Genomic DNA, 57,671 nt, shown 5'->3' with positions numbered 1-57,671 from the left:
GGCTCTATGGTTACCTGCGTTCGTTCTACGAAGATCCTGCACGTCCATGGGGCGTGAACAACAAGGTCTTCCCGAACGTCGGCATGCCTAACGTACTGGTCGGCCTCCAAGGGCGCCAAGTGGTAGGCTGCAAACAGGTTCAGATCGTCGAGGACGGCAAAAAGCAATTCGATCCGCTGACTGGCACCGCTTTGACGCATGAAGCCTGCGATCAGCTGACCATTGTGCCGAACACTGGCAGCCTGACGCCGGAGCAGTTCGACGAGAAGGTCAAGAACCTGGTGACCTTCCTGGCCTACTCGGCCAACCCGGTGAAGCTGGAGCATCAGCGCATCGGTACCTATGTATTGCTGTACCTGGCGTTCTTCTTCGTATTCGCTTACCTGCTCAAGCGTGAATACTGGAAAGACGTGCATTGATAAAGCTGTAAGCCGTTGCTGTTAATCGTGCGCGCCCAAGGGCGTCTCTAGAAATGTAACGAGCCTGGTCAGCCAGGTGTTACGGGAGACGCCCTCTGGGCGCGCTCGTTTTTCCGTTTTTCGATAATTTCAACAAGCGAGGAGGATCGCCATGGGCGTGACCAATCGGTTGGCCTGTTACTCCGACCCCGCCGACCACTATTCCCACCGGGTACGCATCGTACTGGCAGAGAAGGGTGTCAGCGCCGAGATCATTTACGTCGAAGCGGGCCGTCAGCCGCCGAAGCTGATCGAGGTGAACCCTTACGGCAGCCTGCCCACGCTGGTCGATCGTGACCTGGCGTTGTGGGAGTCGACCGTGGTGATGGAATATCTGGATGAGCGTTATCCGCATCCACCTTTACTGCCGGTGTACCCTGTTGCACGTGCCAACAGCCGTTTGCTGATCCATCGCATCCAGCGTGACTGGTGCGGGTTGGTGGATCTGATCCTGGATTCCCGGACCAAGGAGCCGGCGCGGGTCGTGGCGCGCAAGGAATTGCGTGAAAGCCTGACTGGCGTATCGCCGCTATTCGTCGACAAGCCGTTTTTCCTCAGTGAGGAACAAAGTCTGGTGGATTGCTGCCTATTGCCCATACTCTGGCGTTTGCCAATTCTGGGTATCGAACTGCCGCGGCCTGCCAAGCCGCTGCTTGATTATATGGAGCGCCAATTCGCGCGTGAGGCTTTCCAGGCGAGTCTGTCTGGTGTCGAACGCGACATGCGCTAAGGCTTAGGGAGCCGCTATGAACTCCAGTCGACCTTATCTGGTCCGCGCGCTCTACGAGTGGATTGTGGACAACGATTGCACCCCGCACATGCTGGTCAACGCCGAGTATCCATCGGTGCAGGTGCCGCAGGGTTTTGCCAATGACGGGCAGATTGTCTTGAACGTGTCGCCAGCCGCTGTGCGTCACTTGCACATGGATAACGATGCCGTCAGCTTCGAAGGTCGCTTCGGTGGTGTGCCACACACCCTGTACGTGCCTATTGCCGCGATCTTGGGGATTTATGCCCGGGAGAATGGCCAGGGCATGGTGTTTGAGCTGGAAGCGCCGCTCGATGGTGAAGAAGAGTTCGAGCCGGATGATGACTTGCCACCACCTGATGACGAGCCACCGCGCCCTAGTGGGCGGCCGAGTTTGAAGGTGGTGAAGTAGTTAGATATGTGCCAGATACAGGCTGTTTGAAAGCTTGGTAACTTGGTTAAGAAAATGCCCCTATCGTGAGATGCGGGCATTTTTTTTGTGTCATGGTTGGTGTGTATATCCGTTTCTGCGGTAATGGCTACTGGCGGTTCCGCTCTTACAGCGGCTCACTTTTGGAAGAGCCGGGAGCCGGACCAGCCAAAAGTAAGCAAAAGCGCTTTGCCCCACCACTTGGTGCCTCGCTTAGGCTCGGCATGCCCTCACTCCGGCATTGCTCCGTGTGCCCACTGCGCAATGCCTGCGTTCGGCCAGCGTGGTTAACGGGGCGCCGAGATCAACGTCCACCGCGAGGCGGCCTTAGAGCCGACCTGGCTCTTCTGGTCGTACACCTGTCAGACCTGTGGGAGCAAAGCTTGCTCGCGAAGAGGCCAGTACATCCAACATCATCATCGACTGTAACGCCGCCATCGCGAGCAAGCTCCCACATTCAATCTTCAGCGGACACAAAATTTATATCCAGCACAGAATCCCTGTGGGAGCGAGCTTGCTCGCGATGAGGCCGGCAAGCCCAGCATCCATGTGACTGAACCACCGCCATCGCGAGCAAGCTCGCTCCCACACGGGATTTCAGCAGACATAAAATTCATATACGCCCAGTTTCCCACAGGAGAAACGCGGTCCCCATCAAGAAGCAGGTCGGCTCTAAGGCCGCCTCGTGGTGGACGTTGATCTCGGGCGCCCCGTTAACCACGCTGGCTGAAGGAGCAATGCCTTCGTTCAGGCATGCCGAGCCTAGGCGAGGTGCCGAGTGGTGGGGCATGAGCGTTTTGCTTACTTTTGACTGGGCCGGCTTCCGGGCTTCTCAAAAGTGAGCCGCCGTCAGGGCGGAACCCTAAGCGGCCGTTACCGCAGCAACGGATATACACACCAACCAACGAACGAACCAACCAACCAAAACGAAGCGATAAAAAAACGGCGCCTTTCTTTCCAGGAAAAAGCGCCGTTCTTGTACCTGCATTTATATCAGTCAATGTACTCAAACAACTTGACGATTTTCTGCACCCCGGACACACCCTGCACCAGGTTAGTCGCCTGCGCAGCCTCTTTCTTGGTCAACAGACCCAGCAAATAGACAATGCCATTCTCGGTCACAACCTTGATGCGCGAGCCGGGAATACTGGCGTCGGTGAGCATCTGGGTCTTGATCTTCGTGGTCAACCAGGCATCGTTCTGGCGTGCCAGCAGCGAGGAAGGTTGCAGGACTTGCAGTTCGTTATGCACGGTCTTGACCCGTTGCACGGCGCTGGCTTCCTGTTCGGCCTTGGCCTTGAGGTCGGCGCGTGGAGTCTGGCCGGCCAGCAATACGACGCCGTTGAAACTGGTGACGACGATGTGCGAGTTGTTGTCCAGGTCCGGGTCGGCCTTGGCGATGTTCACGCCTACCTTGGTTTCAATCAGGGAGTCGTCGATTTTGCTGCCGAACGTGCGGGTGCCGCGGTCATCTTCAATCGGCTTTTCCCGGCTGGCGTTAACCACCGATGTGCAGCCGCTGATGCCGAGGCATAGGGTCAGGGCCAGCAGGCCTAGGCGATTAGGGGTCATTCTTCACTCCCGAACAGTTGGCTGTCGATCAAGTCGCAAAGGCAGTGGATCGCCAGCAGGTGGACTTCCTGGATACGTGCGGTGACATTGGCCGGTACGCGGATCTCGACGTCTTCTGGCAATAGCAGGGACGCCATGCCGCCGCCGTCACGACCGGTCAATGCTACGACAATCATTTCGCGATCATGTGCGGCCTGGATCGCTTGAATAATATTGGCCGAGTTGCCGCTGGTGGAAATCGCCAGCAGTACATCGCCGGGTTGGCCCAGGGCGCGGATCTGTTTGGAGAATACCTCGTTATAGCTGTAGTCGTTGGCGATCGAGGTGATTGTCGAGCTGTCGGTGGTCAGGGCGATCGCCGGCAGGCTCGGGCGTTCGCGCTCGAAGCGGTTGAGCAGTTCTGAAGAAAAGTGCTGGGCGTCGCCGGCCGAACCACCATTGCCGCACGAAAGCATCTTGCCCTCGTTGAGCAAGGCGTTGACCATCACTTGGCTGGCTTGCTCGATGTGCGGTGCAAGTACGTCCATCGCCTGTTGCTTGGTGTCGATACTGGCCTGAAAAAGCTGGCGAATTCGCGATTGCATGTCCATCTGTGTGACCTTAAGTAGCGCGGCTTATCGGCACAAACATGTGCGGCGCGCAAAGCAAAGAGCAAAAGAGTTTATGTGAAGGTGTCCGGCTCGGCATGGGCGCTCAACTGTCGAAGGCGTTCTGCAGCCAGTTCAACTGAGCGGCGTTGCTGTCGATGGCAACCACGTCGAAGCGGCAGGGATGATCGGCCCAGCGAGGCTCGCTTTGCAGGAAATACTGCGCGGCGAAAACCAGCTTCTGGCGCTTGCGCTCGTCAATGCTGTCGAGCGCGCCACCCCATTGAGTGTTTTTTCTGTAGCGGACCTCGACGAATACTACTGTATCGCCGTCAAGCATGACCAGATCAAGCTCGCCGCGTTTGCACAACCAGTTCTGCGCCACCAGCCGCAGGCCTTGTTGCTGGAGATGCGCGAGGGCCTGGCCCTCGGCATCCCGTCCGCTTTGCTGGCGTGATCGGTCAGGCATCAGCGCTGGGTATCCGGTAGACGCTGCACTTGGCCGTTGACGAACTCGGCCCAAGGCAGTTGACGCTGTACACGCTGGGTCGAAGACACTGCCAGGCTACCCGACAGGCCCTCGATGCGGCTGTCCGGCAGCGTCTTGAGCTGGCCCAGGCGCGGCGCCAGGCGATAGGCGTCTACCCCCATCGCGTACAACCGGCCCAGGCTGCCACCTGCCTGGGGCCACTGGGCGGTGACTTGCTTGCGCAGCGGGTCATTGGCGTCGAGCAGCCACGGGGTTTCGCAGAAGCGGATACCGCTCATGTCGTTGTACTGGTTCTGGTCGCCGCTGGCGCTGAACACTGAAGACGTCGCGTAGACTGGCACATCACCTGCGTACTGGAAGTTCAGGGTCGGCTTGATCTGCTGTGCCTGTTGCGGCGTCGAGGCCAGGAAGATGAACTCGATGTCCTGGCGACGGGACGGTTGGGCCGCGACCGTGGTGCCGACGGTGTTTTGCAGGCTCTTGGCGCGACCTTCGCTCTGGCGCAGCTGGAACATGTCGGCGATCTGCTGGGCCAGTTGCACCGGCTGGTCGACCCGTTCGATTGCGATGATGGTGCCGCCATTGGCCTGCCAGTCCTGGCTAAAGGCTTTCAGGACACGATCGCCCCATTCACCCTTGGGTACCATGGCGGCAGCGCGATGCAGGCCATCGGCGCGGGCGCGACGGGAGACTTCGCGGGCTTCATCCTCGGGTGCCAGGCCGAACTGGAACAGTTGCGATGGCCCTTGTTCGCCTTCGCTGTAATTCAGAGCCAGGGTGGTAATCGGCAGTTGCGGGTGGGTGCTGATCTGCTTGACCAGTGGTTTTTCCAGCGGTCCGACCACCAGTTGCACGCCGTCGGCCTGGGCCTTGCGATAGAACTCGTCCATGGAGCTCAGGCTGGAGCTGTCGTAGAACTGGATGCTTGGCGGCTTCTGTCCGGCCTGCTGGGCCTGGTAGTGCGCGGCCATGAAGCCCTCACGCAAGGCCCTGGCAACCGCCGCCAGCTGGCCATTTTGCGGCAGCAGCAGGGCGATCTTGCTCAGCGGCTGGCTCGCCAGTTCCTTGAGCTTGACCAGCGGTGTCGGCAGTTGCAGGGCAGCGGGGTGCTTCGGGTTCTGTTCGCGCCAGTGGTCGATGGCCGCCTGCTGTTGTTCCAGGGTGCCGGCTGTCTTGACGACCAGGGCCAGGCTCAGCCAGCCGCCAAGGTCGTCGTTGGCGCTTGGCTGCAGCTGGTCGGTGGGCAGCGAGGCGATCAACGACCAGATGGTTTCGTGGTTTTTCGCCGCGGCGTCGTTCTCCAGCAAGGGCGCGATGAAAATGCGCTCCTTGGCGGCGGCCAGGGTCTGGCCATCGGCCTCCAGGGCGCGGGCGCGGACGGTACCGGTGCGAACCTGCTGCTCCACCGGCATTTCGCTCAAGTGTTGCAGGCTCGGGTGGCTCAGGGCGGTCAGTGCCGCCTTGGGTTGGTTGCGGGTCATCGCCAGTTCAGCCGACAGCGTGCTGGCGAAAATCTGCTGGCCGGGCTTGAGTTGTTCCATCGGCACTTGTTGCAGGATCTGTGCGGACTGGCCGGCGTTGCCCTGGCGATAGGCCAGGTCGGCAGCGCTCAGGCGCAGCAGGGCGGCTTTTTCCGGGTCTTTGCTTTGAGTGGCCTGTTCGAGCAATTGCTCGATACTGGCATCCGGGGTGCGTGGAAGTTCGCCAAGGCTGGACGAGGGCGAGCTGGCGCAGGCCGCCAGGAGGGCGGCGAGGCAGAGGGCGGAGAGCAGCCGCAGGCAAGCGATCATGTAAGTGTTCCTGATACGAGATCAAATTAGCGTCGAATTGTACCCAAGCACTGGCCGGGGCGCGATGTTAGTGGTGTGAATCGATCAATTTAGGTATTTCAAAGAGTGCGGCGTAGCACAAAAGACCGGGTATTGAGCCTTTGTGGCGAGGGCGCAAACCTCCGCTGGGCTCGGTAGGCGCTGGCGCAGTCTGCGATCTTTTGATCTTTCGCTTGAGATTCAAGTGGCTGGGGAAAGATCGCAGCCTCGCTTCACTCGTCAGCTCCTACAGGCACGGATGAGCGCAAGCAAGTTTACCGCGAACAGCCGAGGCCGCCGCTACACGCTACAATGGCGGTTTTTACCGATCATGAGGTGCGCGTTTTGACTGCTCCAGGTGCTTTGAATTCCGCTGCCGGCTCGCTTTATGTGGTGGCGACGCCCATCGGCAACCTGGACGATATCAGTGCCCGGGCGCTGAAAATCCTGCAGGAGGTTGCGTTGATCGCAGCTGAAGACACGCGCCACTCCCAGCGCCTGCTGCAGCATTTCGGCATTTCCACGCCGTTGGCAGCCTGTCACGAACACAATGAACGGGATGAAGGCAGTCGTTTCATTACCCGGCTGCTGGCGGGCGATAACGTCGCGCTGATTTCCGATGCCGGTACGCCGCTGATTTCCGACCCTGGCTATCATCTGGTGCGTCAGGCTCGGGCAGCGGGCATCAGCGTGGTGCCGGTGCCGGGGGCTTGTGCATTGATCGCGGCGCTGTCGGCGGCAGGCCTGCCGTCGGACCGTTTCATCTTCGAAGGTTTCCTGCCGGCCAAGGCGGTGGGGCGACGGGCGCGCCTGGAGGCTATAAAGGAAGAGCCGCGCACGCTGATCTTCTATGAGGCGCCGCACCGCATCCTTGAATGCCTGCAAGACATGGAGCAGGTGTTCGGCCCTGAGCGTCCGGCGTTGTTGGCTCGTGAGTTGACCAAGACGTTTGAAACCCTCAAGGGGTTGCCGTTGGCGGAGCTGCGAGCCTTCGTCGAAAGCGACAGCAACCAGCAGCGCGGTGAATGTGTTGTGCTGGTGGCTGGGTGGACAGCGCCGGAAAGTGAAGACGCTGTCAGCAGCGAAGCGATGCGCATCCTGAACCTGCTGCTCGAGGAAATGCCACTCAAGCGTGCCGCGGCCCTTGCGGCCCAGATCACTGGCGAGCGCAAGAATGTGCTGTACCAGGTCGCGCTGGAAAAACAGAAAGGTCAGTGAAACCAAGGTGCGGGGCAGGTCAAAGGCTTTTAGCGCTTGTTCTTCAAGCGCTCTGCCGTTAACCTTCGCGGCGGAGAGTCGATCGGACAGTCGCTGCCCTCTATGAGAATTAGGGGGGGGAGGAAAGTCCGGGCTCCATAGGGCGAAGTGCCAGGTAATGCCTGGGAGGCGTGAGCCTACGGAAAGTGCCACAGAAAATAACCGCCTAAGCGCTTCGGCGCCGGTAAGGGTGAAAAGGTGCGGTAAGAGCGCACCGCACGGCTGGCAACAGTTCGTGGCTAGGTAAACCCCACTTGGAGCAAGACCAAATAGGGTCCCAAGGCGTGGCCCGCGCTGGGACCGGGTAGGTTGCTAAAGATGTCCAGTGATGGCCATCGTAGACGAATGACTGTTCAAGACAGAACCCGGCTTACAGATCGACTCTCCACCTTTTCCCTTCCTGCCAGAATCACTGGCAGACGCAATTCCTAATACCAAAAAAATCTTACTCTTAATAAATCACTTTAACTTGTGCGCGCAGTTCCCTGCGCTGTCTCAGGTTTGGGCGAAATTTCCTACGTCACATTCTTGTTACCCCTCCTGAAACGTTCCTAAATCTCCGATCTATAAGGCTTTTCCTTCATTGCGCGCCTTGACGGTGCGGTGGGCGCATTCCTATAGTGTGCGCAAGTGGCGGAAAGTGGCATGAAGTGGGTTTTTTTGAAGGTAAAACGCCAAAAAGTGGAGAAACGCAGACGTGTTTCGCGGAGCTAACGCTATCAGTCTCGATGCAAAAGGCCGGCTCGCCATGCCCAGCCGGTATCGTGACGAGCTCGTTTCGCGAAGTTCCGGTCAATTAATCGTCACGATCGACGCTGTTGACCCATGTTTGTGCGTTTACCCCCTTGATGAGTGGGAAATCATCGAAACCAAACTGCGCGCACTGCCTTCGCTGCGTGAAGAAAACCGCCGCTTGCAACGCTTGCTGATTGGTAATGCCGTCGACCTCGAACTCGACGGCAGCGGTCGTTTCCTGGTGCCGCCGCGCCTGCGCGAGTACGCCAAGCTGGATAAGCGCGCGATGCTGGTGGGCCAACTGAACAAGTTCCAACTGTGGGACGAAGATGCCTGGAATGCGGTTTCTGCCGCTGACCTTGCTGCTATTCAACAACCGGGCGCCATGCCTGATGAACTGCGTGATTTGATCCTGTGACTATTGATAGCGGCTTTAACCACATCACCGTACTGTTGGACGAGGCCGTCGAGGCTCTCGCCGTACGTCCTGATGGCTGCTATCTGGACGGCACGTTCGGGCGTGGCGGACACAGCCGGTTGATTCTCAGCAAGCTCGGTCCGGGTGGCCGGTTGCTGGGGTTCGACAAGGATCCTCAAGCGATTGCCACCGGGCAAGCGCTGGCGGCCGAAGACGGCCGCTTTGTCATTGTGCAGCGCAGCTTTGCCGAGCTGGCTTCGGAAGTCGCCGAGCGTGGCCTGGCCGGCAAGGTCAGTGGCGTGCTGCTCGACCTGGGCGTGTCTTCGCCACAGCTGGACGACCCGGAGCGTGGCTTCAGTTTCCTCAATGACGGCCCGCTGGACATGCGCATGGACCCGTCCCGTGGAATCAGCGCCGCCGAATTCGTCAACACTGCCCCGGTGGAAGAAATCGCCCGTGTCTTCAAGGAATACGGTGAAGAGCGTTTCTCCGGGCGCATGGCCCGTGCCGTGGTCGAGCGGCGCGACATCAAGCCATTCGAGCGCACCGGCGACCTGGCCGAGGTGCTGAAGGTTGCCAATCCGGCCTGGGAAAAGGGCAAGAACCCGGCAACCCGGGCTTTCCAAGGCTTGCGCATTCACGTCAATAACGAGCTGGGCGATCTGGAAGTCGGTCTCGAAGCGGCGCTTGAAGCGCTAGAGATCGGCGGTCGGCTGGTGGTGATCAGCTTCCACTCCCTGGAAGACCGCATCGTCAAGCTGTTCATGCGCAAACTCACCAAGGGCGAAGCCGATAACCTGCCGCGCAACCTGCCGGTGCGTTTCGAAGCCTTCGTGCCGAAAATCAAGATCCATGGCAAGGCGCAGTTCGCCTCCGAGGCCGAGCTCAAGGTCAACCCGCGCGCCCGTAGCGCGGTCATGCGTGTCGCGGAGAAGTTGCGGTGAGCAGGCTCTTCGCCAAGCCCCTGCCCGGCGGCAGCTTTTTCATGCTGCTGCTGTTTATCGGCGTGCTCGTGTCGGCCATTGCCGTGTCCTATAGCGCGCACTGGAACCGCCAGCTTCTCAATTCCCTTTACAACGAGCTGAGCGTGCGTGACAAGGCGCAGGCCGAGTGGGGCCGGTTGATCCTGGAGCAGAGCACCTGGACCGCCCATAGCCGCATCGAAGTCTTGGCCACCGAGCAGCTGAAAATGCGCATCCCTGGCGCTGCCGAAGTGCAGATGGTGACGCCATGATAAAACTCGAAGGGGCACTCTTTCCGTGGCGCTTCCGCCTGGTCCTGGGTTTGCTCGGGATCATGGTGGGCGCTATCGTCTGGCGCATCATCGATTTGCAAGTGGTCGATCGTGATTTCCTCCAGGAACAAGGCGATGCCCGCAGCTTGCGTCATATTCCGATTCCGGCTCACCGTGGCCTGATCACCGATCGTAATGGCGAGCCGTTGGCCGTGAGCACCCCGGTAACGACGTTGTGGGCAAACGCCAAGGAAATGCAGCAGGCCAAGGAAAAGTGGCCGGCCCTGGCCGCCGCCCTTGGACAGGATCCCAAGGCCCTGGCCGAGCGCCTCGAAGCCCAGGCCAACAAAGAATTCATCTACCTGGTGCGCGGGCTGACGCCTGAGCAAGGCCAGAGCGTGCTCGACCTGAAAATCCCGGGTGTCTACGGCATCGAAGAGTTCCGGCGCTTCTACCCGGCCGGTGAAGTCACGGCCCACATGGTCGGGTTTACCGACATCGATGATCGAGGGCGGGAAGGCATAGAGCTGGCTTACGACGACTGGCTCGCCGGGGTTCCCGGCAAGCGGCAGGTTATCAAGGATCGGCGCGGCAGGCTGATCAAGGATGTCCAAGTCACCAAAAACGCCAAGGCCGGTAAGCCCTTGGCGTTGTCCATTGATCTGCGCCTGCAATATCTGGCCAACCGTGAGCTGCGCAATGCCATCGTCGAGAACGGTGCCAAGGCCGGCAGCTTGGTGATCATGGACGTGAAGACTGGCGAGATCCTGGCTATGGTCAACCAGCCCACCTACAACCCGAACAACCGTCGCAACCTGCAACCGGCGATGATGCGTAATCGCGCGATGATCGACGTGTTCGAGCCGGGTTCGACCATGAAAGCGGTGTCCATGGCCGCCGCTCTGGAAACCGGACGCTGGAAACCGAGCGACACCGTCGAGGTGTACCCGGGCACCCTGCAGATCGGCAAGTACACCATTCGCGACGTGTCCAGGAGCGAAGGCCCGGTGCTGGACTTGACCGGCATCCTGATCAATTCCAGTAACGTCGGCATGAGCAAGATCGCCTTCGATATCGGCGGGGAAACGATTTACCGTCTTGCCCAGAAAATCGGTCTTGGTCAGGGTACTGGCCTGGGCTTTCCTGGCGAGCGTGTCGGCAATCTGCCGAACTACCGCGAGTGGCGCAAGGCTGAAACGGCCACGTTGTCATACGGCTACGGTGTTTCCGTGACCGCGATCCAGTTGGTCCACGCGTTTTCGGTGCTGGCCAACAACGGCCGCATGACACCGCTGTCGCTGATCAAAACCGACAAGGCCCCGGAGTCTACTCAGGTCATTCCGGAGGATGTCGCCAAGACCATGCAGGGCATGCTGCAACAGGTGATCGAAGCGCCGCGTGGCGTTTATCGCGCCCAGGTGCCGGCCTATCACGTGGCCGGCAAGTCGGGTACGGCCCGCAAAACCTCTGCGGGCGTCAAGGGCTATGCCGAGAACTCCTACCGTTCGCTGTTCGCCGGTTTCGGCCCGATGAGCGACCCGCGCTACGCCATCGTCGTGGTCATCGACGAGCCGAGCAAGGCGGGCTACTTCGGCGGCCTGGTCTCGGCGCCGGTGTTCAGCAAAGTGATGTCCGGCACCCTGCGCCTGATGAACATTACCCCGGATAACCTGCCGCCGACCCAGCAGGCCAGTACCGCGCCGGTCGTTCCCTTGAAAGCTGAAGGAGGGCGTGGCTGATGTCCCTGAGCCTGAACAAGATTTTTGCCCACGCCGGTCACGATCTGCTGATTCGCGAATTGGCGCTGGACAGTCGCAATGTACGCGCCGGGGACTTGTTCCTGGCAGTGGCGGGCGCTCGTTTCGATGGCCGTGACCACATCGCCGATGCCCTGAAACGTGGCGCGGCTGCTGTGGCTTATGAAGTACAAGGCGCGACCGTGCTGCCGATCACCGACGTTCCGCTGATTCCAGTCAAGGGCCTGGCGGCGCAACTGTCGGATATCGCCGGGCGTTTTTATGGCGACCCGAGCCGTCACCTGAACCTGGTGGGCGTGACCGGCACCAACGGCAAGACCAGCGTGACCCAACTGGTGGCCCAGGCTTTGGACCTGCTCGGCCAGCATTGCGGCATTGTCGGGACCCTGGGCAACGGCTTCCATGGCGCATTGGAAAGCGGCCTGCACACCACGCCGAACCCAATAGCCGTGCAAGCGACCCTGGCGGACCTGAAAAAGGCCGGTGCCAAGGCCGTTGCGATGGAGGTCTCTTCCCATGGTTTGGACCAGGGCCGTGTGACCGCGCTGGCGTTCGATGTCGCGGTGTTGACCAACCTGTCCCGGGATCACCTGGATTACCACGGCACCATGCAGGCCTACGGTGAAGCCAAGGCCAAGCTGTTTGCCTGGAATGACCTGAAGTGCCGGGTCATCAACCTCGATGACGAATTCGGCCGGCAATTGGCTGCCGAAAAGCGCGAGTCCCGGTTGATCACCTACAGCCTGGAAGATGCCAGCGCCTACCTTTATGTACGCCAGGCGCAATTCAATGACGAAGGCGTGCGCGCCACGCTGGTCACGCCCCAGGGCGAGCACCATTTGCGCAGCACCTTGCTCGGTCGCTTCAACCTGAGCAACGTATTGGCAGCCATCGGTGCCTTGCTCGGCCTGGACTACGCGCTGGACGAAATCCTCAAGGTCCTGCCGAAGCTCGAAGGCCCGGCCGGTCGCATGCAGCGCCTGGGTGGCGGTACTCAGCCGCTGGTGGTGGTCGACTACGCCCACACCCCCGACGCCTTGGAAAAAGTTCTTACGGCCCTGCGTCCTCACGCCAAGGGTCGGCTGCTGTGCCTGTTCGGCTGCGGTGGCGATCGCGATCGCGGCAAGCGTCCGTTGATGGCCGAAGTGGTCGAGCGCTTGGCAGATGGCGTGCTGGTCACCGATGACAACCCACGCAGTGAAGACCCGCTACGGATTTTCGACGACATCCGCGCCGGTTTTACGGCTGTGGATAACGTCACCTTCGTGGCCGGTCGCGGCCAGGCCATCGCCCAATTGATCGCCAGCGCCTCGGCGGATGATGTCATCGTCCTGGCCGGCAAGGGGCACGAGGACTATCAGGAAATCAACGGCGAACGCCATGCTTTCTCCGACCTGGTGGAAGCCGATCACGCCCTGACCGCGTGGGAGGTTGCCCATGCTTAAGGCCTTGAAACTCAGTGAGCTGACCAACGCCCTGAATGCGCGCCTCATCGCCGCGGACGCCACCTTTGACGGCGTCAGCATCGACAGCCGGGCGATCACGCCGGGGCAATTGTTTGTCGCCCTGACTGGACCGCGTTTCGATGGCCACGATTACTTGAACGAAGTCGCGGGCAAAGGTGCGGTCGCCGCCCTGGTCGAGCGCGAAGTGACCAACAGCACGTTGCCGCAATTGCTCGTCAACGACACCCGCCAGGCCCTGGGCCAGCTCGGTGCGCTGAACCGCGCGGCATATGGCAACCCGGTCGCAGCCATCACCGGCTCCAGCGGCAAGACCACGGTCAAGGAAATGCTTGCCAGCATCCTGCGCACCCGCGGTCCGGTGCTGGCGACCCGTGGCAACCTGAACAACGACCTCGGCGTGCCGCTGACTCTGCTGGAGCTGGCGCCGGAACACAGCGCCGCCGTCATCGAGCTGGGCGCTTCGCGGCTCGGCGAGATTGCCTACACCGTGGCCATGACCAAGCCCCACGTGGCGGTGCTCAACAACGCTGGGACTGCCCACGTCGGCGAGTTCGGCGGCCCGGAAAAAATCGTCGAGGCCAAGGGCGAGATCATCGAGGGGCTGGATGCCGATGGCGTCGCCGTGCTGAATCTCGACGACAAAGCCTTCGACATCTGGAAGGCCCGGGCGGGGGCGCGCAAGGTGCTGACCTTCGCCCTGAGCAACCCCGCCGCGAATTTCTACGCCAGCCACCTGGACCGCGATGCTCGCGGTTGCCCGGCTTTCAACCTGCACAGCCCGGTTGGTGCCGAGCGGGTGCAGTTGAACCTGCTTGGCACCCATAACGTTGCCAACGCCCTGGCTGCGGCGGCTGCCGCCCATGCGCTGGGCGTGTCGCTGCCGGGCATTGTTGCCGGGCTGAATGCCGTGCAGCCGGTCAAGGGGCGCTCCGTCGCGCAACTGGCCAGCAACGGCATGCGCGTGATCGATGACACCTATAACGCCAACCCGTCGTCCATGTGCGCGGCCGTGGATATCCTTGCCAGTTTTTCCGGCCGTACCGTGCTGGTGCTGGGGGATATCGGCGAACTGGGCGAGTGGGCGCAACAGGGGCATCACGACGTCGGTGCCTATGCGCGCGGCAAGGTCGACGCGCTGTATGCGGTCGGCCCGATGATGGCGCATGCGGTCGCCGCGTTTGGCGAACACGCACGGCATTTCACCACTCAGGCCGAACTGATCCAGGCCCTGGGCGCCGAGCAGGACCCGAACACCACCTTATTGATCAAGGGCTCACGCAGCGCAGCGATGGAAAACATCGTCGCGGCGCTGTGCGGCGCCTCCACGGAGAAACATTAATGCTGCTGCTGCTAGCGGAGTACCTGCAACAGTTCCACAAAGGCTTCGCGGTCTTCCAGTACCTGACCCTGCGCGGGATCCTGGGTGTGCTGACCGCGCTGTCGTTGTCGCTGTTCCTGGGCCCGTGGATGATCCGCACCCTGCAGAACCTGCAGATCGGCCAGTCGGTCCGTAACGACGGCCCGCAGTCGCACCTGTCCAAATCCGGCACCCCGACCATGGGCGGCGCGCTGATCCTGTCGTCCATCGGCATCAGTACGTTGCTCTGGGCCGACCTGGCGAACCGGTATGTCTGGGTCGTGCTGCTGGTGACCTTGCTCTTTGGCGCCATCGGTTGGGTCGACGACTATCGCAAGGTCATCGAGAAGAACTCCCGTGGGCTGCCAAGCCGCTGGAAGTATTTCTGGCAGTCGGTGTTCGGCCTAGGCGCGGCGATCTTCCTTTATATGACCGCCGCCTCGCCGGTAGAGACCACCCTGATCCTGCCGATGCTCAAGGACTACAGCATTCCGCTGGGCGCAGGCTTCATCGTGCTGACCTACCTAGTGATCGTCGGTTCGAGCAACGCGGTCAACCTCACCGACGGCCTCGATGGCCTGGCGATCATGCCCACGGTCATGGTCGGCGGCGCCCTGGGGATCTTCTGCTATCTGTCGGGTAACGTGAAATTCGCCGAATACCTGCTGATTCCTTATGTGCCGGGGGCGGGCGAGTTGATCGTGTTCTGCGGTGCGCTGATCGGTGCCGGCCTGGGCTTCCTGTGGTTCAACACCTACCCGGCGCAAGTCTTCATGGGCGACGTCGGCGCGTTGGCGCTGGGCGCGGCCCTGGGCACCATCGCCGTCATCGTTCGCCAGGAAATCGTCCTGTTCATCATGGGCGGTGTATTCGTGATGGAGACCCTGTCAGTCGTCATTCAGGTTGCGTCCTTTAAATTGACCGGCCGCCGGGTATTTCGCATGGCGCCGATCCACCACCACTTTGAACTCAAGGGCTGGCCCGAGCCACGCGTGATCGTCCGTTTCTGGATCATCACCGTGATCCTGGTCCTGGTCGGCCTTGCCACCCTGAAGCTGAGGTAGAACGAGTGTCCCTGATCGCTTCTGACCACTTCCGCATCGTTGTCGGCCTCGGCAAGAGCGGCATGTCCCTGGTTCGCTTCCTGGCGAACCGGGGCGTGTCGTTTGCCGTGGCCGATACGCGGGAAAATCCACCTGAGCTGGCCACGCTGCGCCGTGACTATCCGCAGGTGGACGTGCGTTGTGGCGAGCTGGACGTCGAATTCCTGTGCCGCGCCGATGAGCTCTACGTGAGCCCTGGCCTGGCCCTGGCGACTCCGGCCCTGCAGGCGGCGGCTGCCCGTGGCGTGAAATTGTCCGGCGACATCGAGCTGTTCGCGCGTAACGCCAAGGCGCCGATCGTCGCCATCAGCGGTTCCAATGCCAAGAGCACCGTCACCACCCTGGTGGGCGAGATGGCGGCGGCGGCCGGCAAGCGCGTCGCGGTGGGCGGCAACCTCGGTACCCCGGCGCTGGACTTGCTCAGTGACGACGTCGAGTTGTACGTGATGGAGCTGTCGAGCTTCCAGCTGGAAACCACCGACCACCTGGGCGCCGAAGTGGCGACCGTGCTCAACATCAGCGAAGACCACATGGACCGCTACAGCGGCCTGCCGGCTTATCACCTGGCCAAGCACCGGATCTTCCGTGGCGCCCGGCAAGTGGTGTTCAACCGCCAGGACGCCCTGACCCGTCCATTGTTGGGCGAGGGCATGCCGTGCTGGTCCTTCGGCCTGGGCGTGCCGGATTTCAAAGGCTTCGGGCTGCGCGAAGAGAACGGCGAGAAATACCTGGCCTTCGAATTCCAGAACCTGATGCCGGTGCGCGAACTGAAGATTCGTGGCGCCCACAACCAGGCCAATGCCCTGGCCGCGTTGGCCCTGGGGCATGCGGTCGGCCTGCCGTTCGACGCCATGCTCTCTGCCCTGCGCAGCTTCGCCGGTCTTGAGCACCGCTGCCAGTGGGTGCGCGACCTGGACGGCGTGGCTTGGTACAACGACTCCAAGGCCACCAATGTCGGTGCCGCACTGGCGGCCATCGAAGGGCTGGGCGCGGACATCCAAGGCAAGCTCGTGCTGATTGCCGGCGGCGACGGCAAGGGTGCGGACTTCAAGGACCTGCGCGACCCGGTGGCGGCCAACTGCCGCGCCGTGGTGCTGATGGGTCGCGATCGCGAATTGATCGCCCAGGCCCTCGGCGATGCCGTGCCGCTGGTCCGGGTCGGTTCGCTGGACGAGGCGGTGCAACAGTGCCGCGCCCTCGCGCAACCGGGCGATGCGGTGCTGTTGTCACCGGCCTGCGCCAGTTTCGACATGTTCAAGAACTATGAAGAGCGCGGGCAGCTGTTCGCCCGGGCCGCGGAGGACTTGGCATGAGCCTGATGAACATCATCAAGCCGTACCCGTCGCCGCTGATCACCGGGCGCGGCATCGACCTGGATTTCCCGATGCTCGCCGGTTGCCTGGCCTTGCTGGGCCTTGGCCTGGTGATGATCACCTCCGCGTCGTCGGAAGTGGCCGCCGTGCAGTCGGGCAACACGCTTTACCACATGATCCGCCACCTGATTTACCTGGTGATCGGCCTGGGCGCTTGCATCGTCACCATGATGGTGCCGATCGCCACCTGGCAACGCCTGGGCTGGATGATGCTGCTTGGCGCCTTCGGTCTGTTGGTGATGGTGCTGGTGCCGGGCATTGGCCGCGAGGTCAACGGTTCGATGCGCTGGATCGGCTTCAGCTTCTTCAACGTGCAGCCTTCGGAAATTGCCAAGGTCTTCGTGGTGATTTTTCTCGCCGGTTACCTGGTGCGTCGCCAGAAAGAAGTGCGCGAGAGCTGGATGGGCTTTTTCAAGCCGTTCATCGTGCTGCTGCCCATGGCGGGCCTGCTGCTGATGGAGCCGGACTTCGGCGCCACCGTGGTCATGATGGGGGCCGCTGCGGCGATGCTGTTCCTGGGGGGCGTCGGGCTGTTTCGCTTCATCCTGATGGTGGCGCTGGCGGTGGCAGCCGTGACCGTGCTGGTCCAGGCCCAGCCTTATCGGATGGCGCGCCTGATCACCTTCACCGACCCGTGGGCCGACCAGTTTGGTTCCGGCTATCAATTGACCCAGGCACTGATCGCCTTCGGTCGCGGCGAATGGCTGGGCGTGGGCCTGGGCAACAGCGTGCAGAAGCAGTTCTACCTGCCCGAAGCCCACACCGACTTTGTGTTCTCGGTATTGGCCGAAGAGCTCGGCGTGGTCGGCTCCTTGTGCACCGTTGCCCTGTTCGTGTTCGTCTGCGTGCGCGGCATGTACATCGGTTTGTGGGCCGAGAAGGCCAAGCAGTTTTTTGCCGCCTACGTGGCGTATGGCTTGTCGTTCCTGTGGATCGGTCAGTTCCTGATCAACATCGGCGTGAACGTCGGCCTGTTGCCGACCAAGGGCCTGACGCTGCCGTTCCTCAGTTATGGCGGCAGCTCCTTGGTGATTTGCTGCGCCTGTCTGGGCCTGTTGCTGCGCATCGAATGGGAGAGTCGAACCCATCTGGGCAGCGAGGAGATGGAGTTCCAGGAGAGCGACTTCGCCGAGGAGCCGACTCATGGGCGCTAACGTGCTGATCATGGCGGGCGGTACCGGCGGGCATGTGTTCCCGGCGCTGGCCTGTGCCCGGGAATTCCAGTCGCGCGGCTACACCGTGCACTGGCTGGGTACGCCGCGGGGCATCGAGAACGAACTGGTACCAGCTGCCGGCCTTGAGCTGCATCGGATCGACGCCAGCGGCCTGCGGGGCAAGGGCAAGTTGTCGTTGCTCAAGGCGCCGCTGATGCTGCTCAAGTCGATCTGGCAGGCGCGGGCGATCATCCGTCGGTTGCGGCCGGTGTGCGTGGTCGGGTTTGGCGGTTATGTGACCGGCCCTGGCGGAGTTGCGGCGAAATTGGCCGGTGTGCCGGTGATCGTCCACGAGCAGAACGCCGTGGCCGGTACCGCCAATCGGTTACTGGTGCCGTTGGCCGCCCGGGTCTGTGAAGCCTTTCCCGACACCTTTACCCTGTCGAGCAGCCGCCGCACCACCGGTAATCCGGTGCGTACCGAGCTGTTTCTCGATACACCACGCCCGGCCCTGGCCGGACGCAAGGCACGTTTGCTGGTCCTGGGTGGAAGCCTGGGGGCAGAACCGTTGAACAAACTGCTGCCCGAAGCGCTGTCGCAGGTCGCACCCGAACTGCGCCCGGAAGTGTTTCACCAGGCTGGCAAAAACCACGATGAAGTGACCGCCGAGCGCTATCGCGCCGTTGGCGTGGAGGCGCAAGTGCAGCCTTTCATCAAAGACATGGCCCAAGCCTATGGCTGGGCCGACCTGGTGGTCTGCCGCGCAGGCGCGCTGACCATCAGTGAACTGGCTGCCGCCGGTCTGCCCTCGATGCTGGTGCCTTTGCCCCACGCCATCGACGATCACCAGACCCGTAACGCCGATTATTTGGCCCGTGAAGGCGCTGCCTTCCTGATGCCGCAAAGAACGACTGGCGCCGCGGATCTTGCCGCCCGCCTGACAGAGGTTTTGATGCAGCCGCAACGACTTGAAGACATGGCCCGCGCCGCCCGCCGCCTGGCCAAACCCGATGCCACGGCCCAAGTGGTCGATACCTGCCTGGAGGTGGCCCATGGTTGAGAATCGCAAAGCCATGCCGCAACCTGAAATGCGCCGTATCCGCCGTATCCACTTCGTCGGTATCGGCGGCGTGGGCATGTGCGGGATCGCTGAAGTACTGCTGAACCTGGGCTATGAAGTCTCCGGTTCCGACCTGAAAGCATCCCCGGTGACCGAGCGCCTGGAGTCCTTCGGCGCTCACATCTTTATCGGCCACCGCGCCGAGAACGCCGCCAATGCCGACGTGCTGGTGGTTTCCAGTGCCGTGAACACCTCCAACCCGGAAGTCGCCACCGCCCTGGAACGCCGCATTCCCGTGGTGCCTCGGGCTGAGATGCTCGCCGAGCTGATGCGCTATCGCCACGGCATTGCCGTCGCCGGTACCCACGGCAAAACCACCACCACCAGCCTGATCGCCTCGGTGTTCGCGGCCGGTGGCCTGGACCCGACCTTCGTGATCGGTGGGCGCCTGAATGCGGCGGGCACCAATGCCCAGCTGGGCACCAGCCGCTACCTGATCGCCGAAGCCGATGAAAGCGACGCGAGTTTCCTGCACCTGCAACCGCTGGTGGCCGTGGTTACCAACATCGACGCCGACCACATGGCCACCTACGACGGTGACTTCAACAAACTGAAGAAAACCTTCGTCGAGTTTCTGCACAACCTGCCGTTCTATGGTCTGGCGGTGGTGTGCCTGGACGACCCGGTGGTGCGTGAAATCCTGCCACTGATCAAGCGGCCGACCGTGACCTACGGTTTCGGCGAAGAAGCCGACGTGCGCGCCATCAACGTGCGCCAGCAGGGCATGCAGACGTTCTTCACCGTGCTGCGTCCGGATCGCGAACCGCTGGACGTGTCGGTGAACATGCCTGGCAACCACAACGTGCTCAATGCCTTGGCCACCATTTGCATCGCCACTGACGAAGGCGTCAGCGATGAAGCCATCGTCCAGGGCCTGTCCGGGTTCCAGGGCGTGGGCCGACGCTTCCAGGTCTACGGCGAACTGCCGGTGGACGGCGGCAACGTGATGCTGGTGGACGACTACGGCCACCACCCGACCGAAGTCGCGGCGGTGATCAAGGCCGTGCGCGGTGGCTGGCCGGAACGCCGCCTGGTGATGGTCTACCAGCCGCACCGCTACAGCCGCACCCGTGACCTGTACGACGATTTCGTCCAGGTATTGGCCGACGCCAACGTGCTGTTGTTGATGGAAGTCTACCCGGCCGGTGAAGAACCGATCCCGGGGGCCGACAGCCGCCAGCTGTGCCACAGCATTCGCCAGCGCGGCCAGTTGGACCCGATCTACATCGAACGCGGCGTGGACCTCGCGCCGCTGGTCAAACCGCTGCTGCGCGCCGGTGACATCCTGCTGTGCCAGGGTGCCGGTGACATCGGTGGCCTGGCCCCGAAACTGTTGAACAGTCCGTTATTCGCCGGTGCCATCGTGGCCGCCAGCGAGGGGAAAGTGAAATGACTGCTGCCTACGCCAACCTGGTTTCGACCCTTGATCCGAAAGCCTTCGGCCGCGTTGCCGTGCTGTTCGGCGGCAAGAGCGCCGAGCGCGAGGTGTCCCTCAAGTCCGGCAACGCCGTGCTGCAAGCCTTGCAAAGCGCCGGTGTCGACGCCTTCGGCATCGATGTGGGCGACGATTTCCTGCAGCGTCTGCTGAGCGAAAAAATCGACCGCGCGTTCATCATCCTGCACGGTCGCGGTGGCGAAGACGGCAGCATGCAAGGCCTGCTCGAGTGCCTGGGCATTCCCTACACCGGCAGCGGCATCCTGGCTTCCGCCCTGGCGATGGACAAGCTGCGCACCAAGCAGGTCTGGCACAGCCTCGGCATTCCCACGCCGCGTCACGCCGTGTTGGCGTGCGAGGCCGATTGTATTTCGGCGGCCACGGAACTGGGCTTCCCTTTGATCGTCAAACCGGCCCATGAAGGTTCAAGTATCGGCATGGCGAAAGTGAATTCGCTGCCTGAGTTGACCGCGGCATGGAAAGACGCCAGTTCCTACGATTCGCAAGTGTTGGTCGAACAATGGATCACCGGTCCCGAGTTCACCATCGCCACCCTGCGTGACCAGGTGTTGCCCCCGATTGCGTTGGGCACGCCCCACACGTTCTACGACTACGACGCCAAGTACGTTGCCAACGATACCCAGTACCGCGTTCCCTGCGGGCTGGACGCCGCCAAGGAAAAAGAACTGATGGACCTCACGGCCAAGGCCTGTGAGGCACTGGGTATCGCCGGTTGGGGCAGGGCGGACGTGATGCAGGACGCCGAGGGGCAGTTCTGGTTCCTGGAAGTCAACACCGCGCCGGGCATGACCGATCACAGCCTGGTGCCGATGGCGGCCCGCGCCGCCGGTCTGGATTTCCAGCAACTGGTGCTGTCGATCCTGGCCGCCAGTGTCGGCCAGCAAGAGCCAAGAGGTTAAGCCATGCAAGGCGCATCGCTTCGTCATCAGCCATCCGCACCCGGTCGCAAGCCGGTGCCGCGGGGTGCCAGCCGAATGGTGGCCAAAGAGCCGATGTCGGCGCGTTTGCCGAAAGCCAATTTTGGTTTTCTCAAGAGCTTGTTCTGGCCGGTGCTGCTGGTGGCGTTGGGGTTCGGTACGTATGAAGGCGCGCAACGGTTGCTGCCTTATGCCGACCGTCCAATCGCCCGGATCAACGTCCAGGGCGACCTGAGCTACATCAGCCAGCAGGCCGTGCAGCAACGGATCGCTCCGTTTGTCGCGTCGAGTTTCTTCACCATCGACCTGGCGGGCATGCGCAAGGAACTGGAGCAGATGCCGTGGATCGCCCATGCCGAAGTCCGGCGGGTGTGGCCTGACCAGGTGTCGATCCGCCTGGAAGAACAATTGCCGGTGGCCCGTTGGGGCGACGAGTCGTTGTTGAACAACCAGGGCCAGGCGTTTACGCCGCGGGAACTGGCCAACTATGAACATTTGCCACAACTGTTCGGCCCACTGCGGGCCCAGCAGAAAGTGATGCAGCAGTACCAGGTGTTGAGCCAGATGTTGCGGCCACTGGGCTTCTCCATCGCACGCCTGGAATTGCGTGAGCGCGGCAGCTGGTTCCTGACCACGGGCGCAGGCAGCTCGGGGCCGGGCATCGAGCTGTTGCTCGGGCGCGGCAACCTGGTGGAAAAGATGCGCCGCTTCATCGCCATCTATGACAAGACGCTTAAAGAACAGATTACGAACATTGCGCGCATCGATCTGCGCTACGCCAACGGCCTGGCTGTTGGCTGGCGGGAACCTGTAGCGCCCACGACGGCCGAACCCGCCGTCGCGAAGAATTAAGAAGAGGCAGGACCCATGGCAAACGTGCAAAGCGGGAAAATGATCGTCGGTCTGGATATCGGCACTTCCAAGGTGGTGGCGCTGGTAGGCGAAGTCGCGGACGACGGCACGCTGGTCATCGTCGGGATCGGTACACACCCGTCCCGTGGCTTGAAAAAAGGCGTGGTGGTGAACATCGAGTCCACCGTGCAATCGATCCAGCGCGCCATCGAAGAGGCGCAACTGATGGCCGGTTGCCGGATCCACTCGGCGTTCGTCGGCGTGGCGGGCAATCACATCCGCAGCCTGAACTCCCACGGCATCGTGGCGATTCGTGATCGCGAAGTCAGCTCCGCCGACCTTGAGCGCGTACTCGACGCGGCCCAGGCCGTGGCGATCCCGGCGGACCAGCGGGTGCTGCACACCCTGCCGCAGGATTACGTCATCGATAACCAGGAGGGCGTGCGTGAGCCCCTGGGCATGTCCGGCGTGCGCCTGGAAGCCAAGGTCCACGTGGTGACCTGTGCGGTGAACGCTGCGCAGAACATCGAGAAATGCGTGCGCCGCTGCGGCCTGGAAATCGACGACATCATCCTCGAGCAGTTGGCCTCGGCCTACTCCGTGCTGACCGACGACGAGAAAGAACTGGGCGTGTGCCTGGTGGACATCGGCGGCGGCACCACCGACATCGCGATCTTCACCGAAGGCGCCATTCGCCATACGGCGGTGATCCCGATCGCCGGTGACCAGGTGACCAACGACATCGCCATGGCGTTGCGCACCCCGACCCAGTACGCCGAGGAGATCAAGATCCGTTACGCCTGCGCCCTGGCGAAGCTGGCCGGTGCCGGCGAAACCATCAAGGTGCCAAGCGTTGGCGACCGTCCACCGCGCGAGCTGTCGCGCCAGGCCCTGGCCGAAGTGGTCGAGCCGCGTTACGACGAGCTGTTCACGCTGATCCAGGCCGAACTGCGGCGCAGTGGCTACGAAGACCTGATCCCGGCCGGCATCGTGCTGACCGGCGGTACGTCGAAGATGGAAGGCGCGGTCGAGCTGGCCGAAGAGATTTTCCACATGCCGGTGCGCCTGGGCGTGCCCCATGGCGTCAAGGGCCTGGATGACGTGGTCCGCAACCCGATCTATTCCACCGGCGTGGGCCTGTTGATGTATGGCTTGCAGAAACAGTCCGACGGGATTTCGTTCTCAGGCATCGGCAGCCGCGACAGCTACAGCAGCGAAGAGCCGAAGGCACCGCTGTTCGAGCGGCTCCAGGCCTGGGTCAAAGGCAACTTTTAAGTTCCAAAGCTTCAAGCGGCAAGTTTCAGGCTTGGCGCTGGAAGACGCAGCAAACGCAGTAGGCGAAAAAACTAGAGAATGAAAGGAGAGGGAAAATGTTCGAACTCGTAGACAACATCCCCGCTAGCCCGGTTATCAAAGTAATCGGTGTCGGCGGTGGCGGCGGCAACGCTGTCAACCACATGGTCAAGAGCAACATTGAAGGCGTTGAGTTCATCTGCGCCAACACTGATGCCCAGGCGCTGAAATCCATCGGCGCGCGGACCATCCTGCAATTGGGTACTGGCGTGACCAAAGGCCTGGGCGCCGGCGCCAACCCTGAAGTCGGTCGTCAGGCCGCTCTCGAAGACCGTGAGCGCATCGCTGAAGTCCTGCAAGGCACCAACATGGTGTTCATCACCACGGGCATGGGCGGCGGTACCGGTACCGGTGCGGCGCCAATCATTGCCGAAGTGGCCAAGGAAATGGGGATCCTCACCGTTGCGGTGGTGACTCGTCCGTTCCCTTTCGAAGGTCGCAAGCGCATGCAGATCGCCGACGAAGGTATCCGTCTGCTGTCTGAAAGCGTCGACTCGTTGATCACCATCCCTAACGAGAAGCTGCTGACCATCCTCGGTAAAGACGCAAGCCTGCTGTCGGCTTTCGCCAAGGCCGATGACGTACTGGCCGGTGCCGTTCGCGGTATCTCCGACATCATCAAGCGTCCGGGCATGATCAACGTCGACTTTGCCGACGTACGGACTGTCATGAGCGAAATGGGCATGGCGATGATGGGTACTGGCTGCGCCAGCGGTCCGAACCGTGCACGCGAGGCCACCGAAGCGGCCATCCGCAACCCGTTGCTCGAAGACGTGAACCTGCAAGGTGCACGCGGCATCCTGGTGAACATCACCGCCGGTCCTGACCTGTCCCTGGGTGAGTACTCCGACGTGGGTAGCATCATCGAAGCCTTCGCTTCCGAGCACGCGATGGTCAAGGTCGGTACCGTTATCGATCCGGACATGCGCGACGAGTTGCACGTGACCGTGGTTGCCACGGGTCTGGGCGCGAAAATCGAGAAGCCTGTGAAGGTCATCGACAATACCGTTCACACCTCCATGGCTGCGCAACCGCAACAACAAGTGGCTTCGCGCCAGGAAGCGCCTGCGGTGAACTACCGTGACCTGGACCGTCCGACCGTCATGCGCAACCAGGCCCAGGCCGGTACCGCGACTGCCGCGAAGATGAATCCGCAAGACGATCTGGATTACCTGGACATCCCGGCTTTCCTGCGTCGTCAGGCCGATTGATGAAATGTATCAGGGGGATACGGGTGATTGGTGTTCAGCAAAGGTCTGGTCTGCTATCATCGCCAGCCTTTGTTGATACCAGTTCGCAATTTGCGCTGAAGCGGCCCATGCCATGATTAAACAACGCACCCTGAAGAATATTATCCGTGCCACAGGTGTCGGCTTGCACTCCGGCGAGAAGGTCTACCTGACCCTCAAGCCCGCGCCTATCGATACCGGCATTGTGTTTTGTCGTGCCGACCTCGACCCTGTGGTGCAGATTCCTGCTCGCGCGGAAAACGTTGGTGAAACCACTATGTCGACCACACTGGTCAACGGTGACACCAAAGTGGACACGGTGGAGCATTTGCTCTCGGCCATGGCTGGCCTGGGCATCGATAACGCCTACGTCGAGCTCTCCGCGTCCGAAGTCCCGATCATGGATGGCAGTGCCGGACCCTTCGTATTCCTGATTCAATCGGCTGGCCTGGAAGAGCAGGACGCCGCCAAGAAGTTCATCCGCATCCTGCGGGAAGTGACAGTGGAAGACGGCGACAAGCGCGCCACTTTCGTCCCTTTCGAAGGTTTCAAGGTGAGCTTCGAGATCGATTTCGATCACCCGGTTTTCCGTGACCGCACCCAGAGTGCAAGCGTGGATTTTTCCAGCACTTCGTTCGTAAAAGAAGTCAGCCGCGCCCGTACCTTTGGTTTCATGAGTGACATCGAGTACCTGCGCAAGCACAACCTCGCACTCGGCGGCAGTGTTGAAAACGCGATCGTGGTCGATTCCGATGGTGTATTGAACGAAGACGGCCTTCGCTATGAAGACGAATTCGTCAAACACAAGATCCTCGATGCAATCGGCGACCTCTACCTGCTGGGCAATAGCCTGATTGGTGAGTTCAAGGGCTTCAAGTCCGGCCACGCACTGAACAACCAGCTGCTGCGCAAGTTGATTGAGCAGAAAGATGCTTGGGAAGTCGTGACGTTCGAAGATGCCAGCACTGCACCAATCTCTTACATGCGTCCTGTTGCGGCCGTGTAAGCAAAAAAAACCTCTCTAGTTTTTGAAGGCTGCCTTTGGGTGGCCTTTTTTTATGGGCGCTTTTTTGGTGTGTATATCCATTGCTGCGGTAACGGCTGCTTATGTTTCCGCGCGAGCAGGCTCGCTCCCACATTCAAATCTTCAGTGAACCAAAACTTATGTCCACCACAGAACTACTGTGGGAGCAAAGCTTGCTCGCGAAGAGGCCAGCACATCCAACATCACCGCAAGCTGACACACCGCCTTCGCGAGCAAGCTTTGCTCCCACAGATCTGACAGGTGTACGACCAGGAGAGCCAGGTCGGCTATCAGGCATGCCGAGCCTAGGCGAGGCACCGAGTGGTGGGGCAGAAGCGCTTCGGTTACTTTCGCCTGGGCCGGCTTTCGGATTTTCGAAAGTGACCCGCTGTAAGAGCGGAACCGCCAGTGGCCGTTACCGCAGCAACGGATATACACACTAAGTGAACAGCCACAGGGGGACCGTCACATCGCACAAACCACACGATTACGCCCACTGGCCTTGGCCTGGTACAGCGCCTTGTCGGCAGCGAACATGAGTTGTTCGAGGTCGCCATACGGCCCTTGGGCCCAAGTGGCGATGCCGATGCTGACTGTCATGGGAGCCTCACCTTCGCGGACGGGCGGCAATCGTTCCACCGCTTCGCGAATGTTCTGGGCCATGGTAAAGGCTCCGGCGGTTGTGGTCTCCGGCAGTACTACCGAGAACTCCTCACCACCGTAGCGCGCTGCCAGGTCGGCCGGGCGACGGACATGCTTGCTGATCAACTGCGCCAAGGTTCGCAAGGCCTCGTCACCGCGTTGATGGCCAAGGCGATCATTGAACGCCTTGAAGTGATCGGCATCGATCATCATGACGGACAGGGGCTGACCCGAACGCTGGGCACGCATCCATTCCTGTTGCAGTGTTTCGTCCAGGGTCCGGCGGTTGGCCAGGCCCGTCAGCGAGTCGACGGAGGCCCTTTGGGCCAATTCCCGCTCAGCGGCGTGGCGGCGTCGCAGTTCACGGCGCAACAGCCAGGTCAGCCAAAGCAGGCCAATGCACAGCGCGCCGGTGGCGCCACTGACCAACAATGCCGTGCGTCGCCATGACGCGAACACCTCTTGAGAGGAGAGCGCCACCACGACGATCAAGGGCAAGTTGCCCACCTGGGAAAAAGTGTACAGGCGCGGCGTCTGATCCTGGCCCGAAACACTGGTAAAACTGCCATTGCCTTCGCGCAGGATCCGCATGAAATTCGGTCGGTGACTGAAGTCCTGGCCTGTCAGGTCGTCGGCCAAGGGTGGCTCTTGTGCCAGGAGAATACCGTCGCGGCTGACCAGGTTGACCGTACCGCCATGACCAATGTTCAGGCTCTTGAACAATTGGTTGAAGTAGTTGAGGCGCATCGCGGCCTCGGCCACGCCCATGAACTCGCCCCGTTCGTCGCTCAGTCGATAGCTGAAACTGATGCGCCAGTCCTGCGCGTGACTTCTGGAGCGGAACGGGCGGCTGATCATCATGCCCGGGTTTGGATCCTGGACGTGGGACTGGAAATACTCCCGATCGGCATAGTTGCCTATACGCGGCGTGATCGAGGCGGAGTCAGCGATCACATCGCCGCGTTTGTCCAGCAGCAGGATGTCGCCTTTATAGGGGGCGGCGGTGGCGCGGTCGAACAGCGCCAGATGGCGAATCGCCGGCGAAACGTCTTTCAGGTCTTCGCGTTTGGCGGCGCTGACCAAACCTTGCAGCGACAGATCGTAGAGCTCCACGTTACGCAGCACATCGGCGTCAATCAGTTGCACGATATTGGTCGCCGCACGTGTCGCGGCCTGTTGTGCGGCAGCATGTTCGCGAATCAGCAGGAACGTCACGATGCTCAGGATGGCAATGACAACCAGCGAACTGGCCAGTACGAGTACCCATTCTGAACGTATCGAAGGCGGGGGGTTGCCGGGTGTCGCACTGCGCGCGCTCATGGGGCCGATATCTGCATTGTCATATGGCTGGGATCCGTCCCAAAGGATTGCAAACCGGCAATGAACCAAGTGCTGGCCTTTTACTGATTGTGCTTGGATCGGTGAGGGCGGGCAATCAGTGTTTGCACAATAAACTGTGTAGGCGTTGCCAAAGGCTGCGATCTGTTGATTTTGATCCAGTTGGCTTTCGCTCAGCATTCAATGCTGGAAAAGATCGAACCTTGTGGAGGCCTCAGGCTGGCAAGCGGATCCCGAACGTGTTGGCGCCCTGGTCACTGTGCACAAATACCTCGCCACCATGCATCAGGGCGATGGCCTTGACGATGGCCAGCCCCAGCCCATGGTTGGCGCCACTGTTGCTGCGCGAGGCATCGACGCGATAGAAGCGTTCGAACAGGCGCGGCAGGTGCTCGCCGGCAATCGGTTCGCCGGGGTTGGTGACCGCGAGGGTGATGTGCTCGCCAAGGGCTTCGATGCGCACGTCGATCACTTGTCCGGGCGCGGTGTGCTGTACGGCGTTGCTCAGCAGGTTGATCAGCGCCCGACGCAGATGGGCGATCTCGATGTTGGCCTGGGCGTCACCGCTGACCCGGACCTGGACCTGGGCATCTTCCAGAATGAAATCCAGGTAGTCGAGGGTGGTCGCCACTTCGCTGGCCAGTGACGTGCTGGTCAGTTTGGTGGCCTTGCTGCCTTGGTCCGCGCTGGCCAGGAACAGCATGTCGTTGATGATCGAGCGCAGCCGCTCCAACTCCTCGAGATTCGATTGCAACACTTCAAAGTAGTGTTCGGCCGAGCGCCCACGGGTCAGCGCAACCTGGGTCTGGCCGATCAGGTTGGTCAGCGGCGAGCGTAATTCATGGGCGACGTCGGCATTGAACGATTCCAGCCGCGAGTAAGCCTGTTCGACCCGGTCGAGGGTGGCGTTGAAGGAGCTGACGAACTGGTTCAGTTCCGGCGGCAAGGGCGACAGTTGCAAGCGTCCGGTCAGGCGGGGCGGGGCCAGGCGCCGGGCTTCATCGGACAGTTTGATCAGCGGCTTGAGGCCGATGCGCGCGACCCAGTAGCCCAGCAACGAAGCCAGGAGCACACCGACAATCGCCAGGCTCACCAAGGCCACCAGCAGGTGATGCTGGGTCTGGTAGAAGGTCTGGGTGTCGATGCCGATCATGAAGCGCAGCGGCGGACGCTGGTCCTTGGCCGGAAATTGGCTCACCAGCACTTTCATCGGGTAGTGCCGCTGGGGCAACGTCAGGTCGCGTTTGCCTAGGGCGCCTTGGGCGAAGGTGCGGATCTGCGCATCGGGATTGCCGTATTCAAAGCGTGGATCGTCGCTGACGATCCAGAAGTGGATGCGTTTGTCTTCTTCGCCGAGCAATCGCAGTTTGTTGTTGATCTTCACCCAATGTTCAGGCGTGCCGTAGCGGCCGACCATGGACTCCAGGACACTGTAGCGGGCATCGAGCTCGGCTTCGGGCAACAGGCCCAGGCCCTTGGCAACCTGTTGGTACAAGGCGCCCCCGATCAACAGGAACACCAGCGCCGCCACCAGCGTGAACATACCGCTCAGGCGCAGGGCGATGCTATCAGGGACGCTCATCACTGCGACTCTCCAGCACATAACCCATGCCACGGATGGTGTGCAGCAGCTTCTGTTCGAACGGCCCATCGAGCTTGGCCCGCAAGCGCTTGATTGCCACTTCCACCACGTTGGCGTCACTGTCGAAGTTGATGTCCCAGACCATTTCGGCAATGGCGGTTTTCGAGAGAATCTCACCCTGGCGGCGGGCCAGAACGCTAAGCAGGGAGAACTCCTTGGCCGTCAGCTCCAGGCGTTGGCCGGCGCGTGTGGCCTTGCGGCTGATCAGGTCGATCCACAGGTCGGCGATGCTCACCTGCACCGGTTCGTGGCCGCCGCTGCGACGGGTCAGGGCTTGCAGGCGGGCCACCAGTTCGAGGAAGGAGAACGGCTTGCCCAGGTAGTCATCGGCGCCGTCGCGCAAGCCCTTGATGCGGTCCTCGACCCGTTCCCGGGCGGTGAGCATGATCACCGGCGTCTGTTTGCGGGCGCGCAAGGCCCGCAGTACGCCGAAGCCGTCCAGGCCCGGTAGCATCACGTCGAGCACGATCACCGCGTAGTCGGTTTCCAGGGCCAGGTGCAGCCCCTCGATGCCGTCCGGCGCCACGTCCACGGTGTAGCCTTGTTCGCTCAGGCCGCGGTGCAGGTAGTCCGCGGTTTTTTCTTCGTCTTCGATAATCAGAACGCGCATGGCCCTGCCTCAGTGGTCTGTGCTTGCCAGCGCCGCCATCGGCGCCGATCCTGGCTGATGGGCGGGTCGATGGAACAGTCGCTCCAGCCACAAGTATATGACCGGTGTGGTGAACAGCGTCAGCGCCTGGCTCACCAGCAGGCCGCCCACCACCGCGATGCCCAGGGGCTGGCGCAGCTCCGAGCCGGGGCCATAGCCGAGCATCAGCGGCAAGGCGCCGAGCAGGGCGGCCAGGGTGGTCATCATGATCGGCCGAAAACGTGTCAGGCACGCCTGGAAAATCGCCTCCTGGGGTGCCATGCCTTGGTTGCGCTGGGCATCGAGGGCGAAGTCGATCATCAGGATGCCGTTCTTCTTGACGATCCCGATCAGCAGCACCAGCCCGATCAGCGCCATGATCGAAAAGTCCTGGCCCAGCAGCCAGAGCATGATCAGTGCGCCGAGGCCGGCCGAGGGCAGGGTGGAGATGATCGTCAACGGGTGTACGAAACTCTCGTAGAGCACGCCGAGGATGATGTACACGGCCACCAGCGCGGCGAGGATCAGCCACGGCTGGCTGGCCAGCGAGCTTTGGAACGCTTGGGCCGCGCCCTGGAAATTGCCGGTAATGGCGGCGGGCATGCCGATTTCGTTCTTCGCCTGGTCGAGCAGGCGCACCGCGTCCCCCAGGGCCACGCCGGGCGCCAGGTTGAATGACAGGTTGGCGGCCGGGAACATGCCATCGTGGGCAATGGACAACGGGCCGTTGCTCGGCGCATCGAAGCGGGCCAGGGCAGAGAGCGGCACCATTTCCCCACTCAGGGGCGAACGCAGGTAGAAGTACGCCAGGCTTTCGGCCTTGCCGCGTTGTTGGGTGTCGAGCTCCAGGATCACGTTGTACTGGTTGATCTCGGTCTGGAATTCATTGATCTGCCGCTGGCCGAAGGCGTCGTACAGGGCCTGGTCGACATCGGTGGCGGTGAGGCCGAAACGCGCCGCCGCACTGCGGTCGATGTTGATGTGGGTGATGCTGCCGCCCAGTTGCAAGTCGTTGGAGATGTCACGGAACGCCGGGTTGCCACGCAGCTTGTCGGTGAGTTTTTGCGTCCAGGCGTTGAGGCTCGGCCCGTCGTTGCTCTTGAGCACGTATTGATATTGGGCGCGACTGGGGCCGGAGCTGAGGTTGATGTCCTGCCCGGCCCTGAGGTACAGCACCACGCCAGGGATCTTCAGCAATTGCGGGCGGATCCGGTCGATGAAGCCGCTGGCCGACACGTCACGCTCGCCCCGGGGCTTGAGGGCGATCCAGAAGCGGCCGTTGGCGATGGTCTGGTTGTTGCCCGAGACGCCGACGGAGTGGGAGAAGGTCTGCACTGCAGGGTCGGCGGCGACGATTTCGGCCAGGGCCTTGTGCTTGGCGACCATGTCCGGGAACGACACGTCGGCGGCGGCTTCGCTGGTGCCCAGTACCAGGCCGGTGTCCTGTACCGGGAAAAATCCCTTGGGAATGAACACGTAGCCCACCACCGCCAGGGCCAGGGTCAGGCCGAACACGCCGATCATCAGTTTCTGATGGGTCAGGGCCCGACGCAGGCCGCGCTCGTACCGGCCCAGCAGACGCTCGCCGAACCCCCTCTTGCTGTGGGCATGATGCACCGGGGCGCGCATGAACAGCGCGGCCAGGGTCGGCGCCAACGTGAGCGACACCACCACTGAAATCAGGATGGTCGAGGTGGCGGTCAGGGCAAATTCCTTGAACAGACGCCCGACCACGCCGCCCATGAACAGCAACGGAATGAAGGCCGCCACCAGCGAGAAGCTGATGGAGACCACGGTGAAGCCGATTTCGCCGGAACCCTTGATCGCCGCTTCACGCATGCCTTCGCCGGCTTCCAGATGCCGGTGGATGTTCTCCACCACCACGATCGCATCGTCCACCACGAACCCCACCGAGATGACGATCGCCACCAGGGTCAGGTTGTTCAGGCTGAAACCCATCACGTACATCAGGGCGAAACTGGCGGTCAGCGATACCCCCAGCACCGCCGAGACAATCAGGGTCGCCGAAAGCTGGCGCAGGAACAGCGCCATTACCGCGACCACCAGCAGCACCGCGATCAGCAAGGTGATCTCCACTTCATGCAACGAGGCGCGGATGGTCTGGGTGCGGTCGATCAGGACCTTGACCTGCACGGCGGCGGGCAACATGGCTTGCAGGGTGGGCAGGGCCGCCTGGATGCGATCGACGGTCTCGACGATGTTCGCCCCCGGTTGCCGGAAGATCACCAGGTTGACCCCCGGCTCGTTGTCGGACCAGGCCTGCACGTAGGCGTTTTCCGAGCCGTTGACGACCTTGGCGATGTCCTTGAGGTGAACCGGTGCCCCGTCCTTGTAGGACACGATCAGTTCACCGTACTCCTCAGGCTGGAACAACTGGTCGTTGGTGGACAGGGTGGAAATGCTCGAATCGCCGTACAGGGCGCCCTTGGCCAGGTTGAGGCTGGCCTGCTGGAGCGCTAGGCGGATGTCTGCCAGGGTCAGGCCGATGGCGGCGAGTCGGTCAGCCGAGGCCTGGACCCGGATCGCCGGACGCTGCTGGCCGGTAATGTAGATTTGTCCTACGCCATCGATCTGGCTGATCTGACGCGAGAGTAGCGTTTCGACGTAGTCGCTCAGCTCGGTGCCGGGCATCAGGGAGGAGCTGACGCTGAGGATCAGCACCGGGCTGTCGGCAGGGTTGACCTTGCGCCAGGTCGGCAGGTTCGGCATGTCGTTGGGCAGTTTGCCGGCGGCGGTGTTGATCGCCGCCTGCACTTCCTGGGCGGCGGTGTCGATGCTTTTATCGAGGCTGAATTGCAAGATCAGGTTGGTCGAGCCCAGGGCGCTGCTGGAGGTCATCTGGGTGATGCCGGGAATGGCACTGAATTGCACTTCCAGCGGTGTCGCGACCGACGACGCCATGGTTTCGGGACTGGCCCCAGGCAACTGCGCGTTAACCTGGATGGTCGGGAATTCCGCCTGTGGCAACGGCGCGACGGGCAGGCGAGGAAACGCGATCACGCCCAGCAGTACCAGGGCAAATGTCAGCAGCACCGTGGCGATGGGGTGGTCGATGCACCACGCTGAAACCGAGCCGCGGCCCTTCATGGTTGCGGCGCCGAAGTCTTGGCCAGGGCGGGCGGATCACTGAGCACCTGGATGTGGCTGCCTGGCTTGAGCCGCGACTGACCGTCGCTCACCAGTTGATCGCCAGCGTTCACCCCTTTGATGATGTGCATGTCGCTGTCCTGGTAAACCATGACCACCGGCACGCTTTCGACCTTGTCGCCCTTGATCCGGTACACGAAATGTTGCTCCAGCCCGCGCTGGACCACGGTGGGAGGCACCACCAGGGCGTCCTTGTCGAGGGCGGTCTGGATTTTCAGCGTCACCAGTTGCCCGGGCCACAGCCGTTGCGCGGCATTGTTGAATTCAGCCTTGGCCCGCAGGGTCCCGGTGTTGGCGTTGATCTGGTTGTCGATGAGGCTCAGGCGCCCCTCGCCGAGCAGCTCCCCGGTGGCTCCATCGGCGCCGATATAGGCCTTGACCAAGGCTTGCTCGGGCGCCGCGATCAACCGTTGCAAGGTGGGCAGCATTTGCTGGGGCAGGGAGAATTCCACGGCAATCGGGTCGATCTGGGTCACCGAGAACAGGCCTTCGGTGTCGCTGGTGCGCAGGAAGTTGCCTTCATCCACGTTGCGAATGCCGACGCGACCGCTCACCGGGGAGCGGATCTGGGTGTAGGACAGTTGCACCTGCGCCGAATCGATGGCCGCCTGATTGCCCTGGGCGGTGGCCTTGAGCTGGTTGACCAGCGCCTGTTGCTGGTCGTAGGTCTGCTTCGAGACGCCATCATCGACGCTCAGCAATTTGTAGCGCTTGAGATTGATCTGGGCCACCGCCAGCTGGGCCTGGCTCTCGCCGAGCTGGGCCCTGGCCTGGTCGAGGCTGGCGCGGATCGAACGGTCGTCGATGGTCGCCAGCAGGTCACCCTTCTTGACCCGTTGTCCTTCCTTGACCAGCAGCCGGGTGAGGATGCCGTCGATCTGCGGCCGGATGACCACGCTGTGCAGCGACAGGACCGTGCCGATGCCGCTGGCAAAGCGCGGTACGTCCTTTTGCACCACGCTGACGGACCGTACCGGAACGGCGGGGGGAGCGCTGGGCCTGGCGGTCACGGGCTTGAGCGCAAACCAGAGGACGAGGGCCGCCAGGGCCACCAACGGCACGACGAGCAGGACAGTTTTCTTCTGGGTGCGCATGGATATGAAGGGCCGGTTCTGGACGCAGGAGTTGGAGCTTTCTTATATAGCGTTGCGAGCCGGTCAGGAAGGTGACGGCTAACTGACAGGCTTGTCAGTTTTGTCCCGGCTTGTCGTCGGATGAATGGTTGTGCTGGATGAAACTGCCCTGCGCGCTGTGATATCGGGCAGGTATACTGCCGCCTTTCGCGGCTCGCCCTTCGGGCCCGACTTGCATGCATGACCCGGAGCCTTACATGACTTCCCCGACACCTTCGCCTGCGGACGAACTCCCCGGCGGCGAACAGGCCGACTTGTCCGACAGCGATATTTCCAGCAGCGAGGACGCCAAAGCGGCGATCCCGGCCTTCAAATTCCCGTTCAAACCCGGTGAGCTGGCTGCGGCCAAGGGCGCCGGCCAGCAGCCGTGGTACAAGAACGGCGCGAAGAATGGCCATACCAAGACCCCGGGCGCCGCGCCTCCCGGCACGCGTCGTTCGATGGGCAAGCGCTGAAATCATCCCTCAGGCACGGGGGCGACTTCAGTTCGCGATCCGTGCGCCTGCCAGGCTTCCACTCAATTCGTAAGCCGCCAGCTCAGACTGGTGCGCCGCGAGGATTTCCGGCAACGAGCCTCGCAGGTACTCGACCCAGGTCTTGATCTTCGCATCCAGGTATTGGCGCGATGGGTAGATGGCATAGAGGTTCAGTTCCTGGGAGCGGTAGCTGGGCATGACCCGCACCAACGTACCGTTGCGCAAGCCTTCGATGGCCGCGTACACGGGCAATACTCCCACCCCCATGCCGCTGGTGATCGCGGTTTTCATCGCATCGGCGGAATTCACCAGGAACGGTGAGCTGTTGATGGTGACCATCTCCTGGCCTTCCGGGCCGTCGAACACCCATTTTTCCAGCGGAATGACCGGGCTGACCAGGCGCAGGCAGGCGTGGTTGAGCAGGTCGCCGGGTTTTTGTGGGCAGCCGCTGGCTTTCACGTAGGCGGGCGACGCGCAGACGATGCTGTAGGTGATGCCCAGGCGCTGGGAGACGAAGCCCGAGTCCGGCAACTCGCTGGCGAGCACGATGGAGACGTCGTAGCCCTCGTCCAGGATGTCCGGCACCCGGTTGGCCAGGGTCAGGTCGAAGGTCACATCCGGATGCGTCTTGCGGTAACGGGCGATGGCGTCGATCACGAAATGCTGGCCGATGCCGGTCATCGTATGGACCTTCAACTGCCCGGCCGGTCGCGCATGGGCGTCGCTGGCCTCGGCTTCCGCTTCTTCGACATAAGCCAGGATCTGCTCGCAACGCAACAAGTAGCGTTTACCCGCCTCGGTCAGGGCAATGCGGCGAGTGGTGCGGTTGAGCAGGCGGGTTTGCAGATGGGCTTCCAGGTTGGAAACCGCACGCGAGACGTTGGCCGTCGTGGTGTCCAGTTGTGCGGCGGCGGCGGTGAAACTGCCCGCTTCGGCAACACAACTGAACGCGCGCATGTTTTGCAGGGTGTCCATGGAGGGCTCTCTTGGGAGGTGGCAAATTGTGACACGAAGTTACAGAGCTGCGGGACCCGACTAATGGATTATCGCGTTAACGGTAACAAAGATTCACAGAAAGGTCGGCTTATCGCCGGGCAGGGCGATGCCTAGAATTGCCGACACTGTGGCGCAGATCGCCTAACTGTGCGGCGCTGATCCTGTGGGAGCGGGCTTGCTCGCGAAGGCGAACTGACATCCAACATCATCGGTGACAGACACACCGCTTTCGCGAGCAAGCCCGCTTTCGCGAGCAAGCCCGCTCCCACAGCTCCCCCGACTTTCTCTCCTAGGAATTTTGCGCAAGTGCCGCGTTGCATCAGCAGAGAGCTGAAGACTCTCAGTGTTTGGGTCCTGACATTAACCATCAGCGGTTGCATCGGGACAGGAGGGATTGGGCCGCAAAGCCAGGTACTGCCAGCCAACCAACTGGCGACCGATGCCGCCATCCGCGAGGCGGCTCGCGATGCCCACTGGCCCACCCGCCAGTGGTGGCAAGCCTATGGCGATCGGCAGTTGGACCGCTGGATCGACCTGGCCGTGCAGGACAGCCCGAGCCTGGCCATGGCCGCTGCGCGGGTCCGCCAGGCCAAGGCCATGGCCGGCATTGCCGAGGCCGCCGAGTCGCTGCAGATCAATGGCCAGGCGACCCTCAAGCGTCATGGCTGGCCCACCGATCAGTTCTATGGCCCGGGCGAGCTGGCCGACACCACGACCTGGGACAACAACGCCGCCTTGGGCTTGAGCTACGCCCTGGACCTGTGGGGCCGCGAGCGCAATGCCAGCGAACGGGCGGTCGACCTGGCCCATGCCAGTGTCGCGCAGGCGCGCCAGGCGCAACTGGAACTGCAAAGCAACATCGTGCGCGCCTACATCCAGTTTTCACTGCACTTCGCCCAGCGCGATATCGTCGCCGCGACCCTTCATCAACAAGAGCAAATTCTCGACCTTGCGCAGAAGCGCCTGGACGGCGGCATCGGCACCCATTTCGAAGTCAGCCAGGCCCAGGCACCACTGCCCGAGACCCATCGCCAACTCGACGCCCTGGACGAAGCCATCGACTTGAGCCGCAATCAGTTGGCGGCGCTGGCGGGCAAGGGGCCGGGAGCGGGTGCGCAATTGCAACGCCCGACCCTGGCCCTCGGTGCACCCTTGAAGCTGCCGTCGGCCTTGCCCGCCGAACTGCTCGGCCAGCGTCCGGATGTGGTGGCCGGGCGTTGGCAAGTGGCGGCCCAGGCCCGAGGCATCGATGTGGCCCGGGCCGGTTTTTATCCCAACGTCGACCTGGTGGGTAGCCTCGGCTACATGGCCACCGGCGGTGGGGCGCTGGAGTTTTTGACGGGCAAGAAGCTTACCTACAACGTCGGGCCGGCGATCACGTTGCCGATCTTCGACGGCGGGCGCTTGCGTTCGCAATTGGGTGAGGCGGCGGCCGGATATGACATCGCCGTGGCGCACTACAACCAGACACTGATGAACGCCCTCAAGGGGATTTCCGATCAATTGATCCGCCGCCAATCCATGGACAAGCAGCAGGCCTTCGCCGCCGAATCGGTGGCCGCTGCCCAGCGCACCTACGACATCGCGATGGTGGCGTTCCAGCGCGGGCTTACCGACTACCTCAACGTGCTCAACGCCCAAAGCCTGTTGTTCAAGCAGCAACAGGTGCAACAGCAAGTGCAGGCTGCCCGCTTGAGTGCCCATGCCGATTTGGTGACGGCGCTGGGCGGTGGGTTGGAAGCCGGCAACGACTCCCCTGACTTAAGCCATGCTGAGTAGTTCTGTTGTGATGTCTTTATTCGCTCCTGCCCGCTGGCTCTACCGCCTGGAATGGCGCCGTGGTTTCTTCGACTGGGCCCGCAGCGACGGGGTGACCTGGGTCTATATTTTCAAGGTCCTGTTTGCCGCGTTCCTGACCTTGTGGCTGGCGATGCGCCTGGAGTTGCCGCAACCGCGCACGGCCATGATCACCGTGTTCATCGTCATGCAGCCCCAGAGCGGCCAGGTGTTCGCCAAGAGCTTCTACCGCTTCCTCGGCACCCTGGCTGGCTCGGCGGTGATGGTGGCGCTGATCGCCTTGTTTGCCCAGAACACCGAGCCGTTCCTCGCTTGCCTGGCGGTCTGGGTTGGCCTTTGTTCGGCAGGCGCGGCGCGTTATCGCAACTTCCGGGCCTATGGTTTTGTGCTGGCCGGCTACACCGCGGCGATGATCGGCCTGCCGGCCCTGGCCCATCCGGAAGGCGCGTTCATGGCGGCGGTCTGGCGGGTGCTGGAGATTTCCCTGGGGATCCTCTGCGCCACCCTGGTCAGCGCCGCGATCCTGCCGCAAACCGCCAGTGCCGCCATGCGCAATGCCTTGTACCAGCGTTTTGGGGTATTTGCCCTGTTTGTCACCGATGGCCTGCGTGGGCGCAGCAAGCGGGAGGCATTCGAAGCGCGCAACGTGGGCTTCATTGCCGAGGCGGTGGGCCTGGAAAGCCTGCGTAGCGCGACCGTATTCGAAGACCCGCACATGCGTCGGCGCAACGGCCGGCTCAGTCGCTTGAACAGCGAGTTCATGGGCATCACCACGCGTTTCAATGCTTTGCATCAATTGCTCGAGCGCTTGCGCAGCAGTGCGGCGGATCACGTGGTCAATGCCATCAAGCCGGGTTTGCAAACGTTGGCCGAACTGCTGGACGGTTTCAGCGGTCGCGCCCTGACTGACGCCGATGCGGCCCGTCTGGTGACGGCGCTGGCCGAGTACAAGGCCGAGCTGCCAGCCCAGGTGCGACGGCTGCGGGCGTTGTTCCAGGAAACGGCGCCCAGCGATGGGCAGCAACTGGATTTCCATACCGCCTACGAGCTGCTTTATCGCTTCGTCGACGACTTGCACGGCTACGCCCTGACCCACGCCTCCCTGGCCGATCATCGCCACGAACGTGAACGCTGGGACGAACCGTTCGTGCCGCAGACCAACTGGATGGCCGCCACGGCATCGGGTGTTCGTGCCGCCTTCATCCTGTTGGTGCTGGGCAGTTATTGGGTCGCCACGGCTTGGCCGAGCGGCGCGACCATGACGATGATCGCCGCCGCCACCGTGGGCTTGTCGGCCGCGACGCCGAACCCCAAGCGCATGGCTTTCCAGATGGCCTGCGGCACGCTGTTCGGGGCGTTGATCGGCTTTGTCGAGATGTTCTTCATTTTCCCGTTGATCGACGGCTTCCCTTTGCTCTGCGTGATGCTGGCGCCGGTGATCATGCTCGGTTCGTTCCTCAGCTCGCGACCGAAATACGCCGGGGTCGGGCTGGGCCTGCTGATCTTTTTCAGCACCGGTTCGGTGCCGGACAACCTGACGGTCTACAACCCCTACGCCTTCATCAACGATTACATCGCGATGATCCTCGGCATGTTGGTGTGCGCCGCCGCCGGGGCGATCATCCTGCCGCCCAACAGCCGTTGGTTGTGGCGCCGGCTCGAACAGGATTTGCGCGAGCAAGTGGTGTTTGCCATCAGCGGCAAGCTCAAGGGCCTGGCGTCGAGCTTCGAAAGTGGTACCCGCGACTTGCTGCATCAGGCCTACGGGCTGGCAGCGGGGCAGCCTCGGGTGCAACGGGACTTGCTGCGCTGGATGTTCGTGGTGCTGGAGGTCGGCCACGCGATTATCGAGTTGCGCAAGGAACAGGCGATTTTGCCGGTGCATCCGGCTTATGCCCAAAGCCAGCCATGGCGCCAGGCGATTCGGGTGATGGGGCGGGCGCTGGTGCGGCTGTTCCGCCAACCGAGCCAGAGCAATCTGGAGCGTGCCCTGGTGGCGGTGGACCACGCCATTAGCCGCGTGCAGGCCACCGACGAACCCTTCGCCCCGCATTTCGATACCTCGGCGCTGCGCCGGGTGAAAAGCTACCTGCATTTCATCCGTACCTCGTTGCTGGACCCGCAATCGCCATTGGCCGGCTATGCCATGTCGCATGCCACACCGCTCCCCCAGGAACCTGAACATGCCCCGTGAGATCGCTTTCCATGGTGTGTACATGCCCACCATGACCTTGATGTTTTTCATCGCCGCCGGCCTGGCCTGGGCCTTGGACCGCTTCCTGTCGGGGCTGGACCTGTACCGCTTCTTCTGGCACCCGGCGTTGCTGCGCCTGAGTCTGTTTACCTGTCTGTTCGGCGCGCTGGCGCTGACGGTCTACCGTTGAGATCGATGCAATGAAAAAGTTTTTCAGCCTGCTGGCGACGCTGTTGGTACTGGCCCTGGCGCTGTGGATCGGCCGCACGCTGTGGGTCCATTACATGAACACACCCTGGACCCGTGATGGCCGGGTACGGGCCGACATCATCAATGTCGCCGCCGATGTCAGCGGCGAGGTGGTCGAAGTGCCGGTGCGCGACAATCAGCAGGTGACAAAGGGCGACCTGCTGATGCGCATCGACCCCGAGCATTACCGCATCGCCGTGAAGCAGGCCCGCTCCCTGGTGGCGTCGCGCAAGGCCACTTGGGAGATGCGCAAGGTCAATGCCCATCGGCGTGCCGACCTGGACAGCCTGGTGATCTCCCGGGAAAACCGCGACGACGCCAGCAACATCGCCGACTCGGCCCTGGCCGATTACCAGCAGGCCCAGGCCCAGTTGGAAGCGGCGGAGCTGAACCTGTCGCGCACCGAAGTCCGCGCGGCGGTGGATGGCTACGTCACCAACCTCAACGTGCACCGTGGCGACTACGCCCGCATCGGCGAGGCGAAGATGGCCGTGGTGGACATGAATTCGTTCTGGGTCTATGGCTTCTTCGAAGAGACCAAATTGCCCAAGGTGCGGGTCGGCGATTCAGCGCAGTTGCAGTTGATGAGCGGTGAGATGCTCAAGGGGCATGTGGAAAGTATCTCCCGTGGCATCTACGACCGGGACAACCCCGAAAGCCGCGAACTGATCGCCGATGTGAACCCGACCTTCAACTGGGTTCGCCTGGCCCAGCGGGTGCCGGTGCGCATTCATCTGGACGAAGTACCCGACGGGGTGCTGCTGGCGGCAGGAATGACTTGCACGGTGGTGGTAGAACCCCGCGACAAGCGCTGACCCCCTGTGGAAGCCTGCTCGCGATAGCAGTGGTTCAGCCGTATCGATGGTGGCTGACACGCCGTCATCGCGAGCAACCTCGCTCCCACAGTTTTCGAGGTGTCCGCCATTTATCAAAGCGACCCACCCAAACCAAACCGCTTCATCAACCCCTTTTCCAGCAACCCCTTGGGCAGCAAGCCGGCCATCAAGGGCAGTGATCGGCTGCCGTTGCCCAGGCGCAGCAGGCGGGGAGGCTTGGCTTGTTGCGCGGCCTTGAGCAGGCCAGCGGCGAATTCGGCGGCTGGGGTCGGGTTGTCCTGGGAGGCCCTGGCCCGAGCGCGAATACCCTCGCGCAGCGGCCACCAGGGCGATTGCTCGCTGATCAGCTGTTCAGCTTCATGGCCGGCATTCTTGGCGAAGCTGGAGGCGATGGCGCCGGGTTGGACCTCCATCACGCCGATGCCGAACGGCGCCAGTTCCATGCGCAAGGCATCGCTCAAGGCGTGCACCGCCGCCTTAGAGGCGCAATAGGCCCCGGCAAACGGCGTGACCAGCACCCCGGAAACGCTGCCGATGTTTATCACCAGCCCCTTGGCCCGACGCAACACCGGGAACAGGGCGCGGGTGACCCCGACGATGGCGAACACGTTGGTTTCGAACTGACGCTGCAGAGCCTGCACACCGCCGTCCAGCAGCGGCCCCATGGCGCCGTAGCCGGCATTGTTGATCAGCACATCCAGGCCACCATGCTGCTGGTTGATCCGCTCGTTCAGTTGTTCCAACGCCTGGCCGTCGTTGACGTCCAGTTGCACGGCGGTGAACCCGGCCGTGGCGAGTGTCGCTACGTCTTCAGCCTTGCGCGCCGTGGTCCAGACCTGATAACCGGCAGTCTTGAAGGCGTCGGCGAGGGCGCGGCCAATGCCGCTGGAACATCCGGTAATCAGCGCAACAGGCATGGCGCATTCCTTGTGCAAAAAGTGGGGAGAGCAATCAATTGGAAAAGCTACCGTGCAAACGCTCGGCGCGAAACTCCAGGGTCTGCGGGCGATAACCCGGACGCAGGGGCGGCAGGGGCAGGCAGTCTTGCCAGTCGGCGCCAGCCTGCAATTGGCCGGGGCCCCGGTAGCGCGGTGCATCATAGGGATTGTCGGCCAGGTTGATGGTGTCGCCAGGCGCATAGGCCGCGACCCGCCAGCGCAGTTCGATCAGCGGCACGTCATTGGTATTTTTCAGGTTCAGCGACAGCGGTCGGTCGGCGGGGCAGCGTTCGGGGGCATAGGTGATGCGCAATTCCAGGCGCTCCAATTGCCGGGTCTCGCGGCCTTCCTCCCAGAGCACCCACGCAGCGACCAGTCCCAGCCCGATGAACGCCGCCAGGGAGACCGGCAAGGCCTTGGCCGGGTAACGCAACAGCAGGATGAGCCAGGTGATGACCAGCAAGACGCCGATAAGCATGGTTAAAGCCTCCGTTACCGTAGGTACATCCTACCGAAGGCCGCCGGCCATGGGTATTCACGTTCCACGTACCGCCGGTCGCCACTGTCACATCTGACAGTAGGCAACGTTGTGGAGTCGAGGTTTTGATGGTTCGCAACCACCCAGGTGCTACGACGGGACTCTTGTTTGATGGGCGTGGATCATCGAACACCAACGCTGACTGTCTCCGATCCGCGTCGCTTGGCGGTTCGCTCGGTCGGTTATTGCCGCAGCCTTGAGGGTAGCGCCGCGCTGCCGCGCATCAACCGCAGTCTCTTTGACGTGGCGGGACGTGCGGTCAAACAATGGGATCCGCGCCTGTGGACCTTGCAGCAGACCGATGAATCGGCACCGGCCAATCTCTCTGCGATTCATTCGCTGTCCGGCACCTTGCTGCATACAGACAGCGTCGATGCAGGCATCCAGATCGGTCTGCCGGGTCTCGCCGCCGAAGGTTTGCTGGGCTGGGATGCCCGAGGGACGCAGCAGGAGACGCTCTACGATGACTTGCTGCGTCCCGTGGCCGTGTTCGAGCAAGGCGCCAGCCAGCCGCGTCGGTGTACCGAGCGCATGACCTACGGATATCCCGGCCAGGATAATCAGGACCTAAACCTGTACGGACAATTGATCCGCCATGACGACCCGGCGGGTACGCTGTTGCTGGTTTCGTTTGCCCTGGCCGGGGAGAACCTTGTCCAAGACCGTCGTTTTATTCTCGACGCGGCGCCAGCCGATTGGCCGGAGTTGGAAGCTGATCGCGAGTTCTTGCTTGAACCCGGCGACGGCGCCGTTTCGACGTGGCGCGTCGGCCCGCTGGGTGATGTGTTGGAGCAAGTCGATGCCAGGGGAAATCGACAACGGCAAAGCCTGACGCTCGATGGCCGGTTGTTCGGCAGTCAATTGCAGTTGGCGGGCCAGGGCGATTGGCTGGCGCTGGTGAGCGACATTCGCTACGACGCCTTTGGGCAGATCGAACAGGAAGCGTCCGGCAATGGCCTCAGGACCACGCTCACGTACAGCCCTGAAGACGGACGGTTGATACAACGCCACGCCGTGCGCGTCGACCAAGTTTTGCAACATTTGCTCTACGACTATGACCCCATGGGCAATGTGCTGAATATCGAGGACCAAGCCCAGCCGGTCCGTCACTTCGCCAACCAGCGCATCGAGCCGGTCAGCCGATTTGTCTACGACAGCCTCTACCAACTGATCGAAGCCACGGGTTGGGAGGCGGGCATGGCCAGCCAAGGCCCCGAGTCCGCTGGACGCAACGACCCGGCGGCGGTCAGCAACTACCGGCAGACCTACCGCTACGACGAGGCCGGTAATCTGCTGGAGCTGACGCACGTCGGCGCCCAAAGTCATGGTCGACAAATGAAAGCGGCGCGCTACAGCAATCGCTGCCTGCTGTACCGCAACGGTATGCCACCCACTGAAGAGGAAATCGCCGTTGCGTTCGATGCGCGGGGCAACTGCCTGGAACTGGATGTGGGACGGTTCCTGGCCTGGGATTTGCGAAACCAGTTGAGTTCGGTCACACCGATTGAACGGGCTTCAGGGTTCAATGACAGCGAGTCGTATGTTTACGACGGCGGCGGGCAACGAGTGCGCAAGCTGCGCACCCTGCAAACCGGCGCCCGCACGCTGGCCGCCGAGGTTCGATATTTGCCGGGACTAAAACTGCACGCCGACAGCGGCACGGGCGAGGCGCTGCAAGTGATCGTTGCCCCGGGCGGGCTCAGCAGCGTCCAGATCCTGCATTGGGAAAGCCCGCCGCCAACCGGCGAGAACGACTGCTATCGATACAGCGTTGCCGATCATTTGGGCTCGGTCGGCCTGGAGCTTGCACAAGATGGGCGGATTATCAGTCGGGAGCACTTTTATCCGTTTGGTGAAACGGCTTATCTGGTTGGAGAGGATGCGATTGAGGTCAGCTACAAGACCGTTCGTTATTCGGGCAAAGAGCGGGATGCAACGGGGTTTTACTACTATGGCTTTCGGTATTACATCCCATGGTTGCAGCGCTGGGTGAATCCGGATCCGGTGGGACAAGTTGATGGGTTGAATCTGTTCCGGATGCTCAGGAATTGCCCACTCAGTTATAAGGACGACTCAGGCGGGAACAGTTTTCAAGTGACCGCTGACAATCGCTTCGATGTACTGAACGAGTCTGAGACAAAGGCGATAAATGAAGGCAGCGAGCTGGTTGCTCGCGGGCTGGATTATTTCCCTGCAGCAGCGAGGCAAAAAGTTAACGATGCCTTCGCCGAGGGCGAGTTCTGGCTGCGTGAGGCGACGAAGGAACTGTCGTCAAGCACGCTGAGTCGAAGCACCAAAAAATTGCTCGAAAAAATTTTTGGCGAGGACGCTCTTGCCAAGGAAGAGGACATCGATAATCTTCGAACACCCTTGCAGCAAAAGCTAAGTGACCTCAGTAATTATCTGCGCGACCTCAAGGAGAATAATGGTTGGAGGCTAGGGTTGGCGAAGTTTGAACGAGGCGGAATCACTGGGAGAACGGCATATAACAACACTCAAAGTCATAATATCTGGCTGAGTTTGGAGTTGATTGAAAACTCACATGCGCTAAGGGTAGCGAGTACCTTAGTACATGAGGCTGCCCATGCTATGTACCTTGGTGAAGGTCAGCACGTTCATGATTTTTGGTATCTTCCAGAAGCGTTACCGGCGGACGCAACTTCAGAGGATATTGATACTTATCCTCTGCTCAAACTTTTAATGTCCGAGGATGTTGTAAGCGAGGGACCTGTAGAGGAACGAATGAATCCCCACGGACGCAAAGCGTACGAAGGGATCATCAATGTTTCTTTGAAGCAGACGGGGCAATCACCTGCTACGTCTCCATCGGAACGACGGGAGGCATTCGTTAAAAACCCACGGGTACGTGCGGCTGTGATCATGCGTAATGCAGATTCATATCCCGGGTTGTTGATGAATTTTCGAAGAAAGAACTAAAAAAGCCCCCACCCAACCCACTGCGGATAGGGGACGCAGTGGGTTGGATGGGGGCTTCTTGTGCGACTGATCGACGTTGATCGTTATTGGGCGATGGTTTTCACCGAGACGCCGCGTTCGATCGGCGTCGAGCGACCGTAGATGTCTTCGAAACGCTCGATGTCATCTTCGCCCAGGTAGCTGCCGGACTGCACTTCGATGATTTCCAGTGGGATCTTGCCCGGGTTGCGCAGACGGTGGACCGACGCGATCGGGATGTAGGTCGACTGGTTTTCGCAGAGCAGGAACACGTTCTCGTCGCAGGTCACTTCGGCGGTGCCGCTGACCACGATCCAGTGTTCGGCGCGGTGATGGTGCATCTGCAGCGACAGGCACGCGCCCGGCTTGACCGAGATGTGCTTGACCTGGAAACGACCGCCCATGTCCACCGAGTCGTAGGAACCCCACGGACGATAGACCTCGCAGTGGTTCTGGGTTTCGGTGCGGCCCTGTGCGTTGAGGGTGTTGACCATCTGCTTGACGCCTTGGACCTTGTCCTTGTGGGCGATCATCATGGCGTCCTTGGTTTCGACCACCACGATGTTGTCCAGGCCGATCACCGACACCAGTTTGCCATTGCCGTGGATCATGCAGTTGCGGCTGTCCTGGACCACCACGTCGCCTTTGGTGACGTTGCCGTTGGCATCCTTGGCGTTGACTTCCCACAGCGACGACCAGCAGCCGACATCGCTCCAACCCGCCGACAGCGGTACCACGCAGGCGCGCTGGGTTTTTTCCATCACGGCATAGTCAATGGAGTTGTCCGGGCAGCAGGCGAAGGTGGCTTCGTCGAAGGTGATGGTGTCCGGGGTCTGCTCACTGCGCTCCAGGGTCAGCAGGCAGGTGTCGTAGATGTCCGGATCGTGCTTTTTCAGCTCTTCGAGGAAACGGCTGGCGCGGAACAGGAACATGCCGCTGTTCCAGAAGTAACCGCCGGCCTCGACGAACTCGGTGGCGCGCTTGACGTCGGGTTTTTCGACGAAGTGCGAGACACGGCTCACGCCTTCAGGCAGCAGCACGTCGTTGGTCGACTTGATGTAGCCGTAGCCGGTTTCCGGTTTGGTGGCCGGTACGCCGAACAGCACCATTTCGCCACGCTCGGCGGCCACGGTGGCCAGGGCCAGGGCGCGTTGCAGGGCTTTCTGGTCTTCCAGCACGTGGTCGGCGGGCAGCACCAGCATCAGCTCGTCGCGGCCTTCGTTGACCAGCATCATCGCGGTCAGCGCCACGGCCGGTGCGGTGTTGCGCCCGAACGGCTCCATCAGGATGCGCTGGGCTTCGAGCTTACGGTTGTTCAACTGCTCGTTGACGATGAAGCGGTGGTCTTTGTTGCAGACCACGATCGGCGTGTCCATGCCTTCGAACACCAGGCGCTCGAGGGTTTGCTGGAACAGGGTGTGTTCACCGGTCAGGGCCAGGAACTGTTTAGGGAATTGCTTGCGCGAAAGCGGCCAAAGACGTGAGCCACTACCACCTGACAAGATCACCGGAATCATGTTTGTTACTCCTTGAAGCGAAATGGTTGTTAGAGCTACTGCGTTCTGTCGTTTCACTCTCTTGTTCTTGTTCCGTACCCGAATGACTGACCCTCTGTAGGCGCTGACGAGTGCAGCGAGGCTGCGATCTTTCCCCTGACACTTGAATCGCAAGTGAAAGATCAAAATCAAAAGATCGCAGCCTGCGGCAGCTCCTACACAAATAGGTGTTCAGCCCTCAGGTGAATTCATCAGCGGGTCGACACCGGGCGTTTTACCCACACCGGCGACAGGTTGCTGCCTGAACCTGTGACGTACAGCACGGCCGCTTCGCCGCGCTCCAGGGCCACGGGCTTGAGATCGCCGACTTTCTTGTCGCCTTCGAACAGCGCCAGGGACACTTTCACCGGGTTGATCTCACGTTCGCCACGGCCTTTGGCCGCTACGTTCGGCACCACTTCGGTCTTGCCGTCGGCGGTCTTGAGGGTCAGTGCCTTGTCGCTGAGGTTCTGTACACGGACCAGGGATTTCTGCTTGTTCTTGAAAGGTGGTTCTTCGATCAGTTGAGGCTGGCCACTGGCGTTGTTGACCAGGGTGTAATAGTGATCGGAAGCCAGTTTAACCGGTACGGTCTGGCTGCCTACCTTGGCGCTGTAGTCGCCACCGGGCATGAAGCTGAAGTCGCTGCTGGCCAACGGGGCTACGTCGCTGATGTTGGTGCTGCCGACGGTGGCGCTGACTTCGGCGTTGGCGGCGTTATAGACCCGCACGAAGCTCGAGCCTTTTGGCGCGACCGGGCCATACAGGGCCGAGTCACCGGCAAAGGCCGACAGTGAGAGGGCGCTCATGCTGGCGACGAGAGCAACGGCCTTGAAGGTGCGAGCAGCGAGACGGCGAGGAGTAGTGTTGAAAGTCATGGTGGACCTCTCTTTCAGTTTTGCGCCCGGTCGGGCGTCTCGGATTGAGTGTTGGCGGCGACATTCTGTTGGCGAGCGCCGACTTGCTTGAGCTCTGCGACCCACTGTGGGTCGGCATCGCCGATTTCGTTGTTCACGGGCAGATAACGTTCAGGGAACTCCCAGATCAGCACCTGTGGCGGGCTGTTCTTGAAGGCATCGCTCTTGAGGTAGCTGAGCATCGGCAGAATCGGGCCGTGGCCGTCTTCGGCGTAGTTGACGACGTCGCTGTGCAGGGCTTGCTTGAGTGCACCGACGAAGTTCCAGTTGGGGTTGGCGCTGTAGCTGGTGCCGATCAGGGCCACGGGCACCTGGGTGTCGGCGAACAGCGCATCGTCGCCGGCCGGCTGGTCGTCGGCTTCGCGGGTGTTGCGCTTGACCAATGGCTCCTGGGCCGGCATCAGGTTTTCGAACAGCGGGTCCAGGGGCAGGAACTGGCGCAGGTCGCCCTTGTGGGTGATTTTTTCTGCAGGTTCGGTGACGAAGCGTTGTGGCTCACCGTTGAGCGGTGCGCGTTCGGCAATGGCCTTGGCCAGGTTCTCGGCAGCGACCTGGGCACCTTCCGGCGTCCAGTGGGTGTCGGTGCGCAGGAACACTTGCTGGCCGCCTTGCTTGGCCTGTTGCAGCGGGCCGAGCAGGTCAGGCGCGAGGATCTTGTCGGCCGCCACGCGAGCGTGGAAATCCTGGTAGAGGTTGGCGTGAATGCTCGATGGCTTCACGTCACCCAGGTGCTCGGGGTACAGCCGCGCCTTGGCCGGCACGATCGCCATGACCAGGGTGATGCCTTGTTCCTTGAGCTTTTGGCGCACGCCTTCGACCAGCGCGTAGTTGCCTTGCAGGTTCAGCTCTTCGTTGACGATCGGGTTGAACTCTTCGTCGCTGTACAGCCACTGGTCGCGGCCCAGGATCACGCCTTTGCGGCCTTCGTTGAACAGCTTGTAGTCCAGCGCAGCCCAGATGTTGGTGCCCAGGCGCTTGATCGGGAACTCGTCGTCGTAGTGCGTTTCCACGGCCTTGGTCCAGCGGCCGTTGAGTACGGTCGCGTCGGGGTTGGTAGTGAAGCCGAAGAAACTGCGCATCGACCACAGGCCCAGTGCTGTGAGGATCAGCATGAACAGTGCGATGTAAAAGATACGTAATGAGCGGGTCATGTTCAGATCCCTCAGAACTGGAAGTAAAGGAACGGCGAGAAGCTTTGCGCCGAGAGTTTGAGAATCGAGGCGATGAACAGCAGCAGCACCAGGGCGCGCATCACGTAGCGTGACCAGTCCACGGTCCAGTAGGCCGGTTGCACCTGGGCTTCGACACCCACGGTGTAGCCCGGTTCGTGGATCGTCGATGGGTTGTCACCCGGTACGGCCTTGATCATTCCCGGTTGCGCGGTGGCCGGGCCGTTGGCCTCGGTATTGACCTCAGGCTTGGTCTTGACCGGCGGACGGTTGGTGTAGAAGTCCCGCAGGCCGAAGAAGGCGAGGGTGACGTAGGCCACCACCAGCGTGGCGATCTGCAGGCCGGTGAGGTTGGCGCGGGTCAGTTCCGACAGCGACCAGTCGCCGAAGCTGAACATGGCGCCGTACATGCGACCGGCCACGTGCAGGTTCTCGGCACGGAAAATTACCCAGCCCATCACCACCAGCAGGAAGGTCAGCGCCCAGCGGATCGGGTTGATGCTGCGTGGCGTGGTGTTGATGCCCACCGCTTTTTCGATGGCCAGCCACATGCCGTGCCAGGCGCCCCAGATGATGTAGGTGAAGTTCGCGCCGTGCCACAGACCGCCGAGCAGCATGGTCAGGAACAGGTTGCGATAGGTCATCAGCGTGCCTTTGCGATTACCGCCCAGGGTGATGTAGAGGTAGTCGCGCAGCCAGGTCGACAGGCTGATGTGCCAGCGGCGCCAGAACTCGGTGATCGACTGGCTGATGTAGGGCTGCTTGAAGTTTTCCATGAAGCGAAAACCCATCATCAGGCCCAGGCCGATGGCCATGTCGCTATAGCCGGAGAAGTCGAAGTACAGCTGCGCGGTGTAGGCCAGGGCGCCGAGCCAGGCATCGCCCGTGGTCGGGTTCTGCAAGGCGAAGCAATGGTCGGCCACCACCGCCAGGGTGTCGGCGATGAACACTTTCTTGATGAAGCCCTGCATGAAGCGCGTGCAGCCTTCGGAAAACTTGTCCAGCGTATGTGTACGGTTGTTGAACTGGTCGGCCAGGTCGCGGAAACGCAACACGGGGCCGGCGATCAGGTGCGGGAAAATGGCCACGAACGCTGCGAAGTCGATCAGGTTGCGGGTTGCCGGCGTGTCACCGCGATAGACGTCGATGATGTAGCTGATGGACTCGAAAATGTAGAACGAGATCCCGATCGGCAACAGCACGTGGGTCAGGATGAACGGATTGAGACCGAAGCCGGTGATGATGGCGTTGAGGCTGTCCACGCCGAAGTTGGCGTACTTGAAATAGCCCAGGATGGCCAAGTCCACGCCCACGCCGAGCAGCAGCCAGCGCTGGGCCGGTTTGGTGCGCACGCCGGCGGCGCCGACTTTCAGGCCGATCCAGTAGTTCCACAGGGTGACGCCGGCGAACAGCGCCAGGAAGTCCACCCGCCACCAGGCATAGAACACGTAGCTGGCGATCAGCAGCAGCAGGTTGCGATAGCGTTGCCCGCTCAAGTAGTACAAGCCGAGAAAGATCGGCAAGAACAGAAACAGGAACACATTGGATGAAAATACCATCCCGATCTCTCCATGTTGAATCAACAGTCAAGGGCCAGAGCCCCCCCAAACCCCCCCATGAAAACCGGGGGGGTTATTGCATTTCAGTCGCCTTGCTCCCACAGCTCCCCTGCCAGGCAAGGGATATGGCATCAGCTTCCTTTTTCACCTTTCTCACGCGAAGGGTCGTACACCCGGGTCAAGTCCCCACCGAGGCGGAAAGTCTTGAACGGTTGCATCTCATGCTTGCGCTCCAGCACATCCTCGGAGCAGGTGTAGAGGCTGCAGAACGGTTCGAGCCAGGCGAATTTCGAATCGATCTTCAGGTCCTTCATGTCCTGCTCTTCGCCGTTCTTCTCTTCGAAGATGTCCGGGTCTTCCACCCCGGCCAGCACTCGGTCGCCCAGTCGCTTGAGGGCGCCGTTGTTTTCCTGGCGCAGGTCCACACCGTTGACCTGGGCGAAACTGGCGATCATCGCCAGGGGCGGCAGGGCATAGTTGTGGTAGGACAGGGCGCGTTGCTTGCGCTTGAGTTCGTTGGGCAAGAAGCCCTCGGCGTCGATCTGGTTGGCGCCGACCTTGTATTCCTTGACGGCCCAGTCGAACAGGTCGCGGCGGTTGGTCGCCACGGCGGTGGCCATCACCGACCAGGCGGCCCAGTAGGAGTGGTTGTTGATTTTTTTCAGCGGCAGGTTGTCCCAGTCGCTGACCACCTGATCGGCCATCTTGCTGAACCAGCCTTCGATCAGTTGTGCCTGTTCCTGATGATTAGCCAGCGGGCGAGACTCGGAGAACTTCAGGCGTACATAGGCCGAAGCCATGCTTCCCAGGGCCCATTTGCGCATGGACTTGCCGGTGTGGTTGAAGTCCTTGGACATCAGCGCATCGGCCTTGGCCCAGGCGGTCAGCCAGTTCAGGGTGCATTCCAGCTGCTCGGGACGGCCGTCGCGCATGAATTGCATCACTTGTTTGCTGACGCCGCGCTCGATCCGGGTGATGTCGGAAGTGGCATCGCGGAAGGCCTTCTCCGATTTCACGTTCAGCGTTGCACGGGCCTTGTCGGAGCCCTCGTATTTGCTACGAAATTGCAGGGCGCCAGTGTAGGGCGTCGGTACCGCCTCACAGCGGTCATCAGAACTGCCCGTCTTGAATTTTTCGATCGGTGCGAAGTAACCCTGTGGCGGACGCAGCGGGGCCGCGGCCTGCGTTGCTCCGGCGAATATCGCCAGAGTCAGCAGCGACGGCGCCAGCAGCGTTTTCAACGTTCGGGTGCGCGTGGTTCTAGTCATGAGACGAGACCTCATTGTCCGATTTGAGCCGTTTGTTGCCCGGCTTGCCCAGATGCGTTGCGTTTGCAGACTTTCGCTTCGATTTGCAGTGGCTCTTTACCGGCTTCCGGGCCCTGGACTTCGACGGCTAGCAGGTTCTGCGAAGCCCAGTCCTCGTCGGTGCGCAATTGGAAGGCGAAACGTCCGTCGGTTTCTGCGGTATCCGGTTTTTCGATCTTGATGTCCTCGTGGCGCCCATTCATGTACCAGAGGGTGGCTTGCAAGGTTTTCACCGAGGTGTCGGCGAAGCGGATGTCGACCTGGTGGCTGCCGTTACGCAGATCCATGTTCTTGCTGTTGACCATCAATTCGTTCGTGCCCGGCTTGAGCGCGGTCTTGCTGCTCATCACTGCCGGCTTGCCTTCGCAACCGTTGTTGTCCAGCAGCGCCATCATCTGGCGATAGATGGTTTCCTGGTCCAGGCGATACAGCGGCGAGAATTCCCAGATGAGGATTTTCGGCGGGTTCTTCTGGAAGTCTTCGCTGCCCAGGTACTGGATCATCGCGCCCTCGAAACCGCCGCCAGGGAAGGCAACGTTGAGGATGTCGGCGCCGATGTCTTCCTGCAGGAAGCCGGCAAAGTTGTAGTTCTTGCCGCTGTGACTGGTGCCCACGAGGGTGATCTGCGGGTTGCCGGAGTCGCCGAACAGGTCACCGTCGCCGGCCTCGCCCTTAGGCTCGGTGGTGAACTGATCCATGTACTGGATCGCGTAGCTGGTGCCGCACAGTTGCCCGGCCATGTTGTGCAGGGTGCCGGTCTTGCCCATGCGGCCGGACCTCTTGGTCTCGAACTCACGCTTGGGAATGTCGGCGAAGGCCGGGAGCTGCTTGACCTTTTCGGCGACGATCTTGGCCGTGCGCTGGGCGCCGTACGGGGTCCAGTGCTGGTCGCCACGGAAATAGAAATCGTGGGCCGGCAGGGTTTCGGGCAGGTTTTCGTTGGTCAGCGGCGACAGGTCCGGCACCACGTAACCCATCTGGGCGAAACGACCGAGCATGGATTTGTAGTTGGTCAGGGCCTTGTCGAAGTTGAAGCTGGCCTTCTCCTGGGCATTGAGCTTGTTGCGGTTTACCAGGCCCCGGGTCGGCTGGTAGACAAGCACCAGCTCGACGCCTTTGGCCTTGAACGCATCGTGCAACTGCTGCAGGCGTTTGTAGCCGGACGCGGTGGTGTTGAATTCGGTACGCAGGTCTTCCTGGGTCCGGAACAGCCAGTCGCCCTGGGCCTGTACCAGTGTGGTGAAGTTCTGCTGGTAGCGCGTGGTGTAGTTCTTTGCGTCATGGGCTGCCGGGCACAGGTTGCAGCACGGCTCGGCGGTAAAGGTCGGTGCCTTGATTTCATCGGCACGGGCGCCGCTTGCAGCGGCCAGAATGCCGGCAGTCAGGGCAGACAGGCCCAAAAGTTTGATCATCTGTGGGTTCATAAAGGTCATCCTCAGTCCCGCATTTCGGTCTGGCGTTCGACAGGGTCGATCAGCACGGCTTTCTGCTGGCGCACCAGCAGGTCGAGAATTTCATCCTGGCGCTCGCCGAGAATTCCCGAGAAGCTGATGCCGCTGGATTTGGTCGGCGCGAGCATGGACACGCGGTACAGCTCGACGCTCAATGGCGAGTCGATGGACAGCGGGCCGCTGCCATTGGCAGCCAGTTCGCCGCCGACCACGATCAGCGAGACCTGGGCGTCGAACGGGTCGAGCTTGATGTCCCGGTCGGTGTCGGACAGGTCTTTGATGTGGCCGTAGAGACCGGTCAAGCCGTTGGCCATGGACACGTTTTCGTAGAGGCGGATGTTCACGCTGTTACGAATGCGAATGCCGTGGCGGCGATTGCTGATCACTTTGTTGCCCCACAACAGGTTGTCGGCACTCTCGTAGAGCGTGATGCCGTCGGTGTGGTTCTTGTAGATTTCGTTGTAGGCGATCAGGTTGTTCACGCTGTTACGGTCGATCACCAGGCCCGAGAGTTTGTTGTCGTAACTGCGGTTGTTGAAAATGAAGCTGTCGTTGACCTCGCGGGAAATAATGATCCCGTGTTTTTTCTTGGTCCCGTAGACAGTGTTGTCGGCAATGATCAGCCGATGGGAACGGTCATGGGGGTCGATGCCATAGACGATGTTGTCTTTGTAGGTGTTGCCCTTGATCACGAAATCGCGGGTCTCGTAGCAGTAGAAGCCGTACCACATGTCCGAGAACTCGGAACCGATGATCCAACCGGTCGGTTCCGGGCGCTTGAGGACCTTGGCCATGTTCGGCGTGTACTGCGAAATACTCACCCCGTACGACTTACTGTTGGCGTAGCCGAAGCTGGCCATTTTCGAGTTCACGATGTACGTCTCGGTGCCACCCCAGGCCAGCAGGAACGGACGGAACTCGTTGGGCGAACGGAACGTGGCGGGGCCGTTGTCCTTTTCGCGCCAGCCGGTGACCTTGGTGTCGCTGATGAACATCTGGCCATCGTTGACCAGGAACGAGCCTCCCTCCTGGGACAGGCGCAGTTCCTGGGTCTGTTTGTCGATTTCCAGGATGCCTTTCTGGCCAACCACGATCGGAATCTTCGCCAGGTACACACCCGGCGAGGTTTCGATGACGTACTTGGGCACCTTCTTGGCCAGGTCCTTCAGGTTCATGTAGCCGTCGTCAAGGAAGATGGCCTGTGGGATGCCGTGCTGACGCACCACCCATTCGGCCATCTTGTTGTCGCCGCCGATGAAGTCCTTCAGGGCGTTTTCCTGCATCATCCGCCGCACGCTGACCTTGCCGACTTTGGTCCGCACGATCTTGGCCGCAGCCGCTTCGGCGGTGTAGCCCTTGAGGTCGGGCAGGGTCGGCGTGGCCAGCTCCAGCGGTGCGGTCGGCGCGCTGCTGACGGTGTAGGTCTTGGCTTGTTGCAGTTCCTTGACCACTTTGCCCGGTTTGACCACCGGTTCAACGTTGGCGAACGCCGGCGAGCCGGCCAGCAGCATCGCTGCGACCAACAGGCTGATCGAACCTTTCATCGCCTGGCTGTTCCTGAGGTAGCGGTTCATATCGGGCACTCCCATGGCCATTCGCATCAGAAGCGCCAGATCACGTCGACAAAGGCGCGATGCATGTACGAATCGACCTCTTTGCCGTAAGCGTCGCCTGGCTTGAACACGCCGCCACGAAAGCGCACCAGCGCCGACGGCTCATCAATGGACTGACTCAGCGCGGCCGGCAGCAGGCCTTGCTTGAAGTACTTGGTGACGACCAGGTCGACTTCCTGGCCCAGGTCCTTGTTACCGTCGCGCAGTGGCAGGGACGAGGTGGACAAAATCGCGCCGGTCACGTCATCGGTGTTGTTTTCCACGGCGTTGATACCGTTGCTGCCCACCGGCTTGTTGCCATCCACGCGCCAGAATTTGTGGTAGACCAGGCTGGCGTCGTATTCGTCGCGCAGTTGCCAGGAACCGAACAGGCTGGCGCTCTGGGTGTTGGCCATTTCGCCGCGGAACGCTTCGCCGAAACGGTGCACGCGCGAGCGGGTGCCGGTGAAGTTCGAGCGGTTGCTCTGCAGGCCGTTCTGTTCGTAGTCCTCGCTGGCGCGGGCATAGGCCGCACCGACTTGCCATTGCGGGTCCAGGCGCAGGCGGATACCCAGGTCAGTGGCCCAGCCGTCCACGTCATCGCTGTGCTTGGCTTCTGTTGGGCGCGTGCCGTCGGCATTGAGCGGGTTGACGGTGTCACGCTCGCCGGTCATGCCGGTAAGGCTGGCCCAGTAGTTGACGGTGTTGGTGTTGCGCCAGTTGTAGGCGTCGCTGTTGGCTTCCAGGCCCAGCCAGGTCAAGTCACCGTTCTCGGTCTTGTCCAGGGTGTCGGTGGCTTCGCCCGGGGTCGGGTAGTCGAGGCTGCCGTCGTCATGGGAGTGGTGGGCACGGATACCGGCCCACTGGCCTGGCATCCACTGGTAGCCCACGTCGCCGTAGACGTGCAGGCGGTCCTTGTCCTTGGGGGACAATTCCTTGAGGTCGGTGCGGTATTCGCTGAAGCGTTCGGCCACACCGAGGTTGGCCCGCAGCAAGGTGGTGTCGAAGGTCCAGTTCAGGGCTTCGATGTTGGTGTCGCGCCATTGGCCGTCGTCATTGCGCAGGCGCTGGCGACCGAACTTCAGCTGCTCGCCCGGGTAGGGGGTCAGGCCACTGTAGCCAATCCAGAACTCGCGCATGGCCAGGTAGCTTTTCTTGGCTTCGCGATCACCGCTCTCCGTTTGCTGGGTGCTGCCATCGGACTGTTGCAGGGTGTCGGTCTCGATGATGTCGCTGGACGTCACGGCCTGGGCCATGGCGTAGGCGCTCCAGGCGCCGCTTTCACCGTAGACCCACGGCCGCAGGTCCAGGCCGATACCGTTGACGTCGCCACCGCTCTGGGTGCCGAGGTCGCGGTCGTCTTCGGACTGGCCGGTGACTTTCACTTCCAGGCCGAAATTCTTGCTCTCGGTCAGCGCTGCCAGGGTCGGGCAGGACCACAGCAGGGCAAACGACAGGCCAATACCAGCCTGCACAAAAGGATTGAGCTTCAAAAGCTTCATAGAGGTTCCTCGCCGTCATCTTCTTTTAGGGCTTGCAGTTCCAGCGTATCGGGGCTCATCGAGCCGCGAACGGCCTGCTCTTGTTGTAGCAGGCGTTGCGCTTGTGCAAGTTGCTGCGGCGGCAATTGTGCTTCGAGGGTTTGGGCAAGCTCGATGGCTTGCGGGGTGTTCTGCACCTTGGCCAACTGGCTGAACACGTAGGCGTTGACCGGGTTGGGCTTGGTGCCCTTGCCCTGGGAGAACAGCTGGGCAATGGCAAAGTCGGCGCTGTTCTGGCCGTTGCGGGCGGCCTTGAGCAGGTGGTCCAGGGCTTTTTGCGAGTACACCTTGCCCAGGTAACCGCGGCGATAGATCTGGCCGAGGTAGTAGTCGGCGGCCACTTCGCGGCCAACGGCTTTCTGGAAATGCTCCTCGGCAACCTTGGCATCGGCCGGGACCCACTTGCCTTCGTAGTAAAGCTTGCCCAGCAACAGCTCGGCGCGCGGCTGATCGGCGGCGCGGCCGTTTTCCAGGTACTGCATCATCTTGTCGACGTCACCCAGTTCCGGGAAGTCGTAGAGCAGCTGTGCCAGGCTGACCCAGGCAGCGGGATAGCCAGGGGCGATGCCTTCGAGCAACGACTGGGCGGTTTTTTCGTCGGTCTTGCCCAGGCTCGCATCGGCCAGGACGCGGGCGACGCTGTCCACGCGTTGAGCGGATACGACGCCACGGGCGTGACCGTCTTGCATCTGCTTGAGCAACTCGGCCTGCTGTTCCGGCTGGCCGCGCTTCTGATAGACCGTGGCCAGTTCGACGTAGCAGATGTCGGTGGTCGCCAGTGCGGCCTTGCAGACCTTCTCGACTTCGTCCAGGTGCTGGTCGTAGGTGCCTTGGGTGCGGTAGAGCAGAATCTGCGCCAGGCCCGCTTCCGGGTAACCGGCACTGCGCCATTGGTTGATCTGCTGCTGAGCGTTCACGTTCGGGAAGCTGTGGGGATATTGCAGGTACAGCATCGCCAGCGGGATCAGGGTGCCACCTTGACCGTTGGCGAAGGCTTCCTTCAGCAGTCCTTCGGCTTCGTGCTTTTCAGCTTCAGTGGAACCGGGCTTGGCCACCAGCAGGCGACCCAGGCGAGCCTGGGCCCGCGGCGAGATATCGGCGGCGGCGCGGTAAGTCGCCTCGGCTTTTTTCATCTGCTCGGGGTCGCGACTGTCCACCTGGATGTCGGCCAG

47 protein-coding genes and 1 other RNA gene (1 of these 48 running past the window's edge) are annotated in these 57,671 nt (G+C 61.6%); 27 read left to right on the top strand and 21 right to left on the bottom strand.

The genetic code is table 11. The features are described 5' to 3' along the window. From AC09SL_RS24990 to AC09SL_RS24980, 3 genes are all read left to right on the top strand, one after another. Window positions 1–419 carry the 3' portion of a cytochrome c1 gene (locus AC09SL_RS24990; protein ID WP_058545585.1) on the top strand. Its footprint begins 361 nt before the window's first position, so only the last 419 of its 780 coding nucleotides appear in the window; the start codon falls outside the window, past its left edge; it ends in the stop codon at window positions 417–419. A gap of 151 nt (window positions 420–570) precedes the next feature. Beyond that, window positions 571–1,188, top strand: coding sequence for a glutathione S-transferase N-terminal domain-containing protein (locus tag AC09SL_RS24985; protein WP_003178195.1), 618 nt, complete (start codon window positions 571–573; stop codon window positions 1,186–1,188). A gap of 16 nt (window positions 1,189–1,204) precedes the next feature. Then, the gene (locus AC09SL_RS24980; RefSeq protein WP_058545586.1) at window positions 1,205–1,618 is read left to right on the top strand and encodes a ClpXP protease specificity-enhancing factor; all 414 of its coding nucleotides are present in this window, start codon (window positions 1,205–1,207) and stop codon (window positions 1,616–1,618) included. A 1,011-nt stretch (window positions 1,619–2,629) separates the two neighbouring features. Here the strand turns inward: AC09SL_RS24980 and AC09SL_RS24975 are convergent. The 4 genes from AC09SL_RS24975 to AC09SL_RS24960 all read right to left on the bottom strand — a co-directional run bounded on the left by AC09SL_RS24975 (window position 2,630) and on the right by AC09SL_RS24960 (window position 6,075). Further along, on the bottom strand, window positions 2,630–3,208 hold the full coding sequence (locus AC09SL_RS24975) for a BON domain-containing protein (protein WP_003178201.1): 579 nt from the start codon (window positions 3,206–3,208) through the stop codon (window positions 2,630–2,632). Continuing rightward, complete coding sequence (locus AC09SL_RS24970; protein ID WP_007928463.1) at window positions 3,205–3,798, bottom strand: phosphoheptose isomerase; 594 nt, start codon at window positions 3,796–3,798, stop codon at window positions 3,205–3,207. The genes AC09SL_RS24975 and AC09SL_RS24970 overlap by 4 nt, the downstream gene beginning before the upstream one ends. Before the next feature lie 103 nt (window positions 3,799–3,901). Beyond that, window positions 3,902–4,264, bottom strand: a complete 363-nt coding sequence (locus tag AC09SL_RS24965; protein ID WP_058545587.1) for a YraN family protein — start codon at window positions 4,262–4,264, stop codon at window positions 3,902–3,904. Next, complete coding sequence (locus AC09SL_RS24960; protein ID WP_064106952.1) at window positions 4,264–6,075, bottom strand: penicillin-binding protein activator; 1,812 nt, start codon at window positions 6,073–6,075, stop codon at window positions 4,264–4,266. The genes AC09SL_RS24965 and AC09SL_RS24960 overlap by 1 nt, the downstream gene beginning before the upstream one ends. Window positions 6,076–6,405: 330 nt before the next feature. Here AC09SL_RS24960 and rsmI point away from each other — a divergent pair, with 330 nt between their 5' ends. The 18 genes from rsmI (at window position 6,406) to lpxC (ending at window position 25,880) form a co-directional block, all read left to right on the top strand. Then, on the top strand, window positions 6,406–7,311 hold the full coding sequence (gene rsmI, locus AC09SL_RS24955) for a 16S rRNA (cytidine(1402)-2'-O)-methyltransferase (protein ID WP_165826006.1): 906 nt from the start codon (window positions 6,406–6,408) through the stop codon (window positions 7,309–7,311). Between the two features lie 74 nt (window positions 7,312–7,385). Continuing rightward, an RNA gene (rnpB, locus tag AC09SL_RS24950) (RNase P RNA component class A) lies at window positions 7,386–7,739 on the top strand. 308 nt (window positions 7,740–8,047) lie between these two features. Next, window positions 8,048–8,503 carry a division/cell wall cluster transcriptional repressor MraZ gene (gene mraZ / locus AC09SL_RS24945; protein WP_003205355.1) on the top strand — a complete coding sequence of 152 codons (456 nt, stop codon included), beginning with the start codon at window positions 8,048–8,050 and terminating at the stop codon, window positions 8,501–8,503. Continuing rightward, on the top strand, window positions 8,500–9,447 hold the full coding sequence (gene rsmH, locus AC09SL_RS24940) for a 16S rRNA (cytosine(1402)-N(4))-methyltransferase RsmH (protein ID WP_058542740.1): 948 nt from the start codon (window positions 8,500–8,502) through the stop codon (window positions 9,445–9,447). The genes mraZ and rsmH overlap by 4 nt, the downstream gene beginning before the upstream one ends. Beyond that, window positions 9,444–9,737, top strand: coding sequence for a cell division protein FtsL (ftsL, locus tag AC09SL_RS24935; protein WP_058542741.1), 294 nt, complete (start codon window positions 9,444–9,446; stop codon window positions 9,735–9,737). The genes rsmH and ftsL overlap by 4 nt, the downstream gene beginning before the upstream one ends. Beyond that, the gene (locus AC09SL_RS24930) at window positions 9,734–11,476 is read left to right on the top strand and encodes a peptidoglycan D,D-transpeptidase FtsI family protein (RefSeq protein ID WP_058542742.1); all 1,743 of its coding nucleotides are present in this window, start codon (window positions 9,734–9,736) and stop codon (window positions 11,474–11,476) included. The genes ftsL and AC09SL_RS24930 overlap by 4 nt, the downstream gene beginning before the upstream one ends. After that, window positions 11,476–12,939, top strand: coding sequence for a UDP-N-acetylmuramoyl-L-alanyl-D-glutamate--2,6-diaminopimelate ligase (locus AC09SL_RS24925; protein WP_058542743.1), 1,464 nt, complete (start codon window positions 11,476–11,478; stop codon window positions 12,937–12,939). Before AC09SL_RS24930 ends, AC09SL_RS24925 begins: the two co-directional genes overlap by 1 nt. Further along, window positions 12,932–14,299, top strand: coding sequence for a UDP-N-acetylmuramoyl-tripeptide--D-alanyl-D-alanine ligase (locus AC09SL_RS24920; RefSeq protein ID WP_064106953.1), 1,368 nt, complete (start codon window positions 12,932–12,934; stop codon window positions 14,297–14,299). The genes AC09SL_RS24925 and AC09SL_RS24920 overlap by 8 nt, the downstream gene beginning before the upstream one ends. Beyond that, entirely contained in the window at window positions 14,299–15,381 is a 1,083-nt protein-coding gene (gene mraY / locus AC09SL_RS24915) for a phospho-N-acetylmuramoyl-pentapeptide-transferase (RefSeq protein ID WP_014340067.1), read from the top strand. The genes AC09SL_RS24920 and mraY overlap by 1 nt, the downstream gene beginning before the upstream one ends. Before the next feature lie 5 nt (window positions 15,382–15,386). Next, window positions 15,387–16,733: a UDP-N-acetylmuramoyl-L-alanine--D-glutamate ligase gene (gene murD / locus AC09SL_RS24910; RefSeq protein ID WP_058542744.1), complete on the top strand. Its 1,347-nt coding sequence runs from the start codon at window positions 15,387–15,389 to the stop codon at window positions 16,731–16,733. After that, window positions 16,730–17,947 carry a putative lipid II flippase FtsW gene (gene ftsW / locus AC09SL_RS24905; protein WP_057451743.1) on the top strand — a complete coding sequence of 406 codons (1,218 nt, stop codon included), beginning with the start codon at window positions 16,730–16,732 and terminating at the stop codon, window positions 17,945–17,947. Before murD ends, ftsW begins: the two co-directional genes overlap by 4 nt. Then, complete coding sequence (murG, locus tag AC09SL_RS24900; RefSeq protein WP_058542745.1) at window positions 17,937–19,007, top strand: undecaprenyldiphospho-muramoylpentapeptide beta-N-acetylglucosaminyltransferase; 1,071 nt, start codon at window positions 17,937–17,939, stop codon at window positions 19,005–19,007. Before ftsW ends, murG begins: the two co-directional genes overlap by 11 nt. Further along, window positions 19,000–20,460: a UDP-N-acetylmuramate--L-alanine ligase gene (murC, locus tag AC09SL_RS24895; protein WP_058542746.1), complete on the top strand. Its 1,461-nt coding sequence runs from the start codon at window positions 19,000–19,002 to the stop codon at window positions 20,458–20,460. The genes murG and murC overlap by 8 nt, the downstream gene beginning before the upstream one ends. After that, complete coding sequence (locus tag AC09SL_RS24890; RefSeq protein ID WP_058542747.1) at window positions 20,457–21,422, top strand: D-alanine--D-alanine ligase; 966 nt, start codon at window positions 20,457–20,459, stop codon at window positions 21,420–21,422. Before murC ends, AC09SL_RS24890 begins: the two co-directional genes overlap by 4 nt. 3 nt (window positions 21,423–21,425) lie before the next feature. Further along, on the top strand, window positions 21,426–22,292 hold the full coding sequence (locus AC09SL_RS24885; protein WP_058542748.1) for a cell division protein FtsQ/DivIB: 867 nt from the start codon (window positions 21,426–21,428) through the stop codon (window positions 22,290–22,292). 15 nt (window positions 22,293–22,307) lie between these two features. After that, window positions 22,308–23,567, top strand: a complete 1,260-nt coding sequence (gene ftsA, locus AC09SL_RS24880) for a cell division protein FtsA (RefSeq protein WP_058542749.1) — start codon at window positions 22,308–22,310, stop codon at window positions 23,565–23,567. A gap of 95 nt (window positions 23,568–23,662) precedes the next feature. Continuing rightward, window positions 23,663–24,856, top strand: coding sequence for a cell division protein FtsZ (gene ftsZ / locus AC09SL_RS24875; RefSeq protein ID WP_058542750.1), 1,194 nt, complete (start codon window positions 23,663–23,665; stop codon window positions 24,854–24,856). 112 nt (window positions 24,857–24,968) lie between these two features. Beyond that, on the top strand, window positions 24,969–25,880 hold the full coding sequence (gene lpxC, locus AC09SL_RS24870) for a UDP-3-O-acyl-N-acetylglucosamine deacetylase (RefSeq protein ID WP_003178240.1): 912 nt from the start codon (window positions 24,969–24,971) through the stop codon (window positions 25,878–25,880). A gap of 483 nt (window positions 25,881–26,363) precedes the next feature. Here the strand turns inward: lpxC and AC09SL_RS24865 are convergent, their stop codons facing one another. From AC09SL_RS24865 to AC09SL_RS24845, 5 genes are all read right to left on the bottom strand, one after another. Then, window positions 26,364–27,860, bottom strand: coding sequence for a sensor domain-containing diguanylate cyclase (locus AC09SL_RS24865; RefSeq protein ID WP_058542751.1), 1,497 nt, complete (start codon window positions 27,858–27,860; stop codon window positions 26,364–26,366). Between the two features lie 232 nt (window positions 27,861–28,092). After that, window positions 28,093–29,460 carry a heavy metal sensor histidine kinase gene (locus AC09SL_RS24860; protein WP_058542752.1) on the bottom strand — a complete coding sequence of 456 codons (1,368 nt, stop codon included), beginning with the start codon at window positions 29,458–29,460 and terminating at the stop codon, window positions 28,093–28,095. After that, entirely contained in the window at window positions 29,447–30,130 is a 684-nt protein-coding gene (locus AC09SL_RS24855; RefSeq protein WP_058542753.1) for a heavy metal response regulator transcription factor, read from the bottom strand. Before AC09SL_RS24855 ends, AC09SL_RS24860 begins: the two co-directional genes overlap by 14 nt. A gap of 9 nt (window positions 30,131–30,139) precedes the next feature. Continuing rightward, on the bottom strand, window positions 30,140–33,256 hold the full coding sequence (locus tag AC09SL_RS24850) for a multidrug efflux RND transporter permease subunit (RefSeq protein ID WP_058542754.1): 3,117 nt from the start codon (window positions 33,254–33,256) through the stop codon (window positions 30,140–30,142). After that, the gene (locus AC09SL_RS24845; protein WP_058542755.1) at window positions 33,253–34,410 is read right to left on the bottom strand and encodes an efflux RND transporter periplasmic adaptor subunit; all 1,158 of its coding nucleotides are present in this window, start codon (window positions 34,408–34,410) and stop codon (window positions 33,253–33,255) included. Before AC09SL_RS24845 ends, AC09SL_RS24850 begins: the two co-directional genes overlap by 4 nt. Window positions 34,411–34,646: 236 nt before the next feature. Here AC09SL_RS24845 and AC09SL_RS24840 point away from each other — a divergent pair, with 236 nt between their 5' ends. Continuing rightward, entirely contained in the window at window positions 34,647–34,904 is a 258-nt protein-coding gene (locus AC09SL_RS24840) for a hypothetical protein (protein ID WP_058542756.1), read from the top strand. A 27-nt stretch (window positions 34,905–34,931) separates the two neighbouring features. Here the strand turns inward: AC09SL_RS24840 and AC09SL_RS24835 are convergent, their stop codons facing one another. After that, the gene (locus tag AC09SL_RS24835; protein ID WP_058542757.1) at window positions 34,932–35,900 is read right to left on the bottom strand and encodes a LysR family transcriptional regulator; all 969 of its coding nucleotides are present in this window, start codon (window positions 35,898–35,900) and stop codon (window positions 34,932–34,934) included. A gap of 327 nt (window positions 35,901–36,227) precedes the next feature. Here AC09SL_RS24835 and AC09SL_RS24830 point away from each other — a divergent pair, with 327 nt between their 5' ends. Genes AC09SL_RS24830 through AC09SL_RS24815 form a run of 4 tightly spaced genes read left to right on the top strand, consistent with a single transcriptional unit; the run spans window position 36,228 to window position 40,976 of the window. Then, the gene (locus tag AC09SL_RS24830; RefSeq protein WP_058542758.1) at window positions 36,228–37,700 is read left to right on the top strand and encodes an efflux transporter outer membrane subunit; all 1,473 of its coding nucleotides are present in this window, start codon (window positions 36,228–36,230) and stop codon (window positions 37,698–37,700) included. 7 nt (window positions 37,701–37,707) lie between these two features. Continuing rightward, complete coding sequence (locus AC09SL_RS24825) at window positions 37,708–39,912, top strand: FUSC family protein (protein WP_058542791.1); 2,205 nt, start codon at window positions 37,708–37,710, stop codon at window positions 39,910–39,912. Then, window positions 39,902–40,102: a DUF1656 domain-containing protein gene (locus AC09SL_RS24820; RefSeq protein WP_003205331.1), complete on the top strand. Its 201-nt coding sequence runs from the start codon at window positions 39,902–39,904 to the stop codon at window positions 40,100–40,102. The genes AC09SL_RS24825 and AC09SL_RS24820 overlap by 11 nt, the downstream gene beginning before the upstream one ends. A gap of 10 nt (window positions 40,103–40,112) precedes the next feature. Next, window positions 40,113–40,976: an efflux RND transporter periplasmic adaptor subunit gene (locus AC09SL_RS24815; RefSeq protein WP_058542759.1), complete on the top strand. Its 864-nt coding sequence runs from the start codon at window positions 40,113–40,115 to the stop codon at window positions 40,974–40,976. A 113-nt stretch (window positions 40,977–41,089) separates the two neighbouring features. On the opposite strand, the gene AC09SL_RS24810 is transcribed toward AC09SL_RS24815, so the two are convergent. Further along, on the bottom strand, window positions 41,090–41,914 hold the full coding sequence (locus AC09SL_RS24810; protein ID WP_058542760.1) for an SDR family oxidoreductase: 825 nt from the start codon (window positions 41,912–41,914) through the stop codon (window positions 41,090–41,092). Window positions 41,915–41,948: 34 nt separating this feature from the next. Continuing rightward, window positions 41,949–42,413, bottom strand: coding sequence for a hypothetical protein (locus AC09SL_RS24805; RefSeq protein ID WP_058542761.1), 465 nt, complete (start codon window positions 42,411–42,413; stop codon window positions 41,949–41,951). 171 nt (window positions 42,414–42,584) lie between these two features. Here AC09SL_RS24805 and AC09SL_RS24800 point away from each other — a divergent pair, with 171 nt between their 5' ends. Continuing rightward, window positions 42,585–45,410, top strand: coding sequence for an RHS repeat domain-containing protein (locus tag AC09SL_RS24800; RefSeq protein ID WP_081264464.1), 2,826 nt, complete (start codon window positions 42,585–42,587; stop codon window positions 45,408–45,410). An 83-nt stretch (window positions 45,411–45,493) separates the two neighbouring features. Here AC09SL_RS24800 and AC09SL_RS24795 read toward each other — a convergent pair whose 3' ends face one another. From AC09SL_RS24795 to algK, 9 genes are all read right to left on the bottom strand, one after another. Next, window positions 45,494–46,945 carry a mannose-1-phosphate guanylyltransferase/mannose-6-phosphate isomerase gene (locus tag AC09SL_RS24795; RefSeq protein ID WP_058542762.1) on the bottom strand — a complete coding sequence of 484 codons (1,452 nt, stop codon included), beginning with the start codon at window positions 46,943–46,945 and terminating at the stop codon, window positions 45,494–45,496. A 230-nt stretch (window positions 46,946–47,175) separates the two neighbouring features. Further along, window positions 47,176–47,841, bottom strand: coding sequence for an alginate O-acetyltransferase AlgF (locus AC09SL_RS24790; RefSeq protein WP_058542763.1), 666 nt, complete (start codon window positions 47,839–47,841; stop codon window positions 47,176–47,178). 14 nt (window positions 47,842–47,855) lie between these two features. Next, on the bottom strand, window positions 47,856–49,031 hold the full coding sequence (locus tag AC09SL_RS24785; RefSeq protein ID WP_058542764.1) for an alginate O-acetyltransferase: 1,176 nt from the start codon (window positions 49,029–49,031) through the stop codon (window positions 47,856–47,858). 11 nt (window positions 49,032–49,042) lie between these two features. Further along, a complete protein-coding gene (locus AC09SL_RS24780) occupies window positions 49,043–50,608 on the bottom strand; it encodes an MBOAT family O-acyltransferase (RefSeq protein WP_058542765.1) in 1,566 nt (521 codons plus the stop codon). A gap of 131 nt (window positions 50,609–50,739) precedes the next feature. Next, window positions 50,740–51,876, bottom strand: coding sequence for a mannuronate-specific alginate lyase (locus tag AC09SL_RS24775; protein ID WP_058542766.1), 1,137 nt, complete (start codon window positions 51,874–51,876; stop codon window positions 50,740–50,742). Between the two features lie 11 nt (window positions 51,877–51,887). Beyond that, window positions 51,888–53,339, bottom strand: coding sequence for an alginate O-acetyltransferase (locus AC09SL_RS24770; RefSeq protein WP_058542767.1), 1,452 nt, complete (start codon window positions 53,337–53,339; stop codon window positions 51,888–51,890). Between the two features lie 11 nt (window positions 53,340–53,350). Continuing rightward, a complete protein-coding gene (algG, locus tag AC09SL_RS24765) occupies window positions 53,351–54,940 on the bottom strand; it encodes a mannuronan 5-epimerase AlgG (RefSeq protein ID WP_058542768.1) in 1,590 nt (529 codons plus the stop codon). 26 nt (window positions 54,941–54,966) lie between these two features. Then, window positions 54,967–56,451: an alginate export family protein gene (locus tag AC09SL_RS24760; protein ID WP_058542792.1), complete on the bottom strand. Its 1,485-nt coding sequence runs from the start codon at window positions 56,449–56,451 to the stop codon at window positions 54,967–54,969. A gap of 5 nt (window positions 56,452–56,456) precedes the next feature. Beyond that, on the bottom strand, window positions 56,457–57,671 hold a 1,215-nt coding region (gene algK / locus AC09SL_RS24755), incomplete at its 5' end, for an alginate biosynthesis TPR repeat lipoprotein AlgK (RefSeq protein WP_479571962.1).

It is taken from the genome of Pseudomonas sp. PF05 (assembly GCF_056521845.1).
The sequence above is the reverse complement of the archived record's forward strand: the minus strand, read 5'-3'. Positions and strand labels throughout refer to the sequence as shown.

Excerpts from the sequence above, each read along its gene's own strand:
- AC09SL_RS24985 (WP_003178195.1), top strand. The coding sequence starts at position 571 with ATGGGCGTGACCAATCGGTTGGCCTGTTACTCCGACCCCGCCGACCAC.
- AC09SL_RS24980 (WP_058545586.1), top strand. The coding sequence starts at position 1,205 with ATGAACTCCAGTCGACCTTATCTGGTCCGCGCGCTCTACGAGTGGATT.
- AC09SL_RS24975 (WP_003178201.1), bottom strand. The coding sequence starts at position 3,208 with ATGACCCCTAATCGCCTAGGCCTGCTGGCCCTGACCCTATGCCTCGGC.
- AC09SL_RS24970 (WP_007928463.1), bottom strand. The coding sequence starts at position 3,798 with ATGGACATGCAATCGCGAATTCGCCAGCTTTTTCAGGCCAGTATCGAC.
- AC09SL_RS24965 (WP_058545587.1), bottom strand. The coding sequence starts at position 4,264 with ATGCCTGACCGATCACGCCAGCAAAGCGGACGGGATGCCGAGGGCCAG.
- AC09SL_RS24960 (WP_064106952.1), bottom strand. The coding sequence starts at position 6,075 with ATGATCGCTTGCCTGCGGCTGCTCTCCGCCCTCTGCCTCGCCGCCCTC.
- rsmI (WP_165826006.1), top strand. The coding sequence starts at position 6,406 with ATGGCGGTTTTTACCGATCATGAGGTGCGCGTTTTGACTGCTCCAGGT.
- AC09SL_RS24930 (WP_058542742.1), top strand. The coding sequence starts at position 9,734 with ATGATAAAACTCGAAGGGGCACTCTTTCCGTGGCGCTTCCGCCTGGTC.
- AC09SL_RS24925 (WP_058542743.1), top strand. The coding sequence starts at position 11,476 with ATGTCCCTGAGCCTGAACAAGATTTTTGCCCACGCCGGTCACGATCTG.
- AC09SL_RS24920 (WP_064106953.1), top strand. The coding sequence starts at position 12,932 with ATGCTTAAGGCCTTGAAACTCAGTGAGCTGACCAACGCCCTGAATGCG.
- mraY (WP_014340067.1), top strand. The coding sequence starts at position 14,299 with ATGCTGCTGCTGCTAGCGGAGTACCTGCAACAGTTCCACAAAGGCTTC.
- ftsW (WP_057451743.1), top strand. The coding sequence starts at position 16,730 with ATGAGCCTGATGAACATCATCAAGCCGTACCCGTCGCCGCTGATCACC.
- murG (WP_058542745.1), top strand. The coding sequence starts at position 17,937 with ATGGGCGCTAACGTGCTGATCATGGCGGGCGGTACCGGCGGGCATGTG.
- murC (WP_058542746.1), top strand. The coding sequence starts at position 19,000 with ATGGTTGAGAATCGCAAAGCCATGCCGCAACCTGAAATGCGCCGTATC.
- AC09SL_RS24890 (WP_058542747.1), top strand. The coding sequence starts at position 20,457 with ATGACTGCTGCCTACGCCAACCTGGTTTCGACCCTTGATCCGAAAGCC.
- AC09SL_RS24885 (WP_058542748.1), top strand. The coding sequence starts at position 21,426 with ATGCAAGGCGCATCGCTTCGTCATCAGCCATCCGCACCCGGTCGCAAG.
- ftsA (WP_058542749.1), top strand. The coding sequence starts at position 22,308 with ATGGCAAACGTGCAAAGCGGGAAAATGATCGTCGGTCTGGATATCGGC.
- ftsZ (WP_058542750.1), top strand. The coding sequence starts at position 23,663 with ATGTTCGAACTCGTAGACAACATCCCCGCTAGCCCGGTTATCAAAGTA.
- lpxC (WP_003178240.1), top strand. The coding sequence starts at position 24,969 with ATGATTAAACAACGCACCCTGAAGAATATTATCCGTGCCACAGGTGTC.
- AC09SL_RS24865 (WP_058542751.1), bottom strand. The coding sequence starts at position 27,860 with ATGAGCGCGCGCAGTGCGACACCCGGCAACCCCCCGCCTTCGATACGT.
- AC09SL_RS24860 (WP_058542752.1), bottom strand. The coding sequence starts at position 29,460 with ATGAGCGTCCCTGATAGCATCGCCCTGCGCCTGAGCGGTATGTTCACG.
- AC09SL_RS24855 (WP_058542753.1), bottom strand. The coding sequence starts at position 30,130 with ATGCGCGTTCTGATTATCGAAGACGAAGAAAAAACCGCGGACTACCTG.
- AC09SL_RS24850 (WP_058542754.1), bottom strand. The coding sequence starts at position 33,256 with ATGAAGGGCCGCGGCTCGGTTTCAGCGTGGTGCATCGACCACCCCATC.
- AC09SL_RS24845 (WP_058542755.1), bottom strand. The coding sequence starts at position 34,410 with ATGCGCACCCAGAAGAAAACTGTCCTGCTCGTCGTGCCGTTGGTGGCC.
- AC09SL_RS24840 (WP_058542756.1), top strand. The coding sequence starts at position 34,647 with ATGACTTCCCCGACACCTTCGCCTGCGGACGAACTCCCCGGCGGCGAA.
- AC09SL_RS24835 (WP_058542757.1), bottom strand. The coding sequence starts at position 35,900 with ATGGACACCCTGCAAAACATGCGCGCGTTCAGTTGTGTTGCCGAAGCG.
- AC09SL_RS24820 (WP_003205331.1), top strand. The coding sequence starts at position 39,902 with ATGCCCCGTGAGATCGCTTTCCATGGTGTGTACATGCCCACCATGACC.
- AC09SL_RS24815 (WP_058542759.1), top strand. The coding sequence starts at position 40,113 with ATGAAAAAGTTTTTCAGCCTGCTGGCGACGCTGTTGGTACTGGCCCTG.
- AC09SL_RS24810 (WP_058542760.1), bottom strand. The coding sequence starts at position 41,914 with ATGCCTGTTGCGCTGATTACCGGATGTTCCAGCGGCATTGGCCGCGCC.
- AC09SL_RS24805 (WP_058542761.1), bottom strand. The coding sequence starts at position 42,413 with ATGCTTATCGGCGTCTTGCTGGTCATCACCTGGCTCATCCTGCTGTTG.
- AC09SL_RS24800 (WP_081264464.1), top strand. The coding sequence starts at position 42,585 with ATGGGCGTGGATCATCGAACACCAACGCTGACTGTCTCCGATCCGCGT.
- AC09SL_RS24795 (WP_058542762.1), bottom strand. The coding sequence starts at position 46,945 with ATGATTCCGGTGATCTTGTCAGGTGGTAGTGGCTCACGTCTTTGGCCG.
- AC09SL_RS24790 (WP_058542763.1), bottom strand. The coding sequence starts at position 47,841 with ATGACTTTCAACACTACTCCTCGCCGTCTCGCTGCTCGCACCTTCAAG.
- AC09SL_RS24785 (WP_058542764.1), bottom strand. The coding sequence starts at position 49,031 with ATGACCCGCTCATTACGTATCTTTTACATCGCACTGTTCATGCTGATC.
- AC09SL_RS24780 (WP_058542765.1), bottom strand. The coding sequence starts at position 50,608 with ATGGTATTTTCATCCAATGTGTTCCTGTTTCTGTTCTTGCCGATCTTT.
- AC09SL_RS24775 (WP_058542766.1), bottom strand. The coding sequence starts at position 51,876 with ATGACTAGAACCACGCGCACCCGAACGTTGAAAACGCTGCTGGCGCCG.
- AC09SL_RS24770 (WP_058542767.1), bottom strand. The coding sequence starts at position 53,339 with ATGAACCCACAGATGATCAAACTTTTGGGCCTGTCTGCCCTGACTGCC.
- algG (WP_058542768.1), bottom strand. The coding sequence starts at position 54,940 with ATGAACCGCTACCTCAGGAACAGCCAGGCGATGAAAGGTTCGATCAGC.